Origin of the sequence: Rhodococcus sp. NPDC019647, assembly GCF_044389235.1 — a bacterium.
Lineage (GTDB): Bacteria > Actinomycetota > Actinomycetes > Mycobacteriales > Mycobacteriaceae > Rhodococcus_F > Rhodococcus_F oxybenzonivorans.
In genome coordinates this window covers 114279-171949 of sequence record NZ_JBIRXS010000011.1, presented here as the reverse complement: position 1 = coordinate 171949, position 57671 = coordinate 114279, and the positions used below count along the sequence as shown (strand labels likewise).

Annotated in this window: 49 protein-coding genes and 1 pseudogene (2 of these 50 cut by a window edge); 28 read left to right on the top strand and 22 right to left on the bottom strand. The window is 64.9% G+C overall.

The window, feature by feature from the left end:
- The 3 genes from ACH49N_RS20885 to ACH49N_RS20875 all read right to left on the bottom strand — a co-directional run.
- Positions 1-207, bottom strand: partial view of an enoyl-CoA hydratase-related protein gene (locus ACH49N_RS20885; protein WP_358274390.1) — the beginning only. 573 nt of this gene lie to the left of the window's left edge; the window shows 207 of its 780 coding nt (coding positions 1-207); it begins with the start codon at positions 205-207; its stop codon lies off the left edge, out of view.
- Between the two features lie 64 nt (positions 208-271).
- Complete coding sequence (locus tag ACH49N_RS20880; RefSeq protein ID WP_358274388.1) at positions 272-1300, bottom strand: acyl-CoA dehydrogenase family protein; 1029 nt, start codon at positions 1298-1300, stop codon at positions 272-274.
- Positions 1300-2451: an acyl-CoA dehydrogenase family protein gene (locus tag ACH49N_RS20875; RefSeq protein WP_358274386.1), complete on the bottom strand. Its 1152-nt coding sequence runs from the start codon at positions 2449-2451 to the stop codon at positions 1300-1302. The genes ACH49N_RS20880 and ACH49N_RS20875 overlap by 1 nt, the downstream gene beginning before the upstream one ends.
- 166 nt (positions 2452-2617) lie before the next feature.
- Between ACH49N_RS20875 and ACH49N_RS20870 the strand changes: the two genes are divergently transcribed.
- Entirely contained in the window at positions 2618-3373 is a 756-nt protein-coding gene (locus ACH49N_RS20870) for an IclR family transcriptional regulator (protein WP_397504757.1), read from the top strand.
- 591 nt (positions 3374-3964) lie between these two features.
- Here ACH49N_RS20870 and ACH49N_RS20865 read toward each other — a convergent pair.
- Positions 3965-4270, bottom strand: coding sequence for a hypothetical protein (locus tag ACH49N_RS20865; protein WP_358274383.1), 306 nt, complete (start codon positions 4268-4270; stop codon positions 3965-3967).
- 636 nt (positions 4271-4906) lie between these two features.
- Between ACH49N_RS20865 and ACH49N_RS20860 the strand changes: the two genes are divergently transcribed.
- Together ACH49N_RS20860 and ACH49N_RS20855 are read left to right on the top strand one after the other, a co-directional pair.
- Positions 4907-5500: a helix-turn-helix domain-containing protein gene (locus tag ACH49N_RS20860; protein ID WP_358274381.1), complete on the top strand. Its 594-nt coding sequence runs from the start codon at positions 4907-4909 to the stop codon at positions 5498-5500.
- A 47-nt stretch (positions 5501-5547) separates the two neighbouring features.
- A complete protein-coding gene (locus ACH49N_RS20855; protein WP_250776601.1) occupies positions 5548-6129 on the top strand; it encodes an RES family NAD+ phosphorylase in 582 nt (193 codons plus the stop codon).
- A gap of 82 nt (positions 6130-6211) precedes the next feature.
- Here the strand turns inward: ACH49N_RS20855 and ACH49N_RS20850 are convergent, their stop codons facing one another.
- Positions 6212-8689: an SEC-C domain-containing protein gene (locus ACH49N_RS20850; RefSeq protein WP_358274380.1), complete on the bottom strand. Its 2478-nt coding sequence runs from the start codon at positions 8687-8689 to the stop codon at positions 6212-6214.
- Positions 8690-8853: 164 nt separating this feature from the next.
- Positions 8854-9203 (bottom strand): annotated as a pseudogene (locus ACH49N_RS20845) (hypothetical protein); the annotation flags it as partial.
- A gap of 69 nt (positions 9204-9272) precedes the next feature.
- Here ACH49N_RS20845 and ACH49N_RS20840 point away from each other — a divergent pair.
- Positions 9273-9635: a hypothetical protein gene (locus ACH49N_RS20840; protein ID WP_358274378.1), complete on the top strand. Its 363-nt coding sequence runs from the start codon at positions 9273-9275 to the stop codon at positions 9633-9635.
- Positions 9636-9728: 93 nt separating this feature from the next.
- On the opposite strand, the gene ACH49N_RS20835 is transcribed toward ACH49N_RS20840, so the two are convergent.
- Entirely contained in the window at positions 9729-10568 is an 840-nt protein-coding gene (locus ACH49N_RS20835) for an alpha/beta hydrolase (protein ID WP_358274376.1), read from the bottom strand.
- A gap of 101 nt (positions 10569-10669) precedes the next feature.
- Here ACH49N_RS20835 and ACH49N_RS20830 point away from each other — a divergent pair, with 101 nt between their 5' ends.
- Positions 10670-11233, top strand: coding sequence for a TetR/AcrR family transcriptional regulator (locus tag ACH49N_RS20830; protein ID WP_358274374.1), 564 nt, complete (start codon positions 10670-10672; stop codon positions 11231-11233).
- A gap of 44 nt (positions 11234-11277) precedes the next feature.
- On the opposite strand, the gene ACH49N_RS20825 is transcribed toward ACH49N_RS20830, so the two are convergent.
- Both ACH49N_RS20825 and ACH49N_RS20820 read right to left on the bottom strand, forming a co-directional pair.
- Positions 11278-12444, bottom strand: a complete 1167-nt coding sequence (locus ACH49N_RS20825; protein ID WP_159927404.1) for a lipase family protein — start codon at positions 12442-12444, stop codon at positions 11278-11280.
- Between the two features lie 234 nt (positions 12445-12678).
- Positions 12679-13182 (bottom strand): hypothetical protein, encoded by a 504-nt coding sequence (locus tag ACH49N_RS20820; protein WP_358274372.1) that lies wholly within the window; start codon positions 13180-13182, stop codon positions 12679-12681.
- A gap of 380 nt (positions 13183-13562) precedes the next feature.
- Between ACH49N_RS20820 and ACH49N_RS20815 the strand changes: the two genes are divergently transcribed.
- From ACH49N_RS20815 to ACH49N_RS20800, 4 genes are read left to right on the top strand one after another with little or no spacing between them, the layout of a single operon-like run.
- Complete coding sequence (locus ACH49N_RS20815) at positions 13563-15149, top strand: NAD(P)/FAD-dependent oxidoreductase (RefSeq protein WP_358274370.1); 1587 nt, start codon at positions 13563-13565, stop codon at positions 15147-15149.
- 8 nt (positions 15150-15157) lie between these two features.
- On the top strand, positions 15158-15931 hold the full coding sequence (locus ACH49N_RS20810; RefSeq protein ID WP_358274369.1) for a cyclase family protein: 774 nt from the start codon (positions 15158-15160) through the stop codon (positions 15929-15931).
- A 13-nt stretch (positions 15932-15944) separates the two neighbouring features.
- Positions 15945-18107, top strand: a complete 2163-nt coding sequence (locus tag ACH49N_RS20805; protein ID WP_358274367.1) for an indolepyruvate ferredoxin oxidoreductase subunit alpha — start codon at positions 15945-15947, stop codon at positions 18105-18107.
- Entirely contained in the window at positions 18107-19774 is a 1668-nt protein-coding gene (locus tag ACH49N_RS20800) for an indolepyruvate oxidoreductase subunit beta family protein (RefSeq protein WP_358274365.1), read from the top strand. The genes ACH49N_RS20805 and ACH49N_RS20800 overlap by 1 nt, the downstream gene beginning before the upstream one ends.
- Positions 19775-19777: 3 nt before the next feature.
- On the opposite strand, the gene ACH49N_RS20795 is transcribed toward ACH49N_RS20800, so the two are convergent.
- Positions 19778-20632, bottom strand: a complete 855-nt coding sequence (locus ACH49N_RS20795; RefSeq protein ID WP_159924259.1) for a PaaX family transcriptional regulator C-terminal domain-containing protein — start codon at positions 20630-20632, stop codon at positions 19778-19780.
- Positions 20633-20771: 139 nt separating this feature from the next.
- Here ACH49N_RS20795 and ACH49N_RS20790 point away from each other — a divergent pair, with 139 nt between their 5' ends.
- The 5 genes from ACH49N_RS20790 to ACH49N_RS20770 all read left to right on the top strand — a co-directional run bounded on the left by ACH49N_RS20790 (position 20772) and on the right by ACH49N_RS20770 (position 27616).
- Positions 20772-22388 (top strand): AMP-binding protein, encoded by a 1617-nt coding sequence (locus tag ACH49N_RS20790; RefSeq protein ID WP_358274363.1) that lies wholly within the window; start codon positions 20772-20774, stop codon positions 22386-22388.
- Positions 22389-22539: 151 nt separating this feature from the next.
- Positions 22540-23334 (top strand): SDR family oxidoreductase, encoded by a 795-nt coding sequence (locus ACH49N_RS20785; RefSeq protein ID WP_358274361.1) that lies wholly within the window; start codon positions 22540-22542, stop codon positions 23332-23334.
- 27 nt (positions 23335-23361) lie between these two features.
- A complete protein-coding gene (locus ACH49N_RS20780) occupies positions 23362-24582 on the top strand; it encodes a styrene monooxygenase/indole monooxygenase family protein (protein ID WP_358274360.1) in 1221 nt (406 codons plus the stop codon).
- A gap of 37 nt (positions 24583-24619) precedes the next feature.
- Positions 24620-26341: a flavin reductase gene (locus ACH49N_RS20775; protein WP_358274358.1), complete on the top strand. Its 1722-nt coding sequence runs from the start codon at positions 24620-24622 to the stop codon at positions 26339-26341.
- 36 nt (positions 26342-26377) lie between these two features.
- Positions 26378-27616 carry a dienelactone hydrolase family protein gene (locus tag ACH49N_RS20770; RefSeq protein ID WP_358274356.1) on the top strand — a complete coding sequence of 413 codons (1239 nt, stop codon included), beginning with the start codon at positions 26378-26380 and terminating at the stop codon, positions 27614-27616.
- Positions 27617-27621: 5 nt separating this feature from the next.
- On the opposite strand, the gene ACH49N_RS20765 is transcribed toward ACH49N_RS20770, so the two are convergent.
- From ACH49N_RS20765 to ACH49N_RS20750, 4 genes are all read right to left on the bottom strand, one after another.
- On the bottom strand, positions 27622-31113 hold the full coding sequence (locus ACH49N_RS20765; protein WP_358274355.1) for a protein kinase: 3492 nt from the start codon (positions 31111-31113) through the stop codon (positions 27622-27624).
- Positions 31114-31241: 128 nt separating this feature from the next.
- Entirely contained in the window at positions 31242-32039 is a 798-nt protein-coding gene (locus tag ACH49N_RS20760) for an Asp/Glu racemase (protein ID WP_358274353.1), read from the bottom strand.
- 28 nt (positions 32040-32067) lie between these two features.
- The gene (locus tag ACH49N_RS20755) at positions 32068-32964 is read right to left on the bottom strand and encodes a fumarylacetoacetate hydrolase family protein (RefSeq protein ID WP_358274352.1); all 897 of its coding nucleotides are present in this window, start codon (positions 32962-32964) and stop codon (positions 32068-32070) included.
- A 47-nt stretch (positions 32965-33011) separates the two neighbouring features.
- Positions 33012-34124 carry a cupin domain-containing protein gene (locus tag ACH49N_RS20750; RefSeq protein WP_358274350.1) on the bottom strand — a complete coding sequence of 371 codons (1113 nt, stop codon included), beginning with the start codon at positions 34122-34124 and terminating at the stop codon, positions 33012-33014.
- A 197-nt stretch (positions 34125-34321) separates the two neighbouring features.
- Here ACH49N_RS20750 and ACH49N_RS20745 point away from each other — a divergent pair, with 197 nt between their 5' ends.
- From ACH49N_RS20745 to ACH49N_RS20730, 4 genes are all read left to right on the top strand, one after another.
- Positions 34322-34732: a thioesterase family protein gene (locus ACH49N_RS20745; RefSeq protein WP_358274348.1), complete on the top strand. Its 411-nt coding sequence runs from the start codon at positions 34322-34324 to the stop codon at positions 34730-34732.
- A 17-nt stretch (positions 34733-34749) separates the two neighbouring features.
- Entirely contained in the window at positions 34750-37161 is a 2412-nt protein-coding gene (locus ACH49N_RS20740; protein WP_358274347.1) for an FAD-dependent monooxygenase, read from the top strand.
- Positions 37161-38201, top strand: a complete 1041-nt coding sequence (locus tag ACH49N_RS20735; RefSeq protein ID WP_358274345.1) for a carbon-nitrogen hydrolase family protein — start codon at positions 37161-37163, stop codon at positions 38199-38201. The genes ACH49N_RS20740 and ACH49N_RS20735 overlap by 1 nt, the downstream gene beginning before the upstream one ends.
- 75 nt (positions 38202-38276) lie before the next feature.
- On the top strand, positions 38277-39260 hold the full coding sequence (locus ACH49N_RS20730) for an AraC family transcriptional regulator (protein WP_358274344.1): 984 nt from the start codon (positions 38277-38279) through the stop codon (positions 39258-39260).
- A gap of 48 nt (positions 39261-39308) precedes the next feature.
- Here ACH49N_RS20730 and ACH49N_RS20725 read toward each other — a convergent pair whose 3' ends face one another.
- The 6 genes from ACH49N_RS20725 to ACH49N_RS20700 all read right to left on the bottom strand — a co-directional run bounded on the left by ACH49N_RS20725 (position 39309) and on the right by ACH49N_RS20700 (position 44332).
- The gene (locus ACH49N_RS20725) at positions 39309-39584 is read right to left on the bottom strand and encodes a DUF3263 domain-containing protein (RefSeq protein WP_358274342.1); all 276 of its coding nucleotides are present in this window, start codon (positions 39582-39584) and stop codon (positions 39309-39311) included.
- A gap of 61 nt (positions 39585-39645) precedes the next feature.
- Positions 39646-41028 (bottom strand): MmgE/PrpD family protein, encoded by a 1383-nt coding sequence (locus tag ACH49N_RS20720; RefSeq protein ID WP_358274340.1) that lies wholly within the window; start codon positions 41026-41028, stop codon positions 39646-39648.
- A 56-nt stretch (positions 41029-41084) separates the two neighbouring features.
- Positions 41085-41585 (bottom strand): MaoC family dehydratase, encoded by a 501-nt coding sequence (locus tag ACH49N_RS20715; protein ID WP_358274338.1) that lies wholly within the window; start codon positions 41583-41585, stop codon positions 41085-41087.
- Positions 41578-42816 carry a CoA transferase gene (locus tag ACH49N_RS20710; RefSeq protein ID WP_358274336.1) on the bottom strand — a complete coding sequence of 413 codons (1239 nt, stop codon included), beginning with the start codon at positions 42814-42816 and terminating at the stop codon, positions 41578-41580. The genes ACH49N_RS20715 and ACH49N_RS20710 overlap by 8 nt, the downstream gene beginning before the upstream one ends.
- Positions 42813-43736, bottom strand: coding sequence for a CoA ester lyase (locus ACH49N_RS20705; RefSeq protein ID WP_159924287.1), 924 nt, complete (start codon positions 43734-43736; stop codon positions 42813-42815). Before ACH49N_RS20705 ends, ACH49N_RS20710 begins: the two co-directional genes overlap by 4 nt.
- A gap of 8 nt (positions 43737-43744) precedes the next feature.
- Positions 43745-44332, bottom strand: coding sequence for a MaoC family dehydratase (locus ACH49N_RS20700; RefSeq protein ID WP_159924289.1), 588 nt, complete (start codon positions 44330-44332; stop codon positions 43745-43747).
- Between the two features lie 176 nt (positions 44333-44508).
- Between ACH49N_RS20700 and ACH49N_RS20695 the strand changes: the two genes are divergently transcribed.
- Genes ACH49N_RS20695 through ACH49N_RS20670 form a run of 6 tightly spaced genes read left to right on the top strand, consistent with a single transcriptional unit; the run spans position 44509 to position 51190 of the window.
- A complete protein-coding gene (locus tag ACH49N_RS20695; protein WP_358274335.1) occupies positions 44509-45108 on the top strand; it encodes a hypothetical protein in 600 nt (199 codons plus the stop codon).
- Positions 45060-45770 (top strand): thiolase family protein, encoded by a 711-nt coding sequence (locus ACH49N_RS20690; RefSeq protein WP_358274334.1) that lies wholly within the window; start codon positions 45060-45062, stop codon positions 45768-45770. The genes ACH49N_RS20695 and ACH49N_RS20690 overlap by 49 nt, the downstream gene beginning before the upstream one ends.
- A gap of 1 nt (position 45771) precedes the next feature.
- On the top strand, positions 45772-46278 hold the full coding sequence (locus tag ACH49N_RS20685; protein WP_159924293.1) for a Zn-ribbon domain-containing OB-fold protein: 507 nt from the start codon (positions 45772-45774) through the stop codon (positions 46276-46278).
- Positions 46278-48371 (top strand): hydantoinase/oxoprolinase family protein, encoded by a 2094-nt coding sequence (locus ACH49N_RS20680; protein WP_358274333.1) that lies wholly within the window; start codon positions 46278-46280, stop codon positions 48369-48371. Before ACH49N_RS20685 ends, ACH49N_RS20680 begins: the two co-directional genes overlap by 1 nt.
- Positions 48361-50445, top strand: a complete 2085-nt coding sequence (locus tag ACH49N_RS20675) for a hydantoinase B/oxoprolinase family protein (protein ID WP_358274331.1) — start codon at positions 48361-48363, stop codon at positions 50443-50445. Before ACH49N_RS20680 ends, ACH49N_RS20675 begins: the two co-directional genes overlap by 11 nt.
- A 1-nt stretch (position 50446) precedes the next feature.
- The gene (locus ACH49N_RS20670; protein ID WP_358274329.1) at positions 50447-51190 is read left to right on the top strand and encodes an SDR family oxidoreductase; all 744 of its coding nucleotides are present in this window, start codon (positions 50447-50449) and stop codon (positions 51188-51190) included.
- A 230-nt stretch (positions 51191-51420) separates the two neighbouring features.
- On the opposite strand, the gene ACH49N_RS20665 is transcribed toward ACH49N_RS20670, so the two are convergent.
- Complete coding sequence (locus tag ACH49N_RS20665; protein WP_358274328.1) at positions 51421-52446, bottom strand: acyl-CoA dehydrogenase family protein; 1026 nt, start codon at positions 52444-52446, stop codon at positions 51421-51423.
- A gap of 7 nt (positions 52447-52453) precedes the next feature.
- Positions 52454-53668 (bottom strand): acyl-CoA dehydrogenase family protein, encoded by a 1215-nt coding sequence (locus ACH49N_RS20660; protein ID WP_358274327.1) that lies wholly within the window; start codon positions 53666-53668, stop codon positions 52454-52456.
- A 247-nt stretch (positions 53669-53915) separates the two neighbouring features.
- Between ACH49N_RS20660 and ACH49N_RS20655 the strand changes: the two genes are divergently transcribed.
- The 4 genes from ACH49N_RS20655 to ACH49N_RS20640 form a co-directional block, all read left to right on the top strand.
- Positions 53916-55319, top strand: coding sequence for an aldehyde dehydrogenase family protein (locus ACH49N_RS20655; RefSeq protein WP_358274326.1), 1404 nt, complete (start codon positions 53916-53918; stop codon positions 55317-55319).
- Entirely contained in the window at positions 55316-56476 is a 1161-nt protein-coding gene (locus ACH49N_RS20650; protein WP_358274324.1) for an acyl-CoA dehydrogenase family protein, read from the top strand. The genes ACH49N_RS20655 and ACH49N_RS20650 overlap by 4 nt, the downstream gene beginning before the upstream one ends.
- Complete coding sequence (locus tag ACH49N_RS20645) at positions 56466-57269, top strand: amidohydrolase family protein (protein ID WP_201453411.1); 804 nt, start codon at positions 56466-56468, stop codon at positions 57267-57269. Before ACH49N_RS20650 ends, ACH49N_RS20645 begins: the two co-directional genes overlap by 11 nt.
- A gap of 84 nt (positions 57270-57353) precedes the next feature.
- Positions 57354-57671, top strand: partial view of a crotonase/enoyl-CoA hydratase family protein gene (locus ACH49N_RS20640; RefSeq protein ID WP_236603230.1) — the start only. Its footprint extends 468 nt past the window's final position; 318 of the gene's 786 nt are visible here — the first part of the coding sequence; it begins with the start codon at positions 57354-57356; its stop codon lies off the right edge, out of view.

Sequence of the window (57671 nt, the reverse complement as noted above, 5' to 3'; positions counted from 1 at the left end):
CGAGAAGTCGTCGAGATCGACTCCGGCGCAGAACGATCCTCCGGCACCCGTGACGAGCACGACGCGCACGTCCGGATCGGTGCGGGCCGACCGCAGCGCCTCGGCCCAGGCGTCCAACATGTCGAAGGTGAAGGCGTTCTTACGGTGTGGGCGATTGAGCAGGATGGTGCCGACGCCGTCGGTGACGGTGTATTCCAGGTCAGCCATGTTGTATTCCTTGTCAGAGTCGAGCGTCCAACGCGCGGGGTGTCGGCGAGGCGGAGCTAGGTGTTCAGGCGGTGACGAGGGCCCAGAGGCCCTCGCGCCCTGCTTCGAGGGCGGCCGCGGTCAATTTTTCGTCCCAGTAGTGGACCGAGCCGAACTCCGAACGCCAGGCGAGAGCGGGTGTGGTGAATTCGTGCAGTCGGTGCTCGCGAGTAGTGCCGATCGCGCCATGCACCTGGTGGGCGTTGCGTACCACCACGGAGGTAGCGTGGCCTGCGCAGGATCGGGCAGCGGCGACGAGGAACTCGAGGTTGGGTCCGGACCAGTCGGTGCGGACAGCTTCGATGAGTGCGGCGTCGGTAGCGGCGCGGGCAAGGGCGGCTTCGGCGGCGATGTCGGCGACCAGGTTCTGGACGGCCTGGAACTTGGCGAGTGGACGCCCGAACTGGGTGCGTTCGGTCGTGTGGGTGATCGAGAGGTCCAGGATGCGTGCGAGTGCGGCGCACGTTTGCAGTCCGCGTGCCAGTGCGCCGCGCAGCAGTAACTGGTCGACGACGGCATCCGCGACCGGGGTGCCCGACAGAACGGTGGTGTCGGCGGTGACGGTGTCGCGCGGTTCGCCGGCAACGTTGGTGCCGGGAGCGATGTCCAGCGTCGAGGTTTCGACGTCGGCGACGTGGTAGGTGTCGCCGTTCCGCCAGACGAGAACGACCTTGTCGGACTGGGCTGCCCAGGGCACGCCGGAGGCCATTCCTTCGTTGTCGAGCACGCATACCGTGCGGCGCGCTGCATCGACAGGAGAGCCGGTGACCTCGAGAAGCCACCCGGCCAGCAAGTCGTGTTCGACCAACGGGATTCGGACGCCGTTCGAGGCGGACGCGCGGATCAGCTCGGCGGCCTCGAACCAGCCCGCGCCGCTGCCCCCGTTTTCTTCCCGGCCGGTGAGCCGGACCAAACCCAGCTCGTCCAGCCGGCTCCACAAGCCCGCATCCCAGGGGGCGGTGCCGCTCTCCGGCTCGTTCTGCTCGCGATGGCTCGCGAAGACCGCAGACATCATCTCGACGAGGTCGTTGTCGACCGTGAACGGTGCAGTCATCAGCGCATCCCCAATCCTCGCGCGATCACGCCGCGCAGAACTTCGTTGGTACCGCCACGGAGAGTGAATCCGGGGCGTTGCACGACGGCGTCGTCGAGCATGTCGTGGTACTCGGCCCGATCGGGCGAGTAGTCACCGGTGAGCAGGTCGGCGAAATCGGCGATGTCGCCCTCGGTGGATGTGCCCAGGACCTTGACGACGGCGGCAGCTGTATCGGCCGGTTCCCGGCGTTCGAGCGCGCCGGCGACGGCGGTCGACATCTGATGCAGACCGGCGATGCGAGCGACATAACGGCCGAGGTCGGTATGCCGGGGGATCGCATTGCCGCGCATCTGCTCGGCGGTTTCGGCCAGCAAGGTGAACGTGGACAGGAATCGCTCGGGACCACTGCGTTCGAAGCTCAGTTCGGAGGTGACCTGTTGCCAGCCGTCGCCGATGGTGCCGAACACCATGTCGTCGGCGACGAAGACGTCGTCGAGTATGACCTCGTTGAAGTGGTGCTCGCCGTTCATCGACACGATGGGCCGGATGTCGACACCCGGGGAATGAAGATCGACGATGAACTGGCTCAGTCCGTCGTGCCGGTGCGCGGGATCGACCGCGGTGGTGCGGGCAAGGCAAAAGAATGCGTGAGCACGGTGTGCGCCCGAGGTCCATACCTTGGTGCCGGTGATCGACCAGCCGCCGTCGACCCGGGTGGCCTTGGTTCGAACGCTCGCCAGATCGGAACCGGAATCCGGTTCGCTCATACCGATACCGAAATAGCACTCACCGCTCGCAATGGCCGGCAGGTATTGCTGCTTCTGATTTTCGGTGCCGTACTTCAGAAGCGACGGAACGATCTGCCGATCGGCAATCCAGTGCGCTGCGACGGGTGCCCCGGCAGCCAGCAATTCCTCGGTGACGACGAACCGCTCGAGGTGGCTGCGGCCGTGTCCGCCGTACTCGACGGGCACAGTCATGCCGAGCCAGCCGCGGGCGGCCAGGGCGCGGGAGAAGTCCTCGTCCCATCCGGTGAGCCAGCAGTCGACGTCCCGGCCGATCTTGCCCTCGGCGCGTTGGCTGGCGAGAAATTCGCGAACCTCGGCGCGCAGGGCGTCCGCGGCGTGGGGATCGGCGGAGACCGGGGGAACCAGTCTGAGGGTGGTCATGGTGGTGGTCTTTCCGTTCAAGCCGACATGGGTTCGTTCGGGGTGGCTTCAACGACTATGACACTTCGAGCCATGTCTACGCAATATTGGAGTTGATTACGTATATACGTAGCTGCTAGGGTGGGTCGCAGTCGCGCCGGGCGACTACCGAGGAGGAATTGTCGTGGTGCAACCGGAGGGCGCAACAGGGGCGCGGGCCCGCGCTCGTCATCGCACCGTGGATCGCATCGCCTCGATCCTCGAATGCGTTGCGCGGGCTCGTGGCGGAATCACCCTCAGCGAGATAGCAAAAGAGCTTTCAGCCCCGATCAGTTCGGTTCAGGGCTTGGTCAACGGTCTCGTCGCCACCGGATATCTGGGCGAACACGACCGGCGCTACTCCCTGGGCAGTGCGCCGTATCTGCTCAACCGATTGGCAGGGCGGCAGCCCGTCTCGACGGTGACGCATGCCGACCTCGAAGAGGTGCACGAACGGGCCGGCCTGACGACCGTGCTGTCCATTGCAGTCGGACCGGACATCTTCTACGTCGACTACTGCTCGTCCGACCCCCGGTTCGCCTACCTCGCCGAGAACTACGTGCGGCGTTCCCTCATTCGCACCTCCGGCGGTTGGGTATTGCTCGCGGGCATGGAAAAGCGGGATCTCTGGGCGTACCTGAAGAATGTCGGCGAGGATGAGCAACCCCTCGTCGACAAGTTCTTTGCGGCATTGCCCGAGATAGAACAAACCGGGATCTGCGCTTCCCCCAATGCCTCCGAGCAAGGTGACGGTGTCTCCATCGCAGTACGGGACAACGGGAAAATCGTTGCTGCCGTGGGCGTCATCGCATCGCACGAAGTGATCACTCAGCAGCGCGACAGGCTGGTGGACGTTCTCACCGAGTGCTCCCGGAGCTGGGATCAACGCAGCGTTCAGTGGTGAACCTTGTTTGGGGCGAGCCGGCCATCGCGTGACGCTCCAAGGGCACACGCGTCACGCGATGAGGGACCGCGCTCGTTTCGAACCTCGGATCACGGGCCGTAGCGCAGCGAACTGAGCGTCAGCCCGGGACAGTGACTTCCTGGCTCGACGCCACCCGACGGAGGCGCAGCGACAGCTCCGTCACCCCCAGTGAGGGGAGCTTCCCGACGATTGCTGTGCCATGTTGCGCGGCAGCGTGCTGATCGAGCGCTGATTGCGACTCCCATTCCTAGGAGGAGAACGGTGGACGATCGAGCCGCAGCAGACCTCGAGCGTGAACTCGCCTTGCTTGCCTCCGTACGCGACTGTCTGCGCGTGTCGGAGAGTGAAGACTTTCGTCCTGCATCCCGACCGCTGCGCTCGACGACGTTCTCGACGAGCTCAAACAGTGTCGAGTGATCACTGTGGGATCCGAGGTGATTGTTGGTGGTGCAGCACCCCGAGATGTGGTAGTCGCGATGGCAGTCACTCCGGGGCGGAGACGGTGGTGCCGGGGTGGTGTGGTCGGTCAGGCCGGATGGCGACCGAAAATATACCGGTCACGTTCGTGATTCACAGGTGCGCCAGCATGGGAAACAGGGCGATCGCGGAGACGGTGATGCCCGCAGCGCCGGCAACGACGCCCAGTAGGGCCCGCAATGATGCCGCCTCGTCGTCGATCACCGCGGACCGCGAGGTGGCGATGGCGCCGCAGACCACCGCGGCTACTCCAAGGAGGAAGCCGAGTCCGAGGACCCAGAACGACGCAACGGACAACGTGCCGAAGGCGATCGACACGGCGGGCAACCGCGAGCGTTGCTGCTTCCGTTTCTCGTTGCAGTCGACGGAGGAACAGAGGGGGGAGACGGCGGCGGTCATGGTCCTCCTTCAGGCGGTGACGAGTCGGGTCGGCGGGCACGGTCCGCTGCACCAGAGCCGGGGCGTCGTCGGGACTGTTCGGTTCACGAATTCGCCCGGCGTTGCCGAGGCCTGCTGAATACGACTCCGCGCTCGAGGCGTAAGGGACGATGGTCGCGGCTCGGTCGAGGTCGCCAGCTTGTAACCTGAACCTCATTGACAATCTAGCACTCTCGCCAGTGGAGTGCTAACTCTTTTTGCTAAGTAAGTACCCGGGTGTCCTGATCGTGCGCGTGAACCGATGCCGGGCATGCCGGCCTACGCCCTGAACGGGGTCGCGACGTCCGGGTCGACGTCCGATGATCCGACTCGATATCCGACGCGGTTAATCGAGTCGACGTCGAGGGCTCCTGCCCCCAACATGCCGGTGGGGTCGGCGAGGGGGCGGACGGCGTCGGACCGCTATGCCGACACGCCGCACCGCCCGTCCGTGACCACCCGCCACCTCGGGATTCGTGACGAAGGGGCCTACTCAGGTGACCACACCCATTGGCCAGTGCGAGCCCCGACCCGGTGACCTGGGGCTCCTATGGCCGCTAGTGGACGGGTCCGACGACGGATCTGCACAACGGTGCACATGTGAGCTATCATGTGCATATGAGGTCGGTGAAGAAGGTAGACTCGCTCGACGCGCTGCTGGCCAAGCATCATGTCGACCTCACCGCCCGCGAGATGCTTCACGAACTCGACGCTGCACTCACCGCGGTACCCGCCGCGTCGGACACGTTGTCGGCCGGAGAGATCGAATTCCTCCGCACCCACGCCGGCGAAGGCGCCGGCGAAGTCCTCGACCAGTGGTCGTCGGTGGCCGAGATTCGCGCTCGCGCGGTGGAGATCGCGCGTCACACCGTGACGGTGCTCGCGGATTCGCTGGAGGTCAAGGAGGCAGCGGAGCTGCTCGGCATCGACAGGTCGGTGGTGTCCCGGCGGCTCACCGCGCGCACGCTGTGGGCGTTCGATCTGCATGGGCACCGCCGCATCCCACGATGGCAGTTCGTCGGCGACGACGTCTTGCCGGGGCTCAGCGCGGTCGTGGCGGCCATCCCCTCAACGGCGAGCCCCGTGTCGGTCGCCGCGCTCATGCATACCCCGCAACCCGACCTCGGCGACCGGACCCCGCTCGAGCATCTGGCCGCCGCGGCGGACCCGACACCGGTGGTCGCGCTCCTGGAATCCCTCGACACCTGGTGAGCGGTCGGCACCCGAAGACTCCGCGGGCACCGCGGAGCCCGCTCACAGTGAATCCGGATGACATCCTGGCCTACGACGGTGTGCTGTGGCGGATCCACCGCACCACCGGTCCGCACGTGGCCTCCTGGCGGACTCTGCGCACCTACGGGCCGATCGCGTCCATGCGCTACGACCCGCACCCGGGGCCCGCCGCGGCAGCGACCACCATCGGAGTCCTCTACGCCGCCTGCGATGTCGCCACCGCGCTGGCCGAGGTGTACCAGGCGACACGAACGATCGACACCACGATCGGGGCGCCTGCCCTGACAGGGTGGCGCCCGAGCCGCCCCCTGAATCTGCTCGACCTCACCGAAACATGGCTGGTACGTCACCACGCCTCGTACGCACTGCTGCACGGACCGCGCACGGTGTGCCGCACCTGGTCGCGCACCATCCACCTGACATGGCCGCATCTCGACGGTCTGTACGTACCGTCCACCATGACCGGACTCCCGAACGTCGTCCTGTGGAACCCCGCCGCCGACTCGTTCCCCGCCGACCCCGAGTTCACTCGACCACTCGATCACCCGCGCGTGCGGCCGATCATCCGCACCGCCGCACGCACCATCGGATACGCATCGACGGTCTAACTCTGTCCTGCCCGCGCCGATCGGATTCGACCCGATCGCCGTCGCCGCGGGCGGTGCGTGAGCGGAAGCCGGACCCGGAAGCCTAGAGTCCCAATGCTTCCCGCAGCCGCCGCACGCTCATCGCTCCCGGCCGTTCCTGCTGTGGGAAGGAGTCGAGCAGCCGGGTCAGCTCGTCGCGGCGAGTGGGGTCGGCGGCGCACTCGCGCGGTGTGTGACCGCCGAGGGCGGGGATCGCCTCGTCGAGCCACTGTTGCTCGTATCCGCGGATGTGCTCGTCGAGCGCTGTCGCGATCTCGGGATCCTCGGGGTCGACGGGTTGCACCGGGCGAACACCGTTTTCCTGCGCCTGAGCCATCAGCTCCGCTGCCGGTGTCCGGGTCTGCTCCCTCAGTCTCGCCCCGGGATCGGCGGCGCCCACGGCGTCGACCAGCGACTCGAAGCGCGGCTCATTCATCGCCTCGACCTCGAGCACCCAGGGTCCGGTGTCCCTGGCCAGATGCAGCATGCCGAGCACACTGCCGTCCTCGGTCCAGGTCCACCGGTCTTTGTCAGCGGCGCCGAAGCGGCGACTGAGCCTGCGCCGGATTCCGGCGGTGTCGGCGACCTCGAACACGGCCGTGCACGCGACCATCGGATGCCCGTCGGCGGTGACCAGCCGCGGCGGCGCGAACCGGGCGCTGAGGAACTCGACGAGATCCTCGGGGTCGGTAAATTCCGAGTCGAGCAATTCGATCAGCGGACCACGCTGCCCCGGTGCGATCGGTTCGATACCCCCGAAGATCTGCATTGTGGAACCGGCGGGAACGACTCGGGCGCAAAAGAAGTCGCCGGCCCGAAGCTGTCTGCTGGCGGTGCGTTCGGTGACCTCCAGGCGGTCGCCGGTGCACACGTCACGCAGGGTCAGGCCCTCGCCCGGACGCACCACCTCGACCTCATGCACCGACCGCTCCGCGAGCAACCATTGCTGCGCGAGGAGCAGTTCGTCCGCCGGCAGCAGAGCGCCGCGCTCGGTGACGAACCGCGCGAACGCTCCGCACTCGAACAGCACGAGGTCCGCGACCAGCGGGTCGTCGAGCGCGTGATACAGCGCGAACGGGTCGTCGTCGTGCGCGGACCGAATCTGGGCGAGCGAGAGCAGCAGCGGCCGCCATGCGATGCCCTGCGCGAACGACCCCGCCTTCCGGTACAGCCACCCAGCCCGCTGCTCCAGTGGGTGCTCGGCCTTGCCGAGGTGGCACGCCTTGTACTTGCGCCCGGATCCGCACCAGCACCGATCGTTGCGTCCCAGGTCGGGCCGGTCGACGGGGAGAAATGTCTGGAGCAGGTCATACATGGGTTCGCGATACGCACCCTCGACCCGGTCGAGCAGCGCGATCGCGCGCACCGCGTCACCACGATCGGACGCGAAGCCGGCCAAAGCCTCGAGCGCCTCGTCCCAGTTCGGGTCCACGGCCAGGGCCCGCTCGTAGTGCCGCTCGGCGTCCATGATCCGTCCGTCAAGCTCGGCCGCCTTGCCCGCCAGCCAGTGCGCGGTCGGGGCGATCCGGCGTGGACCGCGGTCGCGGAGCACCGCGGCGGCCAGGCGCAGGGTCTCGGTACCGGCGTGCAGGGTGGCGTACGCCTCGCCGAACGCGGCGCGGGCCGCGTTCGGGCGGGCCAGCCCGGCGAACCCGTCACTGACGCTCGCCAAGACCGCGTCGACAGCGGCCTCGCGCTCGTCGTCGGGGGTGCGCTCGAGCGCGCCGATCAGGGCCATGAACGCCCTCACCGCTTCCGTCTCGTCGTCGGTGAGGTGGTGCGCCGCCGCGACCGCCGCAAGATGCTCCTTCCCGCGATGTGCGGCGAAGTCGAATCCCCGGACCGCGATGTCGTCGCCGTCGCACACGTATCCGGCGTTGGTGATCAGGTCGCCGAGCGGTGTGGTCGGCGCCGCGAACAGGGCCCGGTCGTCGGCCATCAGCTGCCAGACGATGCCGTCCAGGGGCTCGGGGCGGTCCATCGGCACCAGGTCGGCCAGCGCGTCGGTGAGATGGGGTGCGGGTGCGGGTGGGGCACCCGCGGCGGTCAGCCGCAGCTCACCGTCCACGAACGTGAGCACGACCAGGTCACCGGCCCGGAATTTGGCGAGTGCGTCCTCCTCGAGCAGCAGCGCCGCGTTCGTGGGCCAGTCGGGATCGTCGACGCCGCGGTCGTCGAACACGTCGTCGTCGAGGTCCCGGAAGAGGATGCGCAGCCCGCCCGCGGCCGGGTCGCGGTCGTCGAACGGCAGCAGGGGCGTCAGGTCCGGGTGGGCGTCGAGGATGCCGGAGGAGATTTCCACGTCGGTGAGCCGGTGGGTGAGCACGCGTCCGGCGAGCAGTGAGTCGAGGGCCACGTTGCGACCGTCCGCTAGGTAGCCGAGCCGGGGATGGCCGATGTACTCGACCAGTTCCTCCATGTCGGCGAGATAGCCGTGCCCCTCGGCGACCAGCCGCCGCGCCCATTCGCCGGTATGCATGGGCCCGTGCTCGCGGAGCAGGACCATGGCGGCTTCGGCAGCGGGATTTGTCGGATCGGTCACCGGGCCAGGGTATGCGATGTATCCGTGCGTCTCGTCGAAAGGAGCGCACTCGCCATTAGGCGGGCTATTCAGCTGCTCTCCGGCCCAGCAGTCCACCGAATGGCGTCGCTGCAGCCGCACGATTTCCTAACCGATTGCCTGTCGGCTGGAGCGGGTTAGAAGGGTCAGAGATCCCATAGTGCGAGGATCGCCGTCCGGAGGCTGGGGGAGCGGACGTAGTGATCGGTCCGCAGCCGTGACCCCGGGTGCCCGAGGTCGGTGAGCGCCTTCTCGGCGTCGGTGAGGGGCACGGGTGGCAGGTCGGTGGGTGCGCAGGAAGAACAACACCGCTCCGCCCGACCGTGGGATCCGCAACGGATCGGAGATCACCACGGCCGGAGGGTGGATTCACTCGTCTGTCGATGAACTTGCGGACAGCGGCGACGATGTCGGGGTCGTCGGTGATGACCACAGCGTCGTCGGCGAGAGTGGAATTCTCGGAAGCGTTCGCCGACCCGATCACCGCCCGGGGATTTGGTGACGGGCGGAGAGAACATCACCACGTCGAAGTCGAGCACGCACTCACCTCCCATCCGAGATCACGATGTCTTTCGCCCGGTCCGGAATCTCGATACGCCGCGATCGGCTACCTCGGCCAGGACGCACCCGAGTTGCTCACCCGTCGGTCGCCGAGGCGGCCGTCATCGGAATCGCGGACCCGAAGTGGGGTGAAGTCCCGGTGGCTGTCGTCACGCGCCGGCCGAGCGCGGAGGTATCGACCGAGGAACTCATCGCCTTCACCCGCACCCAATTGGCGGGTTTCAAGACGCCTAAGCACGTCTACTTCCGCGAATTGCCAAAGTCTGGGACCGGAAAGATCCTGAAGCACCGGCTCCGCGAGCTCATTTCACCGGAAGCTCCGCAGGCGCGGTCAGCGACCGGACGGGTCTGTGGCCGGGCGAACTGACGCACTTCTACGCGCCCGCCGAGACCGTGAAGCGATTGTCGGCCTCTTCACGGATCTGCGACGGCGCCGGGTGCGGAAGGACGCCCTGCTCGACTACTTCACGAAGTCGAGGAGGGCGTCGTTGACCTCCTGGAAGTGGGTCCAGAGCAGGCCGTGCGGGGCGCCTTCGACCTCGACGTACTGCGCTTCGGGAAACGCTTCGTGGAACGGACGCCCGGCGGCGTCGATGGGGAGAATGTTGTCCTTCGTCCCGTGCAGAATCAAGGCAGGTTTGCCCGACTCGCGCACCTTCTTGATGTCGGCACGGAAATCTTCGATCCAGCTGGACACGACGGCATACGCGGCAACGGGCGCGCTTCCGGCCGCAACGTTCCAGCTGTTGCGTACGGCGGCTTCGCTGATCCGACTGCCGAGGTTCTCGTCGAGGTTGTAGAAGTCTTTGTAGAAGTTGTCGAACCAGGCGAACCGGTCTTCGCGGGCGGCGGCCTCGATGCCGTCGAATACCGACTGCGGCACGCCGGTCGGGTTGTCGTCGGTCTGCAGGAGGAAGGGCTCGAGGGAGGCGAGGAAGGCGAACTTGGCGACGCGATCAGTGCCGTAGATGCCGGCGTACCGGGCGAGCTCGCCGGTGCCCATCGAGAATCCGACGAGGATGACGTCGTTGAGGTCCAGTGTGGTCAGCACGGTGTTCAGATCCGACGCGAACGTGTCGTAGTCGTAGCCGGTGGTCGGCTTGCTGGACTGCCCGAACCCACGACGGTCGTACGTGATCACCCGGTATCCGGCTTTCAGCAGTGCTGCCGACTGGCGCTCCCAGGAGTTGCCGTCGAGCGGGTAGCCGTGGATGAGGACGACGGGTTGTCCTGTGCCGTGATCCTCGTAGTACACCTCGACAGGGGTGCTGTTCTCGGTGCCGACCTCGATAAATGCCATGGTGACGCCTTCCTTGATCCTCGACTCACCGGAGAACGTGCGTTCTCCGATGCGTGGACTACTCTAGAGAACGCTGGTTCTCTGGGCAAGGGGTAAGTGACGTGGATGTAGACGCAGCGAAGGCGGCGGTGCTCGAATCGGCCGATGCGCTCTTCTATGCGCGCGGCATCCAGTCGGTCGGCATGGACGAGTTACGCACCGCCGCCGGGATCTCCCTCAAGCGGATGTACGCACTGTTTCCGTCCAAGGCTGCCATCGTTGCCGGAGTCCTCGAAGGGCGTACCGCGATGTGGAATGACGGCATTCGCGCGGAGGCGAGCCGACACGACACTCCGCGCGAGAAACTGTTGTCGATATTCGACTTTCTCGACGCCTGGTTCCACGAGGACGAGTTCCGCGGTTGCGCCTTCATCAATTCGTTCGGTGAGCTCGGCAGCACCATGCCCGCGGTCGCGGCGGCAGCACACAGTCACAAGAAGCAGTTCATCGACTATGTCACCGACCTGGCCGTACAGGCCGGATGCGCGCCGATTGTCGGGCTCCAAATCGCATTGCTCGCGGAGGGGGCGCAGACAACCGCCGCCATCTCCGAGTCGCCCGCATCTGCTACCGCTGCAAAAGCGGCCGCGGCCGTACTCCTCGACAACTGTGCCGTCACGAGCTGAAGGCGCAGGACTATCGGCTCACCTCGCTGTGTCGAAGCCCCGGCTCAGCACCGTGTCGGCGCGGGCTCGCCTCGGAATCGCGCCGCGATGAACTCGTACGCATCCGGGAAACCCACCACAGCAGTGGTCATGTGCTCCGAGATTTCGTACGGCACGAACGTCAGGTTTGCTCCGGCGGTGCAGTATCGACGAGCCACCTCTGCCACCGAATCGAAGGGCGTGAGCCCGTCCAGGGTGCCGTGCCACATGTAGACCGGCGCCGTCGGCACACCCTCGAAATAGCGGAGACTGTTCTCGCGCAATACCTGGCGTGCGGTCGAACTCGCCATAAGACTGGTCGACGCGGCCAGCTGTCCAGCGTTCCGGAAAGCGCCGTGGAACAGAAGGAATCGCCGGCACTCGTTGCTCATCCATTCGCGCAGCCACAGACCGGTTTCGTTGAGCTGCGACGACACCGGCAGCCGTTCCGGGTACTCACGCTCGAGGCCGACGGCCGCCGCGAAAGCGAGCCCGAACCCGGGGTGCGGGTTGAACCCGAGCCCCTCGGCCATCTGTTCGAGATCAGCCGGAATTCCGCCCTGTACCACTGCGGCAAGCTTCAGCTCGGGAGCATAGGTCGGCGCGAGCGCCGCCGCCCAGGCGCTTGCCATTCCGCCACCGGAGTAGCCCGCCAAGGCTACGGGGCTGTTCGTGAGGCCCAATTCGGATACTCGCTGAACCGCACGAATGCTGTCCAACGTGATCATGCCGCCGAGTTTGGCGGCACCGTACGCGCCGGTCGGGCCGAGGTGGTCCGGCACCGAAACGGCCCATCCCCGCTGCAGGCCCAGATACATCCCCGGCGATTCCTGCATCTCCAGGTTGAACAGCGCACGCGAGGGCGCGCACTTGGTGCCCAGTGAATTGACGATCGCCTGATACGACACCAGCGGGGGATTCGCGACGCCCCGGGGAAGCAGCACCGTCGTGACCGCCAGGATGGGATTTCCGGCTGAATTCGTCGAACGGAACGCGATCTGCCAGCCGTCCGAGTTGGCGTACATCCACGTGTCGATCCGTCGAGTGCGAACCACGTCGCCCGGCTGAATTGCCGCGAGATCGGCGGGAGCGAGGTAGAACGGATCCGGGTCGGGCCAGGGATAGAGCGGTTCGGCGCTTGCCGGCACCGGAACTGTCATTGCAAGGAAGATGGCACCGAGCATCGCCGCCATCAATGCCCTGAAGGCTCGCCGCATGAATTTGCTCCCTCTGCGCCGTATCGTCAAGACGCTGTGACTGTATACGAGCAGGGAGAGGCTCCGTTACAAATGTGACACGGCACGGACCATCCGGCACGCATGTGGACGAACGCCCGACAATGCGCTGTCACCCGGGCAGATGACTGTCGTTCGACGCAGCGGGTCGCGGTGGCCAGGTCCGAGACGTGGCCACCGCCGCTCCAGCTGTTAGCTACCGAATCCGCTGAACAGCTCGAGGAAACCGTCGAGACCGAAGTCCAGGCCGCCGCCTGGGGTGGTCGAGCTGACAGTGACCCGCACGGGGGCGATGGGGTCCTGGTAATCGACGTCGCCCTCCTCCTTGCACTTCGTGCGCACCTGGTATTCGCCGTCGGGGAAAACAGCCGAGGTGCCGACGCCGGACGCGTTGGTCAGCACCTGACCGGCCACCATGGTCGGACCGGTCACGGGGAAGCTCTGGCCCACTTTCGTCGTGGAGTCGAGAACCGTTGCGTCGGCGCTGTAGACGGTGCCCTCGCACTTGACGAACGGTTTGGTGGTGTTCAGTCCGGTGATCGAGGTGGTGATCGTGCCTGCACCGGCGTCCGCGGTCACGGTCGCCGCACCGGTGATCGCTGCGGAACCGATAGCGGGGTTTGCGATCAGTGTGAGCGCGGAGAGTCCGGCGATGATGCCGGCGCCGGCCAGGCGTCGCTTGGTGGAAGAAGCCACGAGAGTATGTCCTTGTCGTTAGTCGCCGGGCCCCCGCACGCGGCGCATGTGATCCTTGCGTGCCAGCTCCGGATCACCCTGGGGTGAGCCTCGGCTGAAGCCGCGAGAACGGTTAGCCTGCCCTCTGTGAGGGCCGCCTAAGTAGATGCTGTGATCATCCCGCAAGTCAACAGATGTGACCGGCGTCACTATGAGCCCTGTGAGTACTTATTAACCGCGGGCGGTTAATAAGTACTCACAGGGCCCTCGAGGGGCACGTCACCCTCATCGGCACCGGGTCGTCGCAGAAGTGAGCGGCATTCGGATAAGACGCGCGCAAAGAGGATAGCTTCACCGCTTCGGTGTCAATAGTGTTGTGGCTCACAGTCGAAGGGAATGTGATGCACAACGAATTCGATGCCGTCATCGTCGGTTCCGGAATCAACGGACTCGTCGCCGCGTCCATGCTGGCGCGATCTGGCTGGAAAGTGGCACTCCTGGAGAGTAATCCGGAGATCGGTGGGTTCGTCGGGAGCGGTGAGCGCACGGTGCCCGGCTACGTGCACGACACGTTCTCTTCCTGGTACCCGCTGTTCGTGTCGGGCCCCGCGCACACGGCGCTCGGCGACGACCTGGCCCGTCACGGGCTGCGATTCTGCAACACCGACGAGGCCGTGACCGCGAGCGTTGCCGACAGCGGCCGCGTCACCCTGGCGTATCGCGATCCGGAGCTGACGGCAGCGGGCTTCGGCAACGAAGAAGACGCGACTGCCTATCTGGAAGCGTTGCACCGGTTCGGTCGCAACGCACCGGTGATCGGCGGAATAATGGGCAGCGAAATCCGCAGCGCCGGAGTCGTTCCACTACTGGCGCGCTTCTTCAGAACCAACGGGCGGCGCGGCTCCGAGAAGTGGCTTCGAGACCTCGCTGCGTCGGGCCGCGCCTACTGTTCTCGGGAGTATGTCGGTCCCGAGGTAGATCACCTGTGGGTGCCGTGGCTGCTGCACGCGGGTCTGTCGCCGGACAATGCCTCGGGCGGCTTCATGATTCCGGTGCTGGCGGCCACCGTCCACGGGTTCGGACTGCCGGTCGTCGAGGGAGGATCGGCACGACTGCTCCAGGCCTTTAGAGGACTACTCGACGAATTGGGCGTCGAGGTGCATACCGGATCCCGCGTCGATCGCATCATTGTCGAGGGAGGACGTGCGACCGGCGTGGAGACGGCAGGGCGACGCTACCGGGCCCGGCGCGCCGTACTGGCGTCGGTAACACCCACCGCCTTGTACGGGTCGTTGCTGCCTCCCGAGGCGAGTCCTGCCCCGCTGCGGGCCCAGGCACGGCGGTACCGGTACGGGCGCGGTGAGATGCAGATCCACATCGCCTTGTCCGAATCACCCAAGTGGCGCGATACCCGACTCGATGAGGTTCCGCTGGTTCATATCTCGGATGGATCGGCGAGTACCGGTATTGCCCGCGCGGAAGCGGAAGCCGGTCTTCTCCCCAGGAAGCCGACAGTCGTGGTGGGACAACAATCCATCCTGGATCCCTCACGCGTTCCGTCCGGTGCCGCTTCGCTCTGGTTGCAACTGCAGGAAGTTCCGTACGAACCGCTCGGCGACGCCGCCGGCGAGCTGAACACCGCGGACGGTTGGACCCCGGAACTGGCCAAGGCCTACGCCCAGCGCGTCATCGATCGCGTGGACGCGCACACCCATGGTCTGAAGATCCTCGGAACGGACGTGATCTCGCCGGCCGATCTCGCGGCATACAACGAAAATGCCGTCGGCGGAGACCCCTACGGCGGCAGTTCCGAGCTGGATCAGAGCTTCCTGTGGCGCCCACTGCCGGAGGCCGGACGGCATCGGACCTGCGTGGACGGGCTCTGGCACATCGGGGCGTCCACTCATCCCGGAGCCGGACTGGGCGCCGGTTCAGGCCATCTGGTGGCCACCAAACTTGCCGCGCAGCGGCAGCGTAAAGCCAACTAGGAGTTGACATGCCAGTGATCACCGACCTTCTCGCGTCCATTGCCGGCGAGCGCATCGAATTGATCGACCTCACCGCACCACTGACGGACAAGACCCCGGTGCTGCGTTTGCCGGAACCGTTCAAGAACACCCTGCCGTTTCGCCTGGAGTTGATCAGTCGCTACGACGAGGAGGGACCGGGCTGGTACTGGAACAACATCCACACCGGCGAACACACCGGCACCCACGTCGATGCGCCGAACCACTGGATCACCGGCAAGGACGGACTGGATGTGTCACAGTTGCCGTTGCGCTCGCTGATCACACCGGCCGTCGTACTCGATGTCACCGACCGGGTGGCCGAGAACCCGGACTTCCTCCTCGATATCGCCGACATCGAGCAGTGGCAACGCACGCACGGTGCCCTCCCCTCCGGTGGTTGGCTCCTCTACCGCACCGGGTGGTCGAGTCGATCGGAGAACAGCGACGACTTCCTCAACATCGACGAGACAGGTTCGCATACACCAGGTTTCACGGCCGAGTGTGCACGCTGGTTCGCCGAGGAAACCGACCTGGTCGGGGTGGGTGTGGAAACCGTCGGCACCGACGCCGGTCAGGCTGCCGCACTGGATCCGACGTTCCCCTGCCACCACCACATGCTCGGCGCGGGCAAGCTGGGACTGACCCAGCTGCAGAACCTCGATCGCCTGCCGCCGACTGGATTCGCGCTCGCGGTCCTGCCACTGCCCATCGTCGGCGGATCAGGCAGTCCCGCCCGCGTGGTCGCACTGGTCGAGAAGTAAGGAAGAGTCAGAAATGGCCGAACGTTCTTTCGCCGCCGAAGTCGAACAACTCCGCAACGGCGCCGGCACCACCCTGCACGTCGAGGGCATCCTCGCCGTCACCAAGGCTCTGCTGCAGTCCGGTGTGGCCTATGTCGGCGGCTACCAGGGTGCACCGATCTCGCACCTGATGGATGTCCTCGGTGACGCCCACGAAATCCTCGACGAGCTCGGGGTCTATTTCGAGAACAGCGCCTCGGAGGCGACCGCGGCCGCGATGCTGGCGGCGTCCGTTCACTACCCGCTCCGCGGTGCGGTGACCTTCAAGTCCACGGTCGGCCTGAATGTCGCCTCGGACGCGCTGGCGAACCTGGCCAGCGGTGGCGTCACCGGCGGCGCGCTCGTCATCCTCGGCGAGGACTACGGCGAGGGCTCGAGCATCATGCAGGAGCGTTCCCACGCCTTCGCGATGAAGTCGCAGATGTGGTTGCTCGATCCCCGGCCCAACGTCTCGGCGATCGTCGACGCGGTCGAAGTCGGCTTCGAGCTGTCCGAGGCGAGCAACACCCCAGTGATGCTCGACCTGCGGCTGCGGTCCTGCCACTTGCACGGGGCGTTCGACGCCAAGGACAACAAGCGTCCACCCATGACAGTCAGCGATGCGCTGGACAATCCGTTGCGCGACATCGACCGGATCGTGCTTCCGCCGGCCAGCTTCCTGCACGAGAAGGAGAAGATTCACGACCGGTGGCCTGCAGCGGTCACGTTTATCAAGGACCGCGGTCTCAATGAGGTTTTCGGGAACGACAAAGCCGACATCGGCATCATCGTGCAGGGCGGTCTCTACAACACGCTGAACCGGTCGATGGAGTTGCTCGGCTGCTCCGACGCGTTCGGGCGCACCCAGGTACCGACGTACGTCATGAACGTCACCTACCCGGTCATCGACGACGAGATCATCGAGTTCTGCCAGGGCAAACGCGCCGTCCTCCTCCTGGAGGAGGGCCAGCCCGACTACATCGAGCAGAACCTCAACGCGATCCTGCGCCGGGCAGACATTGCCACCGCACTGCACGGCAAGGACATGCTGACGCTCGCCGGCGAATACACCTCGACGGTCGTCACCCGCGGCGTCAACGAGTTCCTCCAGCGGTACCTCCCGGACGTCGTCGCGCACCAGCCCGCCCTGCTGCGTGATCCCGACGACCCGACGAGCCCCACCGCTCCCCGCGTGTCGTCCGAGGTCATCTCGCCGCGGCCGCCGGGACTGTGCACCGGATGCCCCGAACGCCCGATCTTCAGTGGTCTCAAACTCGCCGAGCGGGAGACCGGCAAACACCACGTCAGCGCCGACATCGGCTGCCACCTCTTCGCCGTCAACGCACCGTTCGACCTCGGAGCCACGACGATGGGATACGGCCTCGGATCAGCCGGTGCCTCCGCCTTGAGTTCCAAGGACACCGACCGGCGCAGCATCGCGATCATGGGTGACGGCGGTTTCTGGCACAACGGCCTCACCAGTGGCATCGGCAACGCCGTCTTCAACAAGAGCGATCAGGTCCACCTCATCGTCGACAACGCCTACGCCGCGGCGACAGGTGGGCAGGATGTGTTGTCCTCCCAGGCAGACCTTCCCACCCGGTCCACCCAGCACCCGATCGAGAAGGCCGTCCGCGGTATCGGCGTGAAATGGGCACGCACCATCAAGAACACCTACGACGTCGGCAAGGTTCGTGACACGTTCGTCGAGGCCCTCACCACAGAGGAGTCGGGACCCAAGGTGCTCGTCATGCAGAGCGAGTGCCAACTCAATGCCCAGCGCCGCGTCAAGCGCGACAGAAGCGCAGCGCTGGCTGCCGGTAAGCGGGTGGTGCGCGAGCGGTTCGGGGTCGACCCCGACACCTGCACCGGCGACCACGCCTGCATCCGGATCTCCGGCTGCCCGTCGTTGACGATTGCACCCAATCCGGATCCGATGCGCACCGACCCGATCGCCGAGGTCCTCGACAGCTGCGTCGGCTGTGGAGTGTGCGGGGAAAATGCCCACGCCGCGGTGCTGTGCCCGTCCTTCTACCGCACCGACGTCATCGACAACCCCACCCGACGCGAACAGCTCCTTGCGAACGTCCGCTCGTGGTGGATCAAGATCGCATCCCGCGGCATCGAACGCCGCGCCGCACAATTCGAGGCAGCCTGATGTCCAACTGGTACAACGGTCAACGTCCGATCACTCTGGCGATCGTCGCCCTGGGCGGCGAAGGCGGCGGCGTGCTCGCCGACTGGATCGTCGCCGTCGCCGAGAACGCCGGCCACTACGCGCAGAACACCTCCGTCGCCGGTGTCGCCCAGCGCACCGGTGCGACGGTCTACTACGTCGAGATCTTCCCGCCTGGCGACGAGCCGAATCCGTCGTCGGCAGCTGACGCCCGAATCGAACCAGTGCTCAGCGTGTTTCCGAGTCCCGGCGAGGTGGATGTCCTGATCGCCTCGGAATTGATGGAATGCGGCCGGGCCGTCCAGCGTGGGTTCGTCACACCCGATCGAACGACCTTGATCACCTCCACCAATCGCGTGTACTCCATCGACGAAAAGATGGCCCTCGGTGACGGTCGCGCCGACAGCTCCGAACTCGTCGCGGCGGCCCAGCGGGCCTCGAAGCGACTGATCGCCGCCGACTTCATGGAGATGGCAGAACAGAGTCGCAGCGTCATCAGCGCCGCACTGTTCGGCGCGCTCGCCGGCTCCGGGACCCTTCCGTTCACCAGGGACCAGTTCGAGGCGCCGATCCACGCCTTCGGAAAGGGCGTCGAATCCTCACTGAAGGCCTTCTCTGCGGGCTTCGACGCTGCGGTGCAGCAGCAGAAGCCACGCCCCGCACGGAAGTCGAATCCGATTCCCATCTCGATCGGACCGCGACCGGTGACCCCGGAGGATCGCAAAGCGGAGGAAGAGGCACGGCGCAGAACGGTCGCGGCGACAGATCCGTTCGCACTGGTCGGGCCGGCCCTGCGGCCGCTCGCCGCGCGAGTCCTGGATCTCCCTCCCGCGGCGCGGTCGATGATTCTGCACGGACTGGTCCGCACCGCGGTGTACCAGAATCTGGACTACGCCGAGCGCTATCTCTCCCGGGTCATGCGCTTTGCCGAAGTTGATCCGGACACAGCCGGAGCGGCTCGGCTGACCACCGAAGCGGCCCGGCACATCGGGTTGTGGATGTGTTACCAAGACACGATCCAGGTCGCGCTGCAGAAGACGCGGCAGGCGCGGATGGAGCGGATCCGCACCGAGGCGCGGGCGGAACGCCACCAACTGATGCAGGTTCGTGAATACCTCCACCCGCAGATCGACGAGATCACCGACACGATGCCCTCCCGACTGGGGGCCCGCATGCACCGTTCGAAGTGGTTCCAGCGGTTGGTCGGCGCGATCACTCACAAGGGGATGATCCTGAACACGAGTTCGGTGCACGGTTACACGATGTTGAGCACCATGGCGCGGTTGCGGCCCCTCCGCCCGCGGTCACTGCGGTTCGTTCGGGAGCAGGCGGCCATCGAGGAGTGGATCGACCACGCTCTGCGGGCTGCAGCAGTCGATGCCGACCTCGGACGTGAGATCGTCGAATGCCAGCGTGTCCTCAAGGGTTACGGCGCCACGTATGAGCACGGCGGCGACAGCTTCGGCAAGTTGATGTCCGCGGCCCACGCATTGGTCGGCTCACCCGGAGCGGTCACGTCGCTGGCAGAGCTCCGTGAGTCCGCGCTCGCCGACGAAGACGGAGCCCGACTGGACGCCAAGCTGGCGACCATGAAGCTGGGGGACAGCCTCGTCCAGCAACTGGAGGCCACGGCTTCCGGCCGCGGGTAACGGTCAGGGCTGGTGGATGACCCGCATCGCGTGTTCTCTGGCCGGTCCGCTGAGGGCGTCGTTCAGTTCGTCGAAGAGCCGGCCGGCCGTGACACCGTTCCATCCCGGTGGAAGGAGCGGAAGAGGGAGGCCGGGATCGAGGTAGGGCAGCCGCCGCCACTCGGTGAGCATGGGCACGTACTCGGCAAACGCGTCTCGCGGGGTGAGTGTTCCGGCGCTCGACCGTTCGAGGACCGGACGATACTTGTCGAGAAATGCGGCATAGAGGGTAGTGAGTGCGTCGAGATCCCACCACGTGCGCACCTTCGTGCGGAGATCGCCGAAACCGAGGTGTTCCGCGCTGTACATGTCGACGTATTCGCTGAGTCCTCGCCGTTCCAGCGTTTCCCTGGTCTCGCGCACGAGGCTTCCCGGTGCGATCCATACCCCCGGCGCGGTGGTGCCGAAGCCGAGACGGGTCAGGAACGTTCGGAGAATGTGCCGCTTGTCCCGTTCTGATTCGGGGATGGAGAAGACCACCATCAACCAGCCGTCTTCGATCTCGGCGCGCTTGCGATCGAAGATCCTGACATCGCCCTCGGCGAGTGCATCCAGAGTCTGCTTGGACAGCGAATAGCCCGCGGCGCCGTCGTGACGATGGGCTTCCAACGTTTCGCGTCGCTTGAGCCGTGAAATCGACGAGCGAACCGCGGCTCCGTCCACACCGAGATGGGACATCAGCCGGACCACGGAGGCCACCGACAACCAGTTCGACTCGGCCCGCGCGTAGAGCCCGAAGATCGTCACTATCAATTCGCGCGGTTGCAGCTCGTTCGATCGTTCGATGGCCAAGTCGTCGGCGAAGCTCTCCGTCGTCATGGATACACCATAGCCATCGTCGCGGCCACGAAGCATCAGGTGGCCAGCAGGCGGTACTTGCAATATTTCGTATCGTTGACGAGCGTAACAATCAGTGCATACGCTTGCGACGTTCATATCTATAGTGGGAAGGCCATCTATGACGCTGTCTCCGTCGGCGCACCTGGACTCGTTCTGCCGCGACAACCTCCCCCCGGAAAATCTGTGGCCGAACTTCGAATTCACCCTCCCGGAGTTGCGGTACCCGGACCGCCTGAACTGCGCATCTTCACTTCTCGACGACCAGGTCGCCGCCTTGGGCGGAGATCGCCCAGCGCTGCTCTCGCCGTCCGAAAACTGGACCTACGGGCAACTTTTGCGCCGCGCCAACCAGATCGCCCAGATACTCACCGATGACTTCGGGCTGGTACCGGGCAACCGCGTATTGCTCCGCGGGCCGAACAACCCATGGTTGGTGGCTTGCTGGTTCGGGGTGGTGAAGGCAGGCGGCGTTGCCGTGACGACCATGCCGCTGCTTCGCAGCGGTGAACTGAGCAAAATTATCGACCTCACCACACCCTCGCTCGCGCTGTGTGATCACCGGTTCGCCGCCGACCTGATCGAGACCGGCCAGATCGGCGCTCTGTTCTACGGAAGTAACGAACCCACCGACCTCATCGCCCGCACCGCCGCCAAATCCGGGCGCTTCACCAACGTCGCCACCGCGGCCGACGATGTCGTTCTGCTGGCCACCACATCCGGAACCACCGGTACTCCGAAAGCGACGATGCACTTCCACCGCGACATCCTTGCCGTTGCGGACACCTTCTCGGCACGGATACTCCGGCCGACTTCCTCGGACGTCTTCACGGGAACGCCACCACTGGCGTTCACCTTCGGGCTGTGCGGTCTGGTGGCCTTCCCGCTGCGGGTGGGCGCCGCGACGTTACTACTCGAGAAGACAACTCCGAGTGAGCTGGCCGACGCGGTGCGAGAACACGCAGTGTCGGTGTTGTTCACCGCCCCCACCGCGTACCGGGCAATTCTCCGCGAGAACAAGGCGCAGAGTCTCGCCTCGGTTCGTCGCTGCGTGTCTGCGGGCGAGCATCTGCCGGCAGCGGTGTGGGAAGAGTTCCACGAGGAGACCGGCATTCGCATCATCAACGGCATCGGTGCCACCGAAATGCTGCATGTCTTCATCGCGGCCAGTGACGACGACATCCGACCCGGGGCCACCGGGAAGGCCGTACCGGGTTATACCGCAGCGGTACTCGACGACGACGGACAGCCCGTTCCCGACGGCACACCGGGACGTTTGGCGGTGACCGGCCCGACCGGTTGCCGATATCTTGCCGACGACCGCCAGCACCAGTACGTCCAGAACGGGTGGAACATCACCGGAGATACGTATATTCGCGACTCCGACGGCTACTTCTGGTACCAGGCACGTAGTGACGACATGATCGTCTCGTCCGGCTACAACATCGCCGGCCCGGAGGTCGAAGAAGCGCTGGGCCGGCACCCCGACGTGAAGGAATGCGCGGTCGTGGGTCTGCCCGACCCCGATCGGGGAATGATCGTCCACGCGGCAGTCGTACTGATCTCGGACACCGTGGGCAGCGACACCAAGGTCCGCGAACTCCAGGACTTCGTCAGAAATCAGCTGGCACCGTACAAGTACCCTCGCAGTATCGATTTCCTCGCCCATTTGCCGCGCACCCCGAACGGCAAGATCCAGCGCTACCGGCTGCGGGAGTTCCGACGGGCCACGCGCTAGTCGCGCCCGAATTCGGCATTGCCGGCGAGAAACTCGGCGGAATCAAAGTGAGCGCAATCTGCACAGTCCACGCGTTCAGCGGATAGATCATCACCCGAAATGTTCCTAGTGTTGCAGATCACATAGTGAGCGAAGTCAGGAGATCTAGACCATGAGCGACTATCTCGGGATCGACGGCAAGACGGCCATCATCACCGGCGGCGCCACCAAGATCGGGCGCGGCGTCGTCGACTCTCTGCACGAGAGTGGTGTCAACGTCGTTGTCGCCGACATCGACCGGGACGGTGGCAAGATCGCTGTCGACGGCAAGAAGAATGCTCTGTTCAGCGAGACCGACATCACCGACGACGGGGCGATCGAGGCCTGCGTGGCTACCACCCTCGACACTTTCGGCTCCATCGACTTTTTGGTGAACCTGGCGTGTACCTACATCGACGACGGCGCCGAGTCCAGCCGCACCCAATGGACCACCGCTCTCGATGTGAACGTCGTGAGCGCCGCCATGTTCGCCGCAGCGGTCCGCCCGCACATGGCCGCGCAGGGCGGTGGCGCCATCGTGAACTTCGGTTCCATCTCCTCGAAGGTCGCCCAAACCGGGCGATGGCTGTACCCCGTCTCCAAGGCAGCCGTGGTGCAACTGACCCGGAACATGGCGATGGACCTTGCCGGCGACAACATTCGCGTCAACTCGGTGAGTCCGGGCTGGATCTGGTCGAAGGTGATGGATGAGCTCTCGGGGTCGGACCGGGCCAAGACCGACCGGGTAGCCGGGCAGTTCCACCTCGCCGGCCGAGTCGGAGACCCCACCGAGGTGGGCGACGTGATCGCGTACCTGTGTTCGCCCCGCGCCGCCTTCGTCACCGGAGCCGACTGGGCCATCGACGGAGGCTACTCCGCGATGGGGCCCGAACAGGCAACCCCGGCCATTCCGCTTCTCGCCCGATAACCGTCGACACAAAGGACTTTCTTTCCCATGCGCAAAATCACCATCGTTGGAGCCGGCCAGGCAGGACTTCAGCTCGCCATAGGTCTGGTCGACGCCGGGTACGACGTGACCGTCGTATCCAACCGGACTCCAGAGCAGATCCGTGAGGGCAAGGTCATGTCCAGTCAGTGCATGTTCGGCGGGGCCCTCGCGCGTGAGCGCGCCGTCGGACTGGACCTCTGGAGCGATGAATGCCCCTCGGTCGAGGGCATCTCGTTCACTGTCGCCGACAACGGAAGCCAGGCCTTCTCCTGGGCATCGCGCCTCGACCTCTCCGCCCAGTCGGTCGATCAGCGCGTGAAGATGCCCAAGTGGCTCGAGGAATTCGAATTACGCGGCGGCAAGCTGGTGATCCAGGATGCCGGGATCGGTGACCTCGAAGAGTTCGCTGCCGACTCCGATCTGGTGATTCTCGCCGCAGGCAAGGGCGAGATCGCGAAGATGTTCGAGCGGGACGCCACACGGTCGGTCTTCGACCGCCCACAGCGTGCCCTGGCGCTGACTTACGTCAACGGAATGGTGCCGCGGGAGGAACATTCCGCGGTGGCGTTCAACATGATTCCGGGTGTCGGTGAGTATTTCGCCTTCCCTGCGCTCACCACCAGTGGACCGTGCGAAATCATGGTGATGGAGGGCATCCCGGGTGGACCGATGGACTGCTGGGCGGATGTGACGACCCCCGAGGAGCATCTGGCAAAGTCCAAGTGGGTGGTCGAGACGTTCGTCCCCTGGGAGGCCGAGCGCTGCGCCGACATCACCCTCACCGATGACAACGGGATCCTCGCGGGTCGATTCCCACCCACGGTTCGCAAGCCGATCGGCGTCTTACCTTCGGGTGCGAATATCCTCGGGCTTGCCGACGTGGTGGTCCTCAACGATCCGCTCACCGGCCAGGGCTCGAACAACGCGAGCAAGTGCGCGGCCTCCTACCTTGCCAGCATCATCGAGCAGGGCGACCGACCCTTCGACACCGCATTCATGACCAACACCTTCGAACGGTATTGGGATTACGCACAATACGTGGCGTCGTGGACGAATGCGCTACTCAGCCCGCCGCCGGAGCATGTGCTGACACTGCTCAGCGCCGCTGCCACCGAGCCGCGAATCGCTCGCCGGTTTGCCAACGGATTCGACGATCCGCGTGACTTCTTCCACTGGTTCATGACACCCGAAGCCGCCGCCCAGTACCTCACCGACGTCGCGAACTAGCATTCGCCCCCGAATCAACGATTGGAAGCCGTCAGTCATGCGCAGCATTGCTATCGTCGGAGCCGGACAGTCCGGGGCGCTACTGGCGCTCGCCTTACTCACACGTGACTTCCGCGTCACCCTGGTGACCGACCGAACGCCCGACGAGGTCCGGATCGGTCCCGTCATGTCCAGCCAGTGCATGTTCGACTCGGCACTGCAGATCGAGCGGGATCTCGGGCTCGACCGCTGGGAGGAGCGGTGCCCGCACATCGACACGATGGCGCTCACTGTCTCGAAAACCCATGACAGCAACGAGATCACGGTAACGACACCCTTGATCGGTTTCGCGCAGTCGGTCGACCAGCGCGTCAAGTGTGCGGATTGGGTCGACGAGTTCGTGGAACTCGGTGGCGATCTGATCATCAAGGCGGCGAGCCCCGGGGACATCGAAAATCTTGCCCAGAGCCACGACCTGGTCATCATCTCGAGCGGCAAGGGCGACCTCGGACGACTCTTCCCCCCGGATTCGGTGAAATCGCCGTACAACCGGCCGCAGCGGGCATTGTCACTGGCGTACGTGAGCGGCCTTGCCGAACACCCCGCCGGTGCCGATCTCTCACTGAACATCGTCCCCGGGGTCGGGGAGTACTTCGTCCTTCCGGCGCTGACCACCACCGGCCCCTGTCATGTGATGGTGTTCGAAGGCGTCCCGGGTGGACCGATGGATTGCTGGGACGATGTCCACACTCCGCAGGCGCATCTCGAGCGCGCCAAGGAGGTGCTGGCAGAGCACTTCCCTGCGGAATTCGCCAGGACCGGAGACATCGCTCTCACCGATGAGGCCGGAGTATTGCGCGGCCGACTTACACCGACGGTCCGGCGCCCGGTAGCCGAACTTGCCTCGGGCAACGTCGTGCTCGGCATGGCTGACGCTGTTGTCCTCAATGATCCGCTCACGGGTCAGGGCAGCAACAACGCTGCCCACGCGGTCGCTGTGTACCTCGATGCGATCGTGAACCGGGGTGATCAACCGTTCGACGCGCAGTGGATGCAACGCACGTTCGACAAGTTCTGGCGCGGCTGGGCGCAATGGGCGGTGTCGTGGACCAACAGCCTGCTTCGTGGACCGTCCGACCCGGTCCTCGGGTTGTTCGCGGCGGCGCAGGACTCGCCGACCCTGGCGTCGGCCATCGCCGCAGGCTTCGATGATCCACGTACCGTGCACAACTGGTGGTTCGACGCCGCCGAGGCACAGCGTGTGATCGAGACCGCGCGGGCCGCCGAGCAGGCTCAGTTCGATCCCCGTGACCTACGGCGTGCTCTCGGCCAGTACGCCACGGGGGTAACGGTGATTACCGCGCGGGCCCCGGACGGTCGGAAGGTCGGTGTCACGGCGAACTCGTTCACCTCGGTGTCGATGGATCCGCCCTTGGTGTCGTGGTGTCCGGCGAGCAAGGCGCCGAGCCTCCCTGACCTCACGGCGGCCACGCATTTCACTGTCAACGTCCTCGCGGCAAACCAACACGATCTGTCCCGGCAATTCTCGACGCCGGCCGAGGACAAGTTCGCCGGTGTGGCGACCACCGAAGGAATTGCCGGCGTTCCCCTGATCGATGACGCCATCGCGCATTTCCAGTGCCGGACGGTCCAGCGAGTAGAGGCCGGGGACCACATCATCTTCCTCGGTGAGATCGAACAATATGATGCGGACCCCGGAGAGCCTCTGGTCTTCCACTCGGGGTCCTACCGCTTGGTGACCAAGCATCCCGACTTCTGACCGCCGCTGCTTCTCTACCGAAAGCGACACCACTCAATGGGTAAGTACATCGAAATCGCCAAGGGCTCCGGTGAGTCGTTCGCCGCGTATCTTGCCGAACCGGCACAGGGCTCCGGCCCGGGACTGATTCTCTTACAGGAAATCTTCGGGATCAATGACTACATGCGGGACATGGCCGACCGCTATGCAGAGGAAGGGTACGTGGTCCTTGTCCCGGATCTCTTCTGGCGCTCGGGTGCCCGTCAGGAACTCGGCTACGACCATGCCGGGTTCACCCGGGGGCTCGAATTGCGGGACGCACTCGACGAGGACCTGGCCGTCACGGACATCGGTGACACCGTCACGGCCCTGCGTGGCCTGACCACTCACGTCGGCGGCATCGGCCTCATCGGATACTGCCTCGGCGGGCTGCTCGCATACCTGTCCGCGGTTCGGCTCGACGTCGACTGCGCCATCAGCTATTACGGTGTCGGTGTCCACGACCACCTCGATGAAGCGACCGAGCTGACCGTTTCCATGGTCTTCCACCTGGCTGAGCACGACTCCTACTGCCCCGAGGATGCCCGCAATTCCATCCGGAAGGCGTTCGGCGATAACGATCGGGTGCGTATCTACGACTACGCCGGCGTCGATCATGCCTTCGCCACCCACGGCCGCGAGGTTTACGAACCCCTCTCCGCCGGAATCGCTTACTCGCGCACCCTCGAGGTTCTGCGTACCACTATCGGACCCCGACACGATCTGTCCGCACTCTGGGACCGGCACATCTATTACGAGTTCGAGGCCCGCGATGTCCCGGCCACCATGGCCACGATGGTCGACGAACCCTATGTCAACCACGTTCCGACGCTGACCGGTGGCGTCGGACAGAACGACCTCGCGCGGTTCTACGCCCACCATTTCGTGCACAACAACCCTGACGACACCAGGACGATTCCGATTTCTCGCACCGTCGGAGCCGATCGGATCGTCGAAGAGCAGTTGTTCTGCTTCACGCACGACCGCGAGATCGACTGGATGCTTCCCGGTGTCGCGCCGACCGGACGATACGTCGAAATTCCGTTGGTTGCTGTCGTCACCCTGCGTGGAGACAAGCTGTACAACGAGCACATCTACTGGGATCAGGCGGGTGTACTGGTGCAGATCGGGCTGCTCGATCCGACGGGGCTTCCCGTTGCCGGGACCGCACAGGGTAAGAAAGTTCTCGACAAAACGCTTCCCTCGAACGGACTCATGCCCAGCTGGGCGAGCAGCGAGGGCAAGCCGATCGCGTAGCGGCCCTACGCGCGGTGGCTGCTGGACCCGAAGTCGTCTGTCAACCGAGTGAGAAATGAACTCGGGACTCGTTCCCATTGTGGCTGCCACCTGCCGAGCTGCAGATCGGACTCGAGCGAGGCCACCACCTCGGCCACAGCTGGTCCTGCGTCGAGCACGACGCGGGGGAGTTCGCGGTCGGCACACAGGGCCAGAGCCGGTATCACGCACTCCTTCGCCTCCGACGTACGGCCGGCCGCGAACAAGCACGTGCAGTGCAGAAGCCGGACCCTCAGGAGCGCTTTCGGCCGCGACTGCCGGGAGATACGCTCGAGCATCGCCTGCGACCGATGGCACGCGGTCGCCGTTGCTTCCTGATTCGTCGGCGAGGCAGCGTGGAGCAGGAGCCGAATGTCGGAGTCTTCATGCAGCTCTTGCGTGATCAGGTCGATCCCGCTTGTGTGTGAGGCGGGGTCGTCGCTGTCGCGGGGAACTGTCTGTGCCCATCGCGGATGCTCGTCGAAAATCGAAGGATCGGCCAGCGCCAGCCGTATTCGCTCGTTCCGGATGCGGGCGGTCAGGCGCGGCAACGTCAGCATCGCGGCGATCTCGGCCCCTTCGTCGAGAAGTTGGTACGCGGCGCCCAGATCTCCGCGCAGCGCCTTGATACGAGACCCGGTGCCGTACGTCGCGAGCATGAAATCGACGATGCCGCCCTCGGACCGGAGGGTATGGCTGGCGTCGAGAAGGACTTCGGCCTCGGGCACATGGCCCTGCTCGTACAGCAAGTCTCCCAAGATCGCGCCGGCCACGCGGGTTGCGTACGATTGCCCGCCGCCGGACTGTTTCGCCAGCCGTAGCGCTATCCGGAAGTATTTCTCGGCAGCGGTCGTGTCGAGCTGCTCGTGTGCGGCGATCCCCGCGAAGCAGTATCCGTAGAGGACGCTGAAGGGTCCCGACGTTTGCTGGTTGTAGGGAGTCGCCCACTCCTGCCATCGGCGGGCGGCGTCGAAATCGAACCGGTAGATCGCCTCGAACGACGCGACGTTCGCTGCCCCCGACACCACGAACGGCCGTACGGTCTCGGGGCGTTCGAGACAGTCCGAGATCCGCTCACCGAGCGTGACGGAATGATCGGCGAACAACTCGACGACGCCCCTGACCAACGAAGCCTCGATCAACAGGGCGGTCTGATCCCCGTCTGCGTGAGGGTGCTGGGTCAGCGCTGCTTCCGCGCGGTCCAATGCCAGAAGCGCCGAGGGCGCCGGGTGATGCAGCAGTACGTGCGACCAGGCCAACGCAATCTGTAACACCGGGTGTGCGAGCACCTGTCGGGGTGGGAGCTTGTCGATCAAACCGATGAGCGTGGCCATCTGGGACTGTTCGAGCAATCGCATTCCCTCGCGTTCCACCCACTGCACCGCCAGGTCGGGATTACCCGATGCCAAGGCGTGATCGACGGCCTCACTGAGCAGGTGGTGCTCACCGAACCAGTGGGAGGCACGGAGGTGGAGTTCGCCGACCATGTCCGGTTGGTCTCGCTCGAGCCGGCGACGCAAGAACTCTGCGAACAGGTGGTGGAAGCGGAACCACTCGCCGTCCTCGTCGAGTCTTCGCAGGAACAGGTCCCGGTTCTCGATTTCCTCGAGCCGAGCCTGGGCGTCACTGCTAGCTGTCAGCGCCGACGCGAGTCCGCCGCTGATGCGTTCGGTCACCGATGTTGCGAGCAGGAAGTGGAGAAGCTCGGGTTCGAGCGAGGTGAGGACGTTCTCGGCGAGGTACTCGCCGATCGCGTGGTGGCGCCCGGAGAGTTGCCCGATAAGGGTGGCCGGATCGGTGTGCCCGCGTAGTGAGAGGGAGGCCAGTTGCAGGGCGGCAACCCATCCGTCCGTCGTCTCGCGAAGATTGGCCATGTCGTCGGCGGTGAGGGCGAGTCCTCCTTGGTCGGACAGGAACGATCGCGCTTCCGGGAGGTCGAACCGCAGTGCAGTGGAATCTATTTCGACTAACTCGTCGCGAACCCGCAACCGGCTCAGCGGAAGCCCGGCTTGTGTTCGGCTCGTCACGATGAAGCGCAGGTGGTGGCAGTCGCTGTCGAGCAGAGTCGCCATTGCCGCGACGGTTGCCGCGTCGGAAACCCGGTGCCAGTCGTCGAGGACGACCGTGACCACCTCGCCCGTGTCATGGATCTCGTCGACGAGTGTGGACAGGACGTATCTGGTTGCGTGCTCACCCTGCTCTTGCAGCACCTGTGGGAGATCGCAGGCGAGTGCGGGCCTCACCAACGCAATCGCTTCGAGGAGGTGCGCCAGGAACCAGACGACATTGTTGTCGTCGTGGTCGATACTGAGCCAGGCGACGGGCGCCCCGGAGTCGGTCAGCAAGTCGCGCCACTGGGCGGCCAGGGTGCTCTTGCCGAATCCTGCCGGCGCATGAATCAGCGCGAGCCGCCGATCCCCACCGGCGTGCAGGGCCTCGATCAGGCGGCGCCGCTGCACCGTGGCGCGAGGCTGGGTACGTGGCCGGTACTTCGTCGACAACCGTGGCGGGGTCACCGACGGTGGCCCGGCATGAGCTTCAGGACCCTCGATCAGGTCCGGGTGCCCGCGCTGCGTGACGTCCGCGTCCGCCGGAAGATCGGGGGATGTGGCGCGGGTGCGTCGTAGAGCTGTGCGGAGGTCCTGCTCGAGGATGTCCGCGGACACGTGGCGGCGCGTCGGGTCTTCCGACATCGCGCGCTCGATGACACGGCACACCTGCGCCGGGATTCCGGCCTGGCGGAGATCGGGCACCGGTTCGGAGGCTACTCGAAGAAAATGCGCGACCAGTTGTTCACCGTCGCGGCGCTGGAAGGCGGCGTGGCCGGTGATGAGGCAGAAAAGAGTCGCGGCCAGGCTGTAGAGATCGGACTGCACCGTCGGTGCCCGTCCGGTGAACACTTCCGGTGCGGTGAAGGCAGGCGAACCCAGCACTACACCGGTCCCGGTCTCGAAACCACCGTGGATGCGGGCGATGCCGAAGTCCGTGAGTTGGGGTTCGTCGTAGTCGGTGAGCAGGATATTCGAGGGTTTGACATCTCGGTGCAGGATCCCCGCCTGATGCGCTCTGCCCAAAGCACGGGAGATCTTGATGCCTAGATCGAAGGCCTTCTCCCAGCCGAGCGGTCCGTCGCGACGAATGATCGCTTCGAGCGAGCCGTGGCGGTGGTACTCCATCACGATGTACGGCTGCCCCCGCGGTGTGCTCCCGGCGTGGTAGATGGTCACGATGTTCGGATGGCCCGACAGGCGGCCCATGGCCTGTTGCTCGCGGAGGAAGCGATTCCGGTTTTCGTCATCCACACCGGAGAGCACCTTGATCGCGACCGTCCGATCGAGGGCAGTCTCCATGCACCGGTAGACGACACCGAACCCGCCACGCCCGATCTCCACGGGTTCATCGAAGCCGTGCAGGATCAGTTCGCCGGCTATCGCGTGGGGGGCGTCGGCTTGTGTCGCGAAGGGATCGGGGTCAGCCATCTCACCACCTCTGACCCAGTATCACACCAGCGCGGGTGCGGTCCAAGGTCCGTGTGGGCCGCGGCGGATCGCGCCGCGGCCCACACGGTCACTTCGAGTCGGTCACTTCGAGCCGAGGGCCGGAAGGATCACTTCACGGCGATCGGCAGACTCGGGATGTAGGGACCGTGGGCATAGTCTCCGGACAGCAGAGCCCCGGCGCCGGGGGCGATGGCAGGCAGATCGAGTGCCCGCATCAGTTGGTGTGCGGTGGAGACGGCGGCCGAGATCACCGGTTTGCCGAGTTCGTTTTCCACGATCTCGATCGATTGCAGTGACGGCATCTGGACGCAGGCCGAGAGCACGATGACGTCGGCGTCCTGGTAGTCGAGTTGCTTCGCGATCTGCACGAGGTTGCGCGGATCGTGCGCGGCCACATCGAGATTGTTGGGAATCTCCAGCGCCCGGTAGTCACCGACGTCGATGCCCTGATCCTGGATGTACTCGACCACGAGCTGGGTGAGGGGCTTCATGTACGGCGCTACCAGGGCGATCTTCTTCGCTCCCAGCACCTCGAGCGCGGAGACCAGCGCGCCGGCGCTGGTGACCACGGGCGCGGGGGCGCCGTTGTCGAGGGTGATCTGGGCCAGCTTCTGTTCGGAGACGCAGTGGTAGCCCTTGCCCATGCTCATGATGGCCACCAGGCAGGCGTAGCCGAGGACGTCGACTCGTGCGTCGGAGAGTTCGGCTGCGCATCGAGTCGAGTCGGCGTCCATCGCCTCGAGTTCCTCCTTGGTCACCTCCTTCATCCGCATGCGGCTCGAGTGGAAGGTGAATCGCTCGGGGGCGACGGTTTCCCGCGCCCGGAAGAGGGCGGGTATTTCCGTTTCCATCGTCACGTTGGAGCTCGGCACGATCTGGCCGATACGGTACGGGCGGTTGCTCATCGGGCTTCCCTTTCTGATCGGACAGGTATCAGCGAGCGTCGATGACCGGGTTGCTCAATGTCCCGATCGATTCGACGGTGCACTCGACCACGTCGCCCGGGGTGAGGAACTGCTGGGGCACGAAGCTGGCGCCGACGCCGGCGGGGGAGCCGGTGGCGATGACGTCTCCGGGCTCGAGGATCATCCCGGAGGTGATGTCCTCGATCAGCTCGGGGATCGTGAAGAGCATGTAGCGGCTGTTCGACTTCTGCTTGACTTCGCCGTTCACGCGCAGGGACAGGTCCAGGGCGTGCGGGTCGGCGACGTCGTCCGCGGTGCGAATGACCGGTCCGAGCGGCGCGTACGAATCCTGGCCCTTGGAGAAGAACCACTGTCCGCCGCGACGCTGGTCCCGGGCGCTGATGTCGTTGATGATGGTGTACCCGAAGACATAGTCGAGTGCGTCGCCTGCCGAGACGTTCTTCGCGGTGCGGCCGATGACGACGGCCACCTCGCATTCCCAGTCGAGCTGGTTGGTGAGGTTCGCGTTGTGGCGGATCGGCTCGCCGGGGCCGACTACCGCGGTGCCGGGCTTGCTGAACAACACCGGACGCTGGGGCAGATCCTTGTCGGTGTCGAGGGTGCGAGCCGACTCGGCGACGTGTTCGGTGTAGTTGAGGCCGACGCCGATGATCTTGCCCGGGCGCAGCGGGGCGTGCACCGTGACATCGGCGATCGGAAGGCTGAACTGCTGCGCCTGGTCACTGGCCACCAGCGCGGTCAGTGCGGCGAAACCCGCACTGCCCTCGTGGATCAGGGTCGACAGTTCGGCCGGCACCTCGGCGCCGGTGCTCCGTGCCAGGGCGGTGACGTCGATGACCGTGTCGTCGCGCTGGACGCCGAGCCGGGGGGTGTTGTCACGGGTGGAGAAGGTCAGAAGAATCATGAACGGTCCTTGTTCTGGGGGTTGGTGATGGTGGTGTGCGAGGCGAGTTACTGAATCGGCTGGTGACCGTCGTTCTCCAGGTACGCCTCCTCGCGCCAGAAGGAGAGCGATCGCATGACGGGGAAGTCGTTGAAGGAGAACAGGACCGCGTCCTCGCTGGCGCCGAGGTTGGCATGCTCGTGCCACGCCCAGGAGGGCACGACGAAGATGTCGCCCTGCTTCCAGTCGAATCGCCGGCCCGCGATGACCGAGTAGCCTTCGCCTTTGGCCACGTTGTAGACGACCGATCCGGTGTGCCGGTGGGCGCGGGTGTGCTGGTCGGCTCGCAGCAACTGGATGTGGGCGCTCAGCGTCGGCATCACCGACCCGCCGGTCCGCGGGTTCGAGTATTCGAGCAGGATGCCGTCGTAGGGCGATCCCCCCGACGCTTTCGCCGCGTTCTGCAGGGCGGCGTAGGTGGGTTCCCACGGGTAGGCGAACAGCGGCGAGTAGGGCTTGGTCCATCCCTCCTCGAAGCCCACGGGACGCAATTGGCCGGCGCCGTAGGTGAGCAGCGAGGAGTTGACCACCGCGCCCCGCTCTTGGTAGTGGTTCGGGTGGACCTCGTAGAACCCGGCGTCGAGGGCATTGACCAGGGGGATGTCGAGTCCGTCCTGCCAGATGACCGGCTCGTCGGAGTCCTCGTTGCCGTGCTCGTGCCAGGTGAAGCTGGGGGTGATGGCGAAGTCACGGGGCCCGACCTTCAGTTTCTGTCCGTCCACCACGGTCCAGGCGCCCTGCCCTTCGACGACGAAGCGCAGGGCGGCCGCCATGTGGCGATGCGCGGTCATCGACTCGCCGGGGCCCATTCCCTGCAGGCCGGTGTACAGCAACCCGACCGCGGAGGTGACGTCCTTGCGTTCGGGATTGACCAGGGCCACCACCCGTCGACCGGCGTCTTCCGGCTTGACCAGCGCGAGCGAGTCGATGACGAACGGGCGGATGTCCTCGTAGCGCCAGAGGATGGGCACCGATGCCGGCTGTGGGAACCACGGCTCGATCTTGTTGGCCACGGTCCATAGCGCCACCGTGTCGCGCTTGCCGAGTTCGTCATAGAACGCTTCCAAGGCTGCGGTGTCCTTGACCCGAGCCCGACCGAGAACGTCGTCACTGAGTGACATGTGTGTTCCTCCTTTTGTCGGCAACGCATGTGTATGGCGTTGGGCGCGTGCGGCCGACCTGTTCTCAGTGGATGTCGATCGTGCTGCGCAAGCATTCACCGCCCGTCGCAATTCCCAATATACACCTGTCTTGACGATCGTCACAAGAGCGCTATAAAGTTCGGTCATCGACTTTGATGAAAGGTGGTCAGTGACAGATGGCGAAAGTGACGATCGAGCGGACGGTGGAGTGGTACGACACCGATGCTGCGGGCCACCAACATCATTCGTGCATCGCGCGATTCGTGGAAGCCGCCGAGGCGGCGCTTCTTCGTGAGCACGGCCTGGCATGGCTGTTCGGGCAGACCCCGCGGGTACGCCACGAGATCAATTACCGATCGCGGCTGTGGTTCGGCGAAACCGTGACCGTGACCCTCGAGGTGGCACGGTTGGGAAACACCTCTCTCGCGTACACCTTCGAGGTTCGCGGCAAAGAGGGCGTGGCAGCCGACGGGACCCTCATCGTCGCCCACGCCACCCCGGAGTCGCCGACGTCGACGCCGTGGCCGCAACCCGTCCTCGACGCATTCGACCCGATTCGTACCCAGGAAGCAGTGGTGACCAAGTGACCAGTCAAGAAGCAACAGTGAGCTCGGCGCGAGTCGACGACGGCCTGCCGTCGTTGAAAATCGCCGTCATCGGTGGCGGCCCGGGCGGTTTGTACTTCGCCGCTCTGGCCAAGCAGTTGGATCCGCGAAGGGAAATCACGGTCTTCGAACGTAACGCCGCGGACACGACCTTCGGCTTCGGCGTTGTGTTCTCGGATGAAACCCTCGATGGGATCACCGCGGCCGATCCGAAGATCTTCGCAGACATGGAAGCACAGTTCGCCCGCTGGACCGACATCGACATCCACTACCGCGGTGAGGTCCTGACATCCGGCGGGCACGGCTTCGCGGCAATCGAGCGGCGGACCCTGCTCAACATTCTGCAGACGCGGTGCGCGCAACTCGGTGTCGACGTGCGGTACGACACCATCGCTCCCGCCGCGGAACATCTCGCCCGCACGCACGACCTCGTGGTGGCCGCCGACGGAGTCAACTCGTTCACTCGTAAGTCGAGCCCCGAAGCATATGGCCCCAACCTCGATGTCCGGAACTGCCGCTACATGTGGCTGGCCACCGACAAGGTCTTCGACGCGTTCACCTTCATCGTCGCGGAGACAGAATTCGGCCCGATACAGGTGCATGCCTATCCGTTCAGCAGCGAGCGCAGCACCTTCATCGTCGAGATGAGCGAGAAGAGCTGGCGTAACGCGGGATTCGACGCGTTCGCCGCCCAAGAGTTCGCCCTGGGGCACAGTGATGCGAAGAGCGTCGAGCTGTGCGCCAGCCTGCTCGGTGATCACCTCGAGGGTCATCAACTGCTGACCAACAATTCTCGCTGGATCCAGTTCACGACGGTCCGCAACACGTCGTGGCGCGACGGCAACATCGTCCTCCTCGGCGATGCCGCGCACACCGCGCACTTTTCCATCGGCTCGGGAACCAAGCTCGCCATGGAGGATTCCCTCGCTCTGGCGGCGAGCCTGACCGTCGACGACCGGGACGTCGCACAGGCCTTGCTCCGCTACGAGCAGGAACGTCGGCCCGTCGTCGAATCCACCCAACGCGCGGCGCAGGCCAGCCTGGAGTGGTTCGAGTCGATCGAGCACTCCGTCGGTCAGGCACCTCCGCAGTTCGGGTTCAACCTCCTCACCCGCAGCCGCCGCGTCACCTACGACAACCTGCGCGATCGCGATCCGGAATACATCGACACCCTCAACGACTGGTACCACTGGGCGCAGTCACCGGACTCCACCGAACAGCCGCCCCGTCCGATGTTCGAGCCCTACCGCATCGCGAACACCCGGCTGAAGAACCGCATCGTCGCCGCACCCGTGGCCACCTACTCCGCCACGGACGGGATTGTCGGCGACCCGGAACTCGCACGCCTGGCCGGCGCGGCACTCGGCGGCGCCGGTCTGGTGATGACCGGCATGACGGCCGTCAGCGCTGCCGGACGCGTCACCCCCGCGTGTGCCGGCCTGTACGCCCCCGAACAAATCTTCGCCTACCGTCGGATCACCAATCTGGTCCACAACAACACCACCGCGGCCATCGGCGTCCAGCTCAACCATTCCGGACGCAAGGGTGCGACCACCGTTCCCACCGCCGGCACCCTCGGTACCTCCCTCGGTGACAAGGGCTGGGAGACCGTCGGCCCGTCCGCGATCGCTTTCGGTGACCTCCCCGCGCCCCGCGAACTCGACCGCTCCGAGCTGAACGGCATTGTCGAGGACTTCGCCCGAGCCGCCCGGGCCGCCGACACGGCCGGATTCGATGTGCTCGAAATTCAGGCCGGGCACGGGTTCCTCCTCTCGACCTTCCTGTCGCCGCTGACAAACAAGCGCACCGACGACTTCGGCGGAAGCCTGCGGAACCGCCTCCGCTTCCCGCTGCAGGTCATCGACGCGGTCCGGGCAGATTGGCCCAAGGGCAAGGCCCTCCTGGTGCGGATCTCGGCCGTCGACTGGTACCCGGGCGGCACCACCATCGACGACGCCGTCGCCATCGCGCGGGCGTTTGCCGAACACGGTGTCGACGCCATCGACGTCTCCAGCGGCGAGGTCGTGGCCGAGGAGCGCCCCGAGTACGGGCGTGGCTACCAGACCCCCTTCGCCGAGCGCATCCGCGCCGACGTCGGTATCTGCACGATCGCGGTCGGCGCCATTTCCTCCGACGACGACGCCAACTCGATCCTGCTGGCCGGTCGCGCCGACCTCATCGGGATCGGCCGCGCGCACCTGCACAACCCCTCGTGGACCTTGCACGCCGCTGCCGAGATCGGCTACCGCGGCGCCGGTGGCCAATGGCCGGCTCTCTACGCGGCCGGATCGGCGAGGCCGCCCACAACCGGACGGGCGCGGCCCCAGCTGGCCCTGTTCGGGGAGGCGGAGCCCAACATCCACCAACGCTGGCGCCCAAATGCCGGCACCATGACCGAGGCGGCACGCTGATGGACACCTTCCCACGTTTCACCGCTGCAGCCGTGCAGGCGTCTCCGGTGTACCTCGACCCGGACGCCACCGTGGAGAAGGCGGTCGGGCTCATCCACGAGGCCGCCGCGGCCGGCGCCACGCTGATTGCCTTCCCCGAGGTGTTCGTCCCCGGCTATCCGTACTGGAACTGGACGATGAACCCGGTCAAGGGAGGGGAGTGGTTCGAACGGCTCTATCGCGCCGCGATCGACATACCCGGCCGGCATCTGGACACCCTTCGTGCCGCGGCGGCCGCCACCAAGACCACGGTCGTGATCGGCGTCAACGAACGCGGCCGCCACAGCCTGGGAGTGTTGTACAACAGCGTCCTCACGATCGGGCCCGACGGTTCCCTGATCGCCGTACACCGGAAACTGGTCCCCACTTGGGCGGAGAAGCTCACCTGGACCAACGGCGACGGATCCACCCTGCGCGTGCACAACACCGAGGTCGGTCCACTCGGCGTCCTGGCGTGCGGGGAGAACACGAACACCCTCGCCCGCTTCGCACTCCTGGCGCAGGGGGAGCTCGTACACGTCGCCAACTACATCTCGCTGCCGGTGGCGCCGAAGGACTACGACATGGCCGACGCCATCGCCATTCGTACCGCCGCACACGCCTTCGAGGGCAAACTGTTCTCGGTCGTCTCCTGCTCGACCGTCTCCGAGGAGATCATCGACATCGTCGCCGGGGACGACGAGGAAGCAGCGCAGATGCTGCGGCGCGAGCGCAGCGCCTTGTCCGGGATCTTCGGACCCGACGGGCGCCCCGTCTCCGAACCCCTGGTGGACAAGGAAGGAATCGTCTACGGCGAGATCGACCTGGCTCGCTGCATCGCGCCGAAGCAGATGCACGACATCATCGGTCACTACAATCGCTTCGACATCTTCTCCCTCAACGTCAACACCGCACCGCAGCAGCCGGTCACCTTCAACGGAGGGGGCGGACCGCTCGCCGAACCAGAAGGTGCCCTGATCGGACCCTGGGGTGAAGACGAAATCCCGGGGTACGATCAATAGGTAGAGATGGTGACGATCGTTCCGGCGCCGCTATTTCGAGCACAATGGAAGGCTGGGATGGCGATGGACCCGACAGTGACTGCGGACAGGGCAGCGCTGCCCTTTGCCCAGTTCGAGCAGGTCCACACCGTCGATCTGGACCAGGTTCGCTCGGTGGTCGGATCCGCCTTCTGTCGTCACACGCTCGAACCCACAGACGGCGACGGCGCAGCGTCCGTCAGGTTCCATTCAGCGACCGCCGGAACCATAGGCCTGCACTATTTGGACTACGGCACCGGCATGCGGATTCGCCCGAGCGATCTCGACGACTTCTACCTCGTTCAGATTCCCCTCTCGGGAGTGGCTGAAATTCATTGGGGATCTGAAACATTCGAGTCGACGCCAACTGTCGCGTCTATTCTCCAGCCGGGAGGGTCGACGACCATGGAATGGCACAAGGGGAACCGGCAGCTGATCGTTCGGATCGATCGCCAGAGTCTGGAGCGGCAAGTGCAAGAGGCGCTCGGTGCCTCGCTTCGCGAGCCACTGCGGTTCGACGTTCGAATGGAGCTGGAGCAACCGGGAATTCGCTCCTGGCGTGGCGTGCTCGACCTTCTGCGGGGCGAGATGGAAAATGGTGGCACCCTGCCGAACGAGCCGATCGTGATGAAAGAGTTCGAACGGCTTTTGCTCAGTCAACTTATTGTGGCGCAACCCAACAACTACACAGAGGCATTGCAGCGGCCAGTGCCGGTGGCGCCTCGAACGATTCGCCGTGCAGTCGAAATACTCGAACATCACGCGGACGAGCTGCTCACTGTCGAGGATGTCGCATCGGCTACGGGCATCAGCGTCCGGGCGCTGCAAGACGGTTTCAAGAGGTACTACGGCACCACGCCGATGGGGTATCTCCGGGAAGTCCGTATGAAAGCTGTTCACGCCCTGCTACTGGAGGCAGATCCGTCGACCACGACGGTCTCCGATGCGGCGGGCAGGTGCGGATTCCTGCATCTCGGGCGCTTCTCCGTGCAGTACCGAGAGAAGTTCGGCGAGACGCCATCGGCAACGCTCCGGCGATGACGGTCCTGGTGCCCGTGCTCGACAGCGCCACGGAATAGGAAGGTGCGACTACTCCTCCGCGCGAGGTCGACCTGTGTTGTCGTGGCAGGCTAGTTCGGTGCCGAGGCGACTGGCGCAGAGCTCGTTGAGTTCTGAGATCACTCTGATCTCCAGCTCGGTGGGGCCGCGGAGAATCCTGAGCAGGCGCATGAAGTACTGCCTGGGGGAGAGTCCGAAGTTTACGTAGATATCCTCGTTGGAACCACCGCCGTCGTGTTGCCATTGGAGCGCGAAACTGAGTATTCGCGCCTTTTCGGTGGGTCGAACATTGCTGGTGTCTGGCATCGTGTGTGTCTTCTCCTTCAGATAAACCGATCCGGCAGGGCTGCTCCGCGATGTCGCACACTTACCGCGTACGTGCAGACAGAGCATTTAGCAGGGATTCAAGGCTTTCAGCTGAGGGGAGGCGGGCGACATCTTCCACGATGCGGTCTGCGGCAGCTCGACCCATCACAGGGTCGACGAGCGAGTGGAATTTGGTGACGAGGGTGTCCCAGCGCCGAGCCAAGTGACGCGCGGGCGTCGATTGGTTGACGTTTACTTCTGCGACGCGCTCGGATCCATCGGCGAGAATGACCCGCACGATGGAGGACCGACTGTCGCTGTCGGTGCGAGCGTCGACCTGGACTCGATCACGCAGAGCCACCACCTGCGGGTTGATCAGCGACACCGGCGAGAAGGCCTGTTCGCTGAGGTCGCCCGTCACAAACGCCATGGCCGTGGTGAACCGCAGGCTGAATTTCCCCTCGAGCGGTGTGGAAGGCTCCCCAATATTGCACACCCGAAGGTGTCCCGCCGGGACGAGCACAGTGATCGAATCGATGACTTCTGGTTTCACCCCGGACTCGCGCAGCGACAACGCGCCCTCGATCGCCGAGTGCGTCAAATAGCATGCAGCGTGATACTTGAACAGGACCTCGGTGATAGCTAGTTCGGTCCAGGTCCAGGCCTCCGAGGTGCCGCCGCCATCGGATTGCGTGTCGAGGAAGCCCTGCGTCGCGCCCAGAACGTCGGTGTGTGCCGTGACCCCGCGAGCAGCGAGAGTCGCGGCTCTCAAGCCGTTTTCGGCGGCAGAGCCCACCTGTAGGGGCTTTGTCATCGTCCCGAACATCGACTTGAGACCGGCCGCGCGCGACCCGGCAATGCCGAACGCATGCGCCCACTGGTTGTCATCGAGCCGTAGCAGGTGTGCGACGGCTGCCGCGGCGCCGAACGTGCCCACGGTAGCCGTCGCGTGGAAGCCGCGCGCATAGTGCGACGGCTTCATCAGCTGGCCGATCAAGGCTTCGGTCTCGAATCCGGCCACGAACGCCGCGATGAAATCCTTCCCACTGATCGGCATGCCCTCCGCGGCAGCCATGACTGCAGGCAGCAGGGGAGCCGAGGGATGGCCGTCCATCCGGGATACGACGTCATCAAAATCGATGGCATGTGCTGCGGTGCCGTTGACCAGGGCTGCCTGGGGGCGGGAGACTCGGTGACCGGTGCCCCACAGCGTGGCCTGCGGGCTTCCACCCTCGTCGAGCACATCGTCTCGAACATGCGCCGTCACGGCTTCATGTACCCCTGCGATCGCGACTCCGAGCGTGTCGAGTATGCAGTGCAGGGCACCGGTGACGACCTCCTGTGGGAGATGATCAAGGCCGCGAACGCGTGTGATGACCTGACTGGTGAGCGTCTGCTGGATCGCACCGACCGCAGCGAGTCGGTCGCTGTCGGGTCCGCTCATCGTAATCGCCTCACCATCGTCGAAACCCTCTGCGTCCGTCTTGCTAGGTGCCGGCATCAAGCTGCCAGTCGAGATCCGCGCCGGCGGACGAGCGCCGACCGCTCGCCTTCGAAGACGATGCGGCCGTCTTGTCTGCGACCCCAATGCCGGAACACCACGGTCCCGTGCGCAGCCGCGTCGTCGCCGGGAGTGACCGAGACGACCTCCGTAAAGGCCTCGATGGTGTCCCCGTGGTGTACGGGCGCACGAAAACGTAACCGCGACCAACCGAGCTCGGCCGACGCGTGCTCGGCGGTGTCCTGCGAAGCCAGGCCGTAGACCAGGGAGGCGGTGGCAAGACCGAAGACGAGGCGTTCGTCGCCCAGGGGAGAGCCCTTCAAGAAGTGGTCATTGAAATGCGCCTGTGCCGTGTTCATCACCTGTTTTGCCGGCCCACTGCCTTCGATCTCGCCAACTGTCGCTGCTCGCGAGTGCCGCATCTTCTGGCCGGGGTAGAAATCCTCGAACCAGCCCCAGTGCCCGAGTAGCGCATCGTGGTCGTCGTGGTGGTCAGCCATTGCTGCCGCCCCCCTTTGTATTCGTATTCGTGACGTGATCGTGGATCGTGGACCACTCGACGAGGACAGTGTCGGCGTCGTCTTCACCGAGCTTGGGCCCGCGTCCACGGACGCGGGCCGGGGTGGAACTGAGCTTGATCGGCGAGCCGGCGATGGTCACGGGTGCGTCCGAACCGGGCTGTTCCACCTCGACAAGCATCTCGCGAAGGTAGACGTGTTCGTCGTTGAAAATGTCGGCGGCATCGTGCACGGGTCCGATGGGCACACGGCCACCGAGTGCCTCCACAACCGCCGACGTTGTTCGGTCGGCAAGCCACGCGCCGAGAATTTCGCGGACCTCGACGATATTAGCCAGCCGCGCAGCGTTGTTGACGAATCGGGGATCATCGCTGAGGTCGGGTCGGTCCATGGCCTCGGCCAGGATGCGCCAGTGGTTGTCGCTGGGCGCAGCAACGGCGATCCAGCCATCGAGAGTTTGCATGATGTCGAACGGTGCGAGCAACGGGTGCCCGTTGCCCATAGGGCGCGGCACAATTCCAAGATATGAATGCTGGTACACAATACGCTCGCACATCGCAAGTACCGCGTCATACATTGCTACGTCGACAAATTGGCCCTCGCCGGTGTGTTCGGCGTGCCGCACGGCGGCGAGGACGCCCAGGGCAAGTAGTGCGCCGGGGAAGATGTCGCCGATACCGGGCCCTGACTTCAGTGGGGTGCCGTCGAGCGGGCCGGTGATCCCGGCGAAACCTCCCATGGCTTGGGCGACGATGTCGAAAGCAGGCCAAGATTCGTAGGGACTTTTGCCGGTTCTGGCGTCGCCGAAACCTCGAAGGGCCGCGTACACCAACCGGGGGTTCTCCGCGGCGAGTGATTCGTAGCTCAAGCCCATGCGTTCCATGACACCGGCGGAGAAGTTCTCCACGACGACGTCGGCCACGCGGACCAGTTCTCGGAACTTCGCGGAGCCGTCGGTGCTCTTCAGATCCAGGACGATGCTGCGTTTGCCGCGGTTGACCGATTGAAAGTATCCGCCGAGTGCTTGGTCGGGGTCGTCGCCGACGCGGTGGGGCCCAACTCCCCTGGTTCTGTCTCCGGTTACGGGCTCAACCTTGATCACGTCGGCCCCGAGGTCGGCCAGCAGCATGGTTGTGTAGGGACCGGCGAGCATGGCGGTGAGGTCGAGTACCTTGATGCCGTTCAGGGGGCCAACGGCGGCGGCAGTTGTCATGCGACACCGCATTTGCGAGCGCGTTCCAGGACACCGTCGAAGATGCGTGCGGTGGCGGCATCGATCATCATGCCTTCGAATGCGGCGGCGCCCAGGCCGGCCTCCTCGGCCTCCTGTACTGCGCGCACCGCTGCGGTGGCGCGTTCGATCTCGATATCAGTCGGCGCGAAAACCTTGTTCGCGATGGCGATCTGGCTGGGGTGGATGGCCCATTTGCCCACGCTGCCCAGCGTTGCGGCCCAGGATGCCTCACGCTCGTAGCCGTCCGGGTTGGAGATCGCGCCGAAAGGCCCGTCGACGGCGTCGAGCCCATTGGCGCGCGCCGCACCGATCATGCGGTTGCGCGCGTAGTGCCACACATCTCCGGGGTAGCCATATGCGCCTTCAGCCGCAGCGCCGATGTGCCCCAGACGAATACCCTGGCTGGCCGAGAGGTCGCCAACGCCGAGAATCAGCGCCTCCAGACGCGGTGAGCAGGACGCGATGTCCTCGACGCAAGACAGGGCCTGGGTCTCCTCGATGAGAACCTCGAGTTTGATGCGTCCCACTTCGAGGCCGAGGCTCATCTCGAGTTGTGTCAGGAGATCGTCGACAAACCACACGTCGCGCGGGCTGAACACTTTGGGGATGATGACGACGTCGAGATTCTGGCCGGCCGCGGACACGATCTCGATAAGGTCGCCGTGGCACCATTGCGTGCTGACGGGGTTGATGCGGCACGCACGGGTCTTGTTCCCCCAGTCGAGGGTGTTGAGGCCCTCGATGATGTTGCGCCGAGCAGCGACCTTCTGTGACGCGACTACAGAATCCTCGAGGTCGAGGAAGACCAGATCCGCTTCGCTGGCTGCAGCCTTGGCGATCATCTTGGGGCTGTGGCCGGGGGTCGAGAGCTCGCTACGTCGAAGTCGATTGTCAGACATGATGTTCCCTACGTTGTGAGTTGGCGATCGCGCGCGGCGACCAGGTTTGTTCGGACGAATTCGACGACTGTCTCGCCGTGCTGGTTGGTTGCAGTGGTCTGCCAGGTGACGATGCCGACGCCGGCTTTGCTGGCCGAAGGGCGCATCTCGAGGACGCGTGAGTTGGCCACGATGGTGTCGCCGGGGTAGACCGGGCGCGCGAAGACGCAGTCGTCGATGCCGAGAAATGGACCGCCACTTTCGCTGAGGTCCTCGACGGATAGCCCTACTGCGGTACACAGCACCAGCATCGGGTTGAGCACCGTGTCCGGGTGGCCTTGTGATCGGGCGTATTCGACATTCAAATGCAGCGGCAGCCAGGCGCAGGTCGCAGTGGAGAACGACACATTATCGGCCTCCGTCAGCGTCCGGCCCCAGTGGTGGGCCATCGTTTGGTCGACCTCGAAGTCCTCGTACTTGTTGCCCTTCGGGACGAGAGGGAAGGAGTCGAGGTCGGGCTCACCGACGTCACGCGCGCCCTGCGATGTTCGTGGTCCGGAGGATGCATCAGGCACAGCTTCGTGCGGGGCCGGGGCCCGGACAGGGTTCGAGTTCATGTGTTACATGATGACGACAAATTAAAGTTTGTCAACGAACAAGTTTTCTTGGCCGAGCATAAGCGCAGGATACGACGCATTTCCTGGTGTTCGACTCGCGCCGCTGGGCCGATGTCGCGCAAATAGTAGTTGGCTGTCCACTTATAAACTGATATGTTGCAGATCACGTTGGCGCAATGACGAACGCCACGATGGTTGACAGCGGGAGCGGCAACGGTCCCGCCAGAGAGGAGCTCCACGCCGTGAAGCTAAATGCCTGTGTAGTGGGCTTGGGCACAAGTGACGTCATCGGCGACCCGGGGCGCAGTCCGCTGCGGTTGCAATTCGAATCGTTCCGCGCCGCTCTGCGTGATGCCAACCTGGACAAGGCTGACATCGACGGAATGGTAACTGCTTGGGGAGCCCCGAGAGGGGTGGACTACGACGAGTTCGCCGTCGCGGCCGACCTCGATCTGAAATGGGTGACCCAGCTGTGGACCCACGGTCGCTGGACAGCGACAACCGTGCAGCAGGCAGCCATGGCTGTCACGATGGGCCTGGCCGACGTGGTAGCGGTCATCAACAGCTCCGTATCGGCCACAGGCTACGCCCGCGAGCTGGCTCCGATGAGTACTCCGCTCGGTGGCGTGGACGAGGCGTTTCGCGACGGTGGGGGCCGTACGCGAACTGGACTCTGCATGGCACGCCGGGCGCCGGTGCCGGGGCCGCGCTTGCCACACAGCAATACATGGACCGCTACGGTGCCACGAGCGCAGACCTTGCCGCGATCCCGGTGACGTTGCGTCGGTTCGCCCACCAGAATCCGATGGCCGTGTTGCGCGATGAGAAGCTCACCGTCGAGCAGTACCTGGACCAGCCGGAATTGCTTGGGCCTCTTCGAGAGGCGGACATCTGCCAGATGGTGGACAGCTCTACCTGCCTGCTCGTGACGACGGAAGAACGCGCCGCCGATCTAGGGCGGCCGCTGGTACGCATCGCAGGCATGCAAGGTATCCCGTCGAGCCGCGACAGTTATACGTTCTTTTCTCGTCCCGGTATGGGGGCTGGAGTGAGCCCGAGCTACGACTACGTGGCTCCGAAGACCTTCCCTGTTCTCGAGATGGCCGGCATCGAACGTGACGACCTGGACGGCTTTTACACCTACGACCCCTTTTCGCATCAGATCTGGATGGCGCTGGAGCGGTGGGGCTTCTGTGCAGCCGGCGAAGCCGCCGCCTACTGCCGCGAGAAGGGCATCGGTCTGGACTCACCCCTGCCGATGAACACTTCGGGAGGAAGCCTGGCCGAAGGTCATCTCTATGGCTACGGTCACATGCTCGAGATGGTCCGGCAGTTGCGGGGCGAGGCAGGCGCACGCCAGATCGCGGACGCGAATTTCTTGCAGTGGGGCACTCCGTGGGGTGACTCGCTGGTGTTGACGAATGAGAAGGCGAGCTGACATGACACCGAACGGCAGGGACGATTCTGCGGTCGCGTTGCAGAGAATTGCCGCAGCGGCGGGCCCGGGGCAGCACGTGCACCCAGATGTCGCGGGCTTCTGGGAATCGCTGCGCGACGGATATCTGTCACTGCAACGCTGTAGTGAATGCGCGATCATACGGTTCCCCCTCTCGACCAACTGCCCGCATTGTCTGAGCGGCGAGTACAAGTGGGAGCCTCTCGACCCGCACGGCACGGTGAACGTCGCGATCCGCGTTCACGAGGCCGTAACGAACCTGCCTGCGAGTGGTGCCAGTCTTCCCCAACCCTGGCACAGCATGGCGCCTTACCTGACGGGTGCAGTCGACATGGACGCCGGGGTCCGACTGCCTGGCCGGATCCTGTGTACCTGTGACCGAGCATTGACGCCGGGCACTTCGGTGCGAGCGATCTTGCTCGACACCACGGACGGGGCCACCGTCTACGGATTTGCGCACGGATGTATCGAAAGCGACAAGGAGATTTGATGAGTGTCAACGAGGTGTCGTTTTCGGCATCACAGGGATTCTCGATCGGGATTGACGTAGGCGGAACGTTCACCGACCTCGCCTGCGGTGACGGCGAGTCGTTGTGGCGTGCCAAATCCCCGACGGACCCTCAGAATTTCGGGCGCGGAGTGCTGGGAGCATGCCGGCTCGTGGCCGACCAGATCGGTCTGGACCTCGGTACTTTTCTGAACAAGGTCGAGCGTTTCGGCCTGGGAACCACGGCGGTGACCAATGCGCTCGTGGAGAAGCAGGGAGTCAAAGCCGGGCTGCTCACCACAGCCGGGTTCGAAGACACCATCGCCATGGCACGGTCTCGCCGAGTCTCCAGCGAGGGCTACCTGGTCCCGCCGTGGAGCCCCATTGAACGATCAGCGGTAGTCGGCATTCGAGAGCGCGTGGATCGCGACGGAAAAGTCCTGCAGCATGTCGATCTGAACGACGTTCGAGCGGCCGTCACCGAGCTCATCGAAACGCACCAGATCGAGGCGCTCGCAGTGTCGTTCCTGTGGTCGTTCAAGAACTCGGAGAACGAGCGGTCGGTGGTCGGGTTCCTCCGTGAGGAATTCCCCGACATTCCAGTTTTCAGCGGCGTCGAATTGCACCCGAGTATCCGGGAATACGAGCGGACGCTGGTTGCCGCGGTGAATGCTGTCATGAGCAAGGCCCTCGATGGGATCGAGGCGCTCGCGCAGGAGTTGGCCGACAGCGGTCTGCGTGTTCCGCTTCTCCTTCTGCAAACCAGCGGTGGGACGGTCACCCTTGCCGAGGCACGCCGTTCACCCGTCATCCTGGTTGCGTCCGGACCTGCGGCCGGCGTCATGGCCGCGGCGGAAGTGTGTGCCGATGAGGGCATCACCGACGCCATCTGCGGTGACATGGGAGGGACGAGCTTCGACCTTGCGGTCATCGCGGGGTCGCTCCCACAGCGTTCCGAGCGCGGGGAGCTGCACGGGATGATTCTCGCGCAACCGAGGATCGACACCTTGTCCATCGGCTCGGGTGGCGGGTCCATCGCATGGGTCGACGGGCGCGGACTACTACGGGTCGGGCCGCGCTCGGCGCGGGCATGGCCCGGGCCCGCCTGCTATGGCAACGGCGGAAAAGACGCCACGATCACCGATGCGCTGGTGGTACTCGGTTACATCGACCCGAGCAGCTTTGTCGGGGGCACGATGACCCTCGACCGCGACGCTGCCCTGAAGGTCTGCGGGACGCTCGGAGAGTCGCTCGGCCTGTCCGCAGAAGCGACGGCCTGGGGCATCCGCGAAATCGCACTTGCCGAGATGACCAAGGCAACCCGTCTCCATGCGGGCGCGAGTGGTCTGGACCCACGCTCCCTCACCCTTATCTCTTACGGCGGCAGCGGCGGGCTGTTCACGGCGAGTATCGCGGCAGAGGCGAATATTCCGCGAGTGGTCGTGCCTCCGGCGGCATCGGTCCTGTCCGCATTCGGTGCGGCGTCGGCCGACGTGCGACGGCAGCGGATCAAGTCGGCGGACGTGTTGCTCGACAGGGCCGATGCGGACGAGATCGGTGCCGAACTCGAGAAGCTCGGCGTGGGCGTCGCCAAGGACGTCGGTGACGACGGTGTGCCCGAGCAGGATCGTGTCGTGACCTACGACGTCGGCGTTCGGTTCTTCCGGCAGACGTCCGAGGTATCGGTTCCACTCGAAACCGCAACTTTCGACCAGGATGCCATCCGCACGGCATTCCTCGAGCAGTACGCCGCCCGCTACGGAGTGGGTGCCATCGGCAGGGACGCCCAACTGGAGGTGACATTCCTGCGTGCTGTGGCAACCGGACGGTTGCCTCGCGCGACATTCCCGATCGACCGCGCATCGCGGAACGGTGGCGCCGTGAAGCCTTCGTCTCACCGCACGGTGTTCCTGGATCGTGATGGCAGTGAGCAGGTCCCCTGCTACCGCACCCCCGACTTGATTCCCGGAGATCGCATCGATGGCCCGGCCCTTGCCGACGACGTCGACACCACAGTCTTCATACCTCGCGGCGCCACACTCGTGGTTGGTGAGCGACGCTCTCTTCGATTGGATGTGAATTTCGATGCAGCTTGACAACATCGCGGTGGAGGTTCTGCGACACCAGCTCGAGGCGTTCTGCGGTGAGGGTGCCGCAACAATCAAACGCACGGCGGTGAGTCCGCTGGTGGTCGAAGGTGGTGACTACTCGTGCACCCTGCTCGATGCCCGAGGAAAGTTGGTGACCGGAGGGGGCCACATCGCGTACCACTTCTACGCGGCCACCAATGCCATCGCAGGTGTGTTCATCGAACACGGTGACAACATTTCCGACGGGGATGTCTTCTTGGCCAACGACCCCCACCGGGGAGGCGGGCTCCACGCGCAGGACGTGTTCATCATGAAGCCGGTGTTCGCACAGGAACGCTTGGTTGCGTGGATGGCGAATTCTTCGCACCTTGTGGACGTCGGGGGAATGGCACCCGGGTCCTTCGCGCCGAACGCGACAGATTGCTTTCAGGAGGCCATCCGGCTTCCGGCTGTCAAGGTCACCGCAGGCGGCGTGGAACAGCGCGACACCTGGAACATCCTTCTCAACAATGTCCGCATGCCCCGCCTCGTGGAGATGGACATCCGAGGGCTCATGGCGGGGGTCGACGTCGGGGCCGCAAAGCTGCGGGAGCTGGCAGAGCGAATTGGTGCCGACGCCCTCCAAGACGGCTTCGACGAGCTCAACCGTCGTACGGAAGAGGCGGTACGACGCGAGATTGCGCGCATCGAAGACGGGGTCTACCGGTCTACCAGTTGGACGGAGTGGAACGACGAGAAGTTCCGTATTCCCTGCACCACCACTGTCGACGGCGATTCCATCCGATTCGATTTCACCGGTACCGCGCCTCAGACACCACACTTCTTCAACTCGAAGGAGTACATCATCAAGGGCAAGATCGGTGTCGAACTCCAACGTCTGATCGGACAGGAACTTCCTCTCAACCAGGGGTACTACGACGCGATCGACGTCTATTGTCCGATCGGCAGCATGCTCAACTGCACGCACCCGGCGCCGGTGGGAGCGGCACATCTCGCGGCCTCGCATGATGCAAGTGAGGCCGCGCTGCGAACCTTCCATCAGGCGGTCGCCGCTTCACCGGACAGCCCGAGCCGTCCATACCTGTCCAGCTCCCAGACGATGTCAGCGAACGCCGTCGTGACCTTCTCCGGCAGGGGGCTCACCGGCGCGACGGACTCGTGGATCATGATCGACGGCACTGCGGTCGGCTCGCCCGCAGGCAACGATCGTGACGGAACCGACTTCAACTTTTATCTGGTGGGTAAGCAGGCCGCCATTCAGACCAACGACGTGGAGGTCACCGAGTCCTGGTACCCGCTGCGCTTCGAGTACCGGCGCCGCTCTCGGGGCGTCTCGGGGGCCGGCCGGTACCGCGGCGGCAGAGGAGTCGATTTCGCCTTCACCGTCGACGGTTCTCCGGAACTGACCGGGTCCAGCATCGGCGGGCACGGGCGTATCCCGATGCCCGGCAGTGCCGGTGGGGCGCCCGGACGTCCCACGTCGATCGAACTGATCGACCCCGACGCCGGCGCCACCCCGATCGGAACGCTCACACAGGGATTCCACCTACCGGAAGGGCACAGCTATGCCATCAAGGCCGCCGGTGGCGGTGGCTGGGGCGACCCCCTCGATCGGGAGGTCGCGGCAGTCCTGGCTGATGTGGAGGCGGGTCTGATCACGGCCGAACAGGCGAGTGATGTGTACGGCGTCGATGTTTCGGACGGGTCCACCACTCGGCGTGCCGAACTCCTGAAGCAGCGTCTGGCGGAGGCGCGTCCTCCGGTGACCACACCGGATCATCGAGTAGCGGAAGAACGTGCGTCGAGTCGAGCACTTCCGATTGCACCGGGTATCGAACAGCTTGGCCGCTTCGCCGTAAGTGTCCGTTCAGGTGCGATTCTGGCGCAGGCGCCGACGCATTGGAGCGATGGATGTCCGGTACTGGTGGAATCGGTGAACGAAGGCGTCGAAACTCGAAAGTACCTCGATCCCGAAACTGGCCACATCCTCCACACCGAGGTCGCCACGACGGACGAGCCGAGGAGCTTCGAATCGAGTCCGGCGCGCTGGCTCAATTCGGCTGACGAACAGGATAACTGAGATGGACAAGAAGGTCATCGTCGTCGGGGGAGCCAGCGGGGTAGGCGCGGCCTGCGTGCGTTCTCTGGCCGCGGCCGGTGCCTCGGTTGTATCGCTCGACCGCTCCGAGGAGGCGGGCCGGGAGGTGGCAAGACAGGCCGGCCAACGCTTTCGGCTGTGCGACGTCACGGACCGTGACCAGGTGTTCACTGCCGTCGACGGAGCGGCAGCCGAGATGGGAGGGCTCGACGCGTTGGTTCACGTCGCAGGCATTCTGGTGCAGGGGCCGGCCGAGGAAGCGACGGATCAGGATTGGGCGCGCGCCATGGACATCAACGGGCGTGGCCCGATGCTGACCAATCAGGCAGCCCTTCCGCACCTCAAGAAGGGCGAACGGAGCAGCATCACGAACTTTGCGTCGTCGGCTGCATTGACTGCGTACCCGAATGGCGCGGTATACGCAGCCTCGAAGGGCGCAGTGACGGCGTGGACCCGGACGATCGCGGTCGAATGGGCGCAGTTCGGAATCAGGGCGAACGTGGTCCACCCGTCCGCGGCGACGTCGATGGTTGAGCAGCACCTCAGCAAGATGAACGACGAGGAGAAGGCCTCCTACGCAGAAATGATGCGGCAGAAGGTTCCGCTGGGCGGCAAGTTCGGAGACCCGGATCGAGATATCGCACCGGTCATCACCTTCCTGGTGGGTGACGGTGCACGGTTCATGACCGGTCAGAATGTTGCCGTCAATGGCGGCTACTACATCTGACCTATCGGGTAGCGCAACGCATTTGCGGTGGCGTCCAGGGAATCGCCCTGGGCGTCACCGCTCTTGTCGTGGTGACGGGCGCCGGTCGGGCGGGCGAGCATTCGAGTCTGCCACACTAAAAAGCCGGGCCCTTCCCGATTCCGAGATGCCGTATGCAGCTACGTCTCGAATCCGGAAAGGGCCCGACTCTCGGTCTTGCGTGTTCGTTGAATCGGCCGGTGAGCGAACAATCAGGCGGGGATGGCCTCAGCCTCTGTGCCGGCAGATCGAGTGGCCGCGATGCTGCGCTGGGCCACCTCGGCGAGATGTTCACTCTCGTCTCCCAACAGGACGCGGTCGACCTTGGACCGCCGCCAGTACAGGTGTGCGTCATGCTCCCAGGTGAAGCCGACGCCGCCGAGCACGTGGATGAGGGTCTCACACGCCGTCTGGAAGGTGTCGGCACAGTAGGCCTTCGCGGCTGACGCCGCGATCGGGAGCTGGTCCGGCGCGTTGTCCGCAGCCCACGCTGCCCACCAGACGAGGGACCGAAGTTGATTGACGGCAATCCAATCGTCGACCAGTCGGTGCTTGACCGCCTGGAACCCGCCGATCTCCCGCCCGAAAGCCTTGCGGACCTTGGCGTGTTCGACACCGAGTTCGACGACGCGGTCGGCGGCACCGAGCCCCTCGGCTGCGAGGACCACGCAGGCAACCTGTTTGGCTCTTGCCCAACGGTCGCGGGCATCGGGACGGATGATCTCCGACGACGTCAAGTCGACGTAGCCGAGACCACGCGTGGCGTCGATGGGCTCACCGGGAGTCACCACACCCTGTCCGAGGACGAGATCGTCTCCGTCGAGGGTGAGAAAGTGAGTGGCGCCGACGACATCCATCGACGGAGTCGAACGGGAGGGGGAGCCATCGAGCACCGCGACCGCCATGCGTCCCTCGCTGATGGCTCGTAGGCGGTCGGTATCCCCCTCGAGGAGAATGGCGATCCGCGCTGCCGAGGCGAGTGAGGGCCCGGCCAGTTGGCGGCCCGCCTGTTCAGCGACCAGCGCCATGTCGAGTAGGTCTGCCCCGATGCCTCCGGCCTCCTCGGGGATTGTCAGAGAGGAAAATCCCAACTCGGCAAGCATCTTCCGGCCGGGTGCCGCTTCTTCGCCCGGCTTGTCGAGCAGTGCCCGGGCGTACTCCGGCCCGGCGTGCTCGGTGAAGAAGTCACGGGAGTGTTCGGCGAAGTTTCTCTGTTCGTCGTTGATATCGAAATTCATCGGTGCCTTACCTGCTCTCGGCTTGCGTCGTGGTGGCGGGAGTGCGATCCGGTGCGAGCCCCAGCACGCGCTCGCCGAGGATATTGCGGAGAATCTCATCGGCACCGCCGGCGAGCGCAATGCCCGGGGTCGAGGCTTGAGACGTCGCCCAGCGCCAGTCGCCCTCACCGGAGCGCGCCAATACGGCCTCGTCGCCGAGTAGGCGCTGGCCGAGATCCGCGGTTGCGTGCGCCACACGGACTGCGGTCAGCTTTCCGGCGCTGGCTTCGGGACCTGGGCGGCCGCCCTTTTCCATGCTCGTCTGCAGGCGGTAACCGGTATATCGCGCCGCCAAAGATTCGACCAGGACTCTGCCGAGTGCTTCGACCGCCAGGACGCGCCGTTCGTTGCTGAGCTGGGGGAGTTTCTCCGCCGCATGCGCGACGAGGGCGTCGCTGCGGACGCCGAGTTCGCCGCCGCCGCCGCCCACTGCCATCCGCTCGTTCATCAGCGTGGTGAGTGCGACGCGCCACCCGTCGTCGACGTCTCCGAGACGCTCCGAATCGTCTATCACGACGTCGTCCAGAAATACTTCGTTGAAGCTTTGATGACCATTCATTTGGCGAAGCGGTCGGACGGTGACCCCATGCGCTTGCATATCGAGGACGAACATCGTCAGGCCGCGGTGCTTGGGGGCGTCCGGGTTGGTGCGGCACAGCAGTATCCCGTAGCGGGAATGCTGCGCGAGTGTGGTCCACACCTTCTGTCCCTGTATGTGCCAGCCGTCGTCTCGACGCACCGCTTTCGTCCGCAGGGCCGCCAGATCGCTGCCGCTTCCGGGCTCGCTGAAGAGCTGGCACCACAGATCGTCGGCGCGCAGTAGTCGGCGAATGTAGCGTTGTTTTTGGTCCTCGCTGCCGTGGCGGAGCACCGTGGGCCCGCACATGCCCAACCCGACGTGTCCGATCGGCCCGGCGACTCGGGCCCGGTGTAGCTCTTCGTTGATGACAGCCTGCTGGGCGTTCGTGCCACCTCCGCCACCATAGGCTTCCGGCCACGTCAGGCCGATGAGACCTCCGTCGAAAAGCACAGCCTGCGTTCGTCGAAGCGCGTCGATCCTGTCTGTTCCCGGCTCCTCGAGGTAGGCGCCGTCACCGTGGGCGAGTTCGCCGTCGTGTTCTGTGAGGAACTTGCGTACCGAAGCCCGTAGGCGGGCTTGATCAGGGGTGTCGTCAAAGTCCATGGATTGTCTCTCTGATGCGTGAGCGCAGCCGGTGAGGACGGCCAGCGCGGTACGGCTGCCGCGGCCTCATGGCTCGATTGCCGGGCTGTGCCGGATGCGCCGGAAAATGTGGGTGCCTGTAACAGTCATAGCGCACCAGGGCCGTGAAGTGAAGGAAAATCTTTGTTGGTTGACAAATTAAAACTTTCCGGCATGCTGAATCCATGAAAAGCGGACGGTCGACGGCGACCGAGCAGGAGGTGATCTCGTGAAGAAGTACGGCCACTGGATTGGCGGTGCCGAACGCGTCCCGGACGGTGGGGAGCGAATTTCGTCGACGTCACCGTGGACGGGTTCTACTGTTGCCGAAATCGCGGCAGGAGACCGTTCCGACGTCGAGGCGGCGGTCGAGTCCGCATCGGCCGTCTTCGCTGCCTGGAAGTCTCTCAAGCCGGGTGCACGCGGACGGGTGATGGCCGATATCGCCGACGGCCTGCGGGCCGAGCGGGAGTTGCTCGCCCAGCTCGAAGGCGACGAGGCCGGAAAGCCTGCCGCCCAGTCGCTGCGTGAGATCGACGCTGCAGCAAGCTACTTCGATTTCTACTCCGGGCTGGCCAACATCCCGTCAGGCGAGGTGATCGATCTCGGTCCGGGCAGGCACGGGTATACGACCCACGAGCCGTACGGCGTCATCGGGGTGATCACCCCGTGGAACGCACCGCTCAATCAGGCGGCACGTGCAGTGGCACCCGCGTTGCTGGCGGGCAACGTGGCGGTGATCAAGCCGTCGGAATTCACGTCGGCGACCACGCTCGAACTTGCTCGTATCGCGACCGCGGCAGGTCTCCCGGACGGCGTGCTCAACGTCGTGACGGGCACCGGCCAGGGGGCGGGACAGCCGCTGGTCGAGCACCGCGACGTCCGCAAGGTGGCTTTCACCGGTTCGCTACGAGCGGGTCGGGAGATCGGGCGGATCGCCGCGGATCGAGTACTGCCCCTGACCCTCGAACTCGGCGGCAAATCGGCCAACATCGTCTTTGCCGACGCGGATCTGCCCGAGGCTGCAGCGGGCGCAGTACGGGCGTTCACGGCGAACGCCGGCCAGATCTGCAGTGCCGGCACCCGTCTGTTGGTGGCCGAGGAGATTCACGAAAAATTCGTCGCTCTCGTGCTCGAAGAGGTCGAAAAGGTGCGGCCGGGGGAGTCCTACGGCCAGATGACCACGCAAGACCAATTCGAGAAGGTGCAGTCGTACTTCGAGGTCGCCCGCGAAGACGGTGCGACCCTGGCTGCCGGTGGTGCCGCGACGGGTGAGGGATGGCTGATCGAACCGACCGTCTACACCGACGTGACGAACACGATGGCGATCGCCCGCGAGGAAGTCTTCGGGCCGGTGTTGGCCGTCCTCCGGTTCAACACCGAGGACGAGGCCATTTCGATCGCGAACGATTCGGAGTTCGGACTCGCCGCCGGGGTATGGACCGGCGATGTCGCGCGGGCCCACCGCGTTGCGTCTCAGTTGGAGGCGGGCCAGGTCTATGTCAACGACTGGCTGGCGGGTCTCGTCGAGGGTCCGTTCGGTGGCGTCAAGAGCAGTGGATACGGAAGAGAGAAGGGTATGGAGGCATTGCGGCATTACACGCAGACCCGGTTCGTGGTGGTGAAGCTGTGAGCGCTCAGTTCCCGCCGCTGGAGGCGGAGTACGTCGCCCTACAGGAACGCGCCCGTGACCTGGCCGACCTCTGTCTATCGCACGCCGATCACGCCGACGAGAGCGATTCGGTGGATACCGAGATTCTCAAGCTCTTGAAGGACAGCGGCTTGGCGGCGGTGCAGGTTCCGGCCGCGTACGGGGGCCACTTCGAGAGCCCTGACTCGCTCGCCGTGACAATCGTGCGTGAGCAACTCGCGGCGTCCTCGAGCCACCTCGATTCGCTTTTCGCGATGCAAGGCATCGGGAGCTATGCCATCGCAGTGGGCGGCTCCGACGAGATGAAGGAGTATTGGCTCCCGCGAGTTGCCGAGATGGACGCGATTGCCGCATTGGCACTGACCGAGCCGGACGTGGGATCAGACCTCAAGGCGCTGAGCACCACGATCACGGCCGACGGTGACGACCTCGTCGTGAACGGCACGAAAAGCTTCATCACCAATGCGGGCGATGCGAGTTACTACTGTGTGCTCGGCAAGGAGAACACTGCAGACGGGGTGGGCTACTCCCTGGTGTTAGTACCTGCCCATACTCCGGGAGTCACGACAAGCCGGCCCCATCAGATCATCGCTCCACACGTGTTGGGCGACATCGTGTTCGACGAGGCCCGCGTGCCGAGCTCGCATCGGCTCGGCGTCCCCGGCAGAGGTTTCGCGCTCGTGCTCGCCACGCTGGCCACCTTCCGGGTGTCGGTGGCCGGTGCTGCCATCGGTACTGCTCAGGCGGCACTCGACGACGCGCTCGGGCACACCACCGGTCGCCAACAGTTCGGCACACCATTGGCACGTCTCGGTCCGGTACCTCAGATGCTGGCAATGTCGTGGACCGAGATAGAGATGGCGCGCACGTTCACTTACCAGGTTGCCCGCGCCGCTGCCTCCGACCCCACCGGCAGTCTCCACCTGTCATCGATGGCCAAGATCGGCGCGACCGAGGTCGCCGGCCGTGTCGTGGACCGCAGTGTTCAGGTCATGGGTCGGTTCGGCCTGATTCGTGGATCCCGGATCGAACGTCTCTACCGGGCAGCACGCCCGATGCGTGTGTACGAAGGCGCAACAGAGGTTCTCCTCGATTCGCTGTCGAAGAAACTCATCAAGGAGTATTCCAGTGATCATTGATGCTCACTGCCACGTGTGGCCGGACGAGATCGCTCGTAAAGTACTCGCCGACAGACCTGTCGGCTTGGATCCGGTTCACGACGGCACGCTGGACGGACTGCGGCGCACGATGGACGCTGCCGGTATCGATATGGCGATGACCCTCGCGGTTGCCAACGTCGGTAAAAACGTCTGGCGTACTAATGAATTCGTCGGAAAGGTCGACCGCTCGCGGTTTGTTCCCTTCGGCACAGTCCATCCCGACCTGTCCGTGGAAGAAAACCTCGTCGCTCTGCGGGACAACGGTGTGGTCGGGGTGAAGTTGCATCCACTGTTCCAGTCTGTGGCTTTCGCCGATTCCCGCACCCGTGAAATTCTCACCGCACTGGCCGAGAACGACATCCCGGTCATCGCGCACGTCGGTTCCGGCGGGGACGCGCATCAGAACGAGCGGGGGGCGCCGAAGGACTTCCATGCGATGTTGACCGAGGTCAAGGGTCTGCGTCTCATCGCCGCCCACTACGGCGGCTACCAGGTTCTCGATGAGGCCGAGCAGTGGTCGGTCGGAACGGATGTCCACCTCGAGACATCGTGGCCGCCGAGCATGGGGACGTTGCCCCAGGAGCGGATCAGAAACATCATTCGCCGCCACGGGGCCGATCGCGTCGTCTACGGATCGGACTGGCCGATGACCGACCCTGCAACAGAAATCGCCGCGATCAAGGCACTCGGCCTCACCGCAGAGGAGGAGAGCGGGATATTGGGCGGGAACCTCGCGCGGCTGCTGCGGATCGCGCCGACAGCAGCCGGATAGATCCACTGGTTCGGTATCTCGCCTGGCTATCGGTCCGGCGGCCCGTCCATTTCGATTCCACCCACGACCTTCCTGGAGCTTTCCGTGACTTCAACGGACACCGATATCGAGCAACCGTTGCTCGTTTCCGACAACAATGGCGTGCGTACCATCACGCTGAATCGGCCTGCGGCACGCAATGCGGTCAATCTGGAAATGGCCACAGCGATCGATGCGGCATTGACCGAGTTCGATGACCGCCGCGACCTCGCTGTTGCGGTCCTGGCCGCGAACGGCCCCACATTCTGCGCCGGTATGGACCTCAAAGCGTTCCTGCGGGGCGAGCGACCGCTCACGCCGCGGCGCGGGTTCGCCGGTATTGCGCAGGAGCCGCCCCGCAAGCCCATCATCGCGGCGGTCGAC

Bases quoted from the DNA above. Each gene is read 5' to 3' on its own strand.
- ACH49N_RS20880 (WP_358274388.1), bottom strand. From the start codon at position 1,300: ATGACTGCACCGTTCACGGTCGACAACGACCTCGTCGAGATGATGTCT.
- ACH49N_RS20875 (WP_358274386.1), bottom strand. From the start codon at position 2,451: ATGACCACCCTCAGACTGGTTCCCCCGGTCTCCGCCGATCCCCACGCC.
- ACH49N_RS20865 (WP_358274383.1), bottom strand. From the start codon at position 4,270: ATGACCGCCGCCGTCTCCCCCCTCTGTTCCTCCGTCGACTGCAACGAG.
- ACH49N_RS20860 (WP_358274381.1), top strand. From the start codon at position 4,907: ATGAGGTCGGTGAAGAAGGTAGACTCGCTCGACGCGCTGCTGGCCAAG.
- ACH49N_RS20840 (WP_358274378.1), top strand. From the start codon at position 9,273: ATGTCTTTCGCCCGGTCCGGAATCTCGATACGCCGCGATCGGCTACCT.
- ACH49N_RS20835 (WP_358274376.1), bottom strand. From the start codon at position 10,568: ATGGCATTTATCGAGGTCGGCACCGAGAACAGCACCCCTGTCGAGGTG.
- ACH49N_RS20825 (WP_159927404.1), bottom strand. From the start codon at position 12,444: ATGGCGGCGATGCTCGGTGCCATCTTCCTTGCAATGACAGTTCCGGTG.
- ACH49N_RS20815 (WP_358274370.1), top strand. From the start codon at position 13,563: ATGCACAACGAATTCGATGCCGTCATCGTCGGTTCCGGAATCAACGGA.
- ACH49N_RS20810 (WP_358274369.1), top strand. From the start codon at position 15,158: ATGCCAGTGATCACCGACCTTCTCGCGTCCATTGCCGGCGAGCGCATC.
- ACH49N_RS20805 (WP_358274367.1), top strand. From the start codon at position 15,945: ATGGCCGAACGTTCTTTCGCCGCCGAAGTCGAACAACTCCGCAACGGC.
- ACH49N_RS20800 (WP_358274365.1), top strand. From the start codon at position 18,107: ATGTCCAACTGGTACAACGGTCAACGTCCGATCACTCTGGCGATCGTC.
- ACH49N_RS20795 (WP_159924259.1), bottom strand. From the start codon at position 20,632: ATGACGACGGAGAGCTTCGCCGACGACTTGGCCATCGAACGATCGAAC.
- ACH49N_RS20790 (WP_358274363.1), top strand. From the start codon at position 20,772: ATGACGCTGTCTCCGTCGGCGCACCTGGACTCGTTCTGCCGCGACAAC.
- ACH49N_RS20785 (WP_358274361.1), top strand. From the start codon at position 22,540: ATGAGCGACTATCTCGGGATCGACGGCAAGACGGCCATCATCACCGGC.
- ACH49N_RS20780 (WP_358274360.1), top strand. From the start codon at position 23,362: ATGCGCAAAATCACCATCGTTGGAGCCGGCCAGGCAGGACTTCAGCTC.
- ACH49N_RS20775 (WP_358274358.1), top strand. From the start codon at position 24,620: ATGCGCAGCATTGCTATCGTCGGAGCCGGACAGTCCGGGGCGCTACTG.
- ACH49N_RS20770 (WP_358274356.1), top strand. From the start codon at position 26,378: ATGGGTAAGTACATCGAAATCGCCAAGGGCTCCGGTGAGTCGTTCGCC.
- ACH49N_RS20765 (WP_358274355.1), bottom strand. From the start codon at position 31,113: ATGGCTGACCCCGATCCCTTCGCGACACAAGCCGACGCCCCCCACGCG.
- ACH49N_RS20760 (WP_358274353.1), bottom strand. From the start codon at position 32,039: ATGAGCAACCGCCCGTACCGTATCGGCCAGATCGTGCCGAGCTCCAAC.
- ACH49N_RS20755 (WP_358274352.1), bottom strand. From the start codon at position 32,964: ATGATTCTTCTGACCTTCTCCACCCGTGACAACACCCCCCGGCTCGGC.
- ACH49N_RS20750 (WP_358274350.1), bottom strand. From the start codon at position 34,124: ATGTCACTCAGTGACGACGTTCTCGGTCGGGCTCGGGTCAAGGACACC.
- ACH49N_RS20745 (WP_358274348.1), top strand. From the start codon at position 34,322: ATGGCGAAAGTGACGATCGAGCGGACGGTGGAGTGGTACGACACCGAT.
- ACH49N_RS20735 (WP_358274345.1), top strand. From the start codon at position 37,161: ATGGACACCTTCCCACGTTTCACCGCTGCAGCCGTGCAGGCGTCTCCG.
- ACH49N_RS20725 (WP_358274342.1), bottom strand. From the start codon at position 39,584: ATGCCAGACACCAGCAATGTTCGACCCACCGAAAAGGCGCGAATACTC.
- ACH49N_RS20720 (WP_358274340.1), bottom strand. From the start codon at position 41,028: ATGAGCGGACCCGACAGCGACCGACTCGCTGCGGTCGGTGCGATCCAG.
- ACH49N_RS20715 (WP_358274338.1), bottom strand. From the start codon at position 41,585: ATGGCTGACCACCACGACGACCACGATGCGCTACTCGGGCACTGGGGC.
- ACH49N_RS20710 (WP_358274336.1), bottom strand. From the start codon at position 42,816: ATGACAACTGCCGCCGCCGTTGGCCCCCTGAACGGCATCAAGGTACTC.
- ACH49N_RS20705 (WP_159924287.1), bottom strand. From the start codon at position 43,736: ATGTCTGACAATCGACTTCGACGTAGCGAGCTCTCGACCCCCGGCCAC.
- ACH49N_RS20700 (WP_159924289.1), bottom strand. From the start codon at position 44,332: ATGAACTCGAACCCTGTCCGGGCCCCGGCCCCGCACGAAGCTGTGCCT.
- ACH49N_RS20695 (WP_358274335.1), top strand. From the start codon at position 44,509: ATGACGAACGCCACGATGGTTGACAGCGGGAGCGGCAACGGTCCCGCC.
- ACH49N_RS20690 (WP_358274334.1), top strand. From the start codon at position 45,060: ATGGACCGCTACGGTGCCACGAGCGCAGACCTTGCCGCGATCCCGGTG.
- ACH49N_RS20685 (WP_159924293.1), top strand. From the start codon at position 45,772: ATGACACCGAACGGCAGGGACGATTCTGCGGTCGCGTTGCAGAGAATT.
- ACH49N_RS20680 (WP_358274333.1), top strand. From the start codon at position 46,278: ATGAGTGTCAACGAGGTGTCGTTTTCGGCATCACAGGGATTCTCGATC.
- ACH49N_RS20675 (WP_358274331.1), top strand. From the start codon at position 48,361: ATGCAGCTTGACAACATCGCGGTGGAGGTTCTGCGACACCAGCTCGAG.
- ACH49N_RS20670 (WP_358274329.1), top strand. From the start codon at position 50,447: ATGGACAAGAAGGTCATCGTCGTCGGGGGAGCCAGCGGGGTAGGCGCG.
- ACH49N_RS20665 (WP_358274328.1), bottom strand. From the start codon at position 52,446: ATGAATTTCGATATCAACGACGAACAGAGAAACTTCGCCGAACACTCC.
- ACH49N_RS20660 (WP_358274327.1), bottom strand. From the start codon at position 53,668: ATGGACTTTGACGACACCCCTGATCAAGCCCGCCTACGGGCTTCGGTA.